The following is a 56805-nucleotide window of genomic DNA, read 5'->3' as shown; positions in this document are numbered from 1 at the left end:
GCCTCGCCGCGGGCCCGCTTCAGCAGCTCGTCGGCCTGGCGGCGCAGCGCGTTCGCCCGCTCGATGGCCTCGGTGCGGACCCGCTCGCTCTCGCTGGTCGCGCCCGAACGCGTCTCCTCCGCGTCCTCCTTGGCCTTGGTCAGCAGCTCCTCGGCGGTGCTGGCCGACTCCTCGATCTGCTGGACCGCCTCCCGGCGTGCCTCGGCGCGGATGCGCTCGCCCTCGGCCACCGCCTCGGACCGCAGCTGCTCGGCCTCACCGCGCAGCCGCCGTGCCTCCTCCTGGAGCTCGACGGTCTTGGCGCGGTACTCCTTGGTGTCGTCCTTCGCCGTGCCCTTGAGCTCCTCGGCGGTGTCATGCGCCTCCGAGCGCAGCCGGTCCGCCTCGGACTCGGCCTCGCGCCGGATCCGCTCCGCGTCCTCGGTCGCCGCCTTGGTGGTGGCCTGCGCCTGCTCCGAGGCGCGGGTCAGCACCTCCTCGGCGCTCCGCGCCGCCTTGGCCAGCTGCGCGGCCGAGTCCTCGGCGGCTCGGGCACGGGCGTCGTCCCCGGCCTCCGCGACCATCCGCTCGGCCTCGGCGCGGGCGTCCTCCAGCTGCTGCTCGGCCTCCGCCCGCAGCGCCTCGGCCTCCTTGGTGGCCTCGCCGACCAGCCGGGCGACCTCCGCCCTGGCCGTACGGGTGCGCTGCTCGTTGTCCGCCTCGGCGGCCGAAAGCCGCTTGGCCGCCGTGTCCTTGGCCTCGTTGAGGACCCGCTCGGCCTCGGCGCGCGCCTCGCGCAGCGCCGTCTCCGCCTCCTGCGCCCGCTGCTCGGCGGCGCGGGTCTGCTCGGCGGCCTGGCGGCGGGCCTCCTCCGTCTCGGTGGAGGCCCCGGCCCGCAGCTGCTCGGCGTGGTCGGTGGCCTCCTGGGCCTGTGCTCCGGCCGCGTTGAGCAGCCGCTCGGCGTCCGCGCGGGCCCGGCGCAGAATCGCCTCGGCCTCGGAACGGGCGGTCTCCGCCTCCGAACCGAGCCGCTGACGGGCCTGCTCGATCAGCCGCTGGGCCTCGGCGCGGGCGGCGGCCAGCGACTGGTCGGACTCGGCCCGGGACTCGTCCAGCAGCCGGCGGGCCTGGTCCTCGCTCCGGGCGCGCAGCTGCTCGGCCCAGGCGACGTTCTCGTTGACATGCGACTCGACGGTGGCGCGGCGCTCGGCGAGCTCCTGGTCCAGCCGCTGGCGGCGGGCCACCGCCTCGGCGTGCAGCTCGGCTTCGAGCCGGGCCTGCCGCTCGGCCTGCTCCTGGAGCAGCCGCTGCGTCTGGGCGCGGGTCTCGCGCAGCTCGCGCTCGGCGTCCGCGCGCAGCTGGTCGGCCTGGACCTGCGCATTGCGCAGCAACTGTTCTGCCTGGTAGCCGAGGTTGGCGCTGTCGTAGGCAGGACGGGTCGCCAGAGTGCGGCGCGCCTCGTGCAGCTTGGCGCGCAGCACCTCGACTTGGTAGCCGAGGTCGTCGGCGTGCTGGACGGCCTTCTCCCGCTCGGTCTTCAGCCGCTCCATCTCGGCCTCGAACTTCGAGAGCTGATCGTCAGGCTCGTAGCGGTCGTAGCCCCGCACTGCGCGGTCCCATCCGTCCCCTGGTCGCATTGGCGGCCGACTCCGCACCTCGCGGTCCCTCGCGGTTCCTTGTGGTCCCGGCCCGGCGACATGCTGTGCCGGACGGTGCGGAGCTGGCCCTTCCGAAGAAATGGTGTCAGATCATCGGCAAAGCCCGGGCCGGACCCCAAACCCTTCCGACTCCCGTGCCCCGGCCGAGCCTGCACTCTACCGGCCGGGGAAGGGGTAGGTCAGTGGTGCGCTTCAGTGGTCCACTTCGGAGGGGGGTGCCGCGGTGACGAGTTCGGTGAGCACCCCGTGGCAGTCCTTGGGGTGCAGGAAGGTGATCCGGGAGTCCATCGAGCCGCGGCGGGGCTCCTCGTAGAGGACCCGGACGCCCTTGCCGCGGATGTCCTCGGAGTCGGTGTCGACGTCGGCGGTGCCGAAGGCGATGTGGTGGACGCCCTCGCCGTTCTTGGCCAGCCACTTGCCGACCGCCGAATCCTCCCTGGTCGGCTCCAGGAGCTGGAGGTAGGAGGCGCCGCCGTCCGAGGTCTCGTTGATCTTGAGCATGGCCTCGCGTACGCCCTGCTCGTCGTTGACCTCGGAGTGGAACACCTCGAAGCCGTACGTGGCACGGTAGAACTCGACAGTCTTGTCGAGGTCGAAGCAGGCGATCCCGATGTGGTCGATTCTCGTCAGCATGGGACCAGTGCACCGCCCTCCCCGTGGTTACGCAACGTGCGCGCGATCACACCGATGGGCCGGTGACCGCGCGGGTAACCGGTCAGTACATTGACGATAACCCTCGTTAACTTCCTTCTTCTCGTGAAGGGACGCACCACATGACTGCACCAACGACCGGTAACGCCAAGACCACCTCTGTGATCGTGGCGGGTGCTCGCACCCCCATGGGACGGCTGCTCGGCAGCCTGCGCTCGTTCTCCGGCGCCGACCTGGGGGGCATCGCCATCAAGGCCGCGATGGACCGGGCCGGGGTCGGCGGGGACCAGGTGCAGTACGTCATCATGGGGCAGGTGCTCCAGGCGGGCGCCGGACAGATTCCGGCCAGGCAGGCGGCCGTGAAGGCCGGTATCCCGATGAACGTGCCGGCCCTCACCATCAACAAGGTCTGTCTCTCCGGCCTCGACGCCATCGCCCTGGCCGACCAGCTCATCCGCGCGGGTGAGTTCGACGTGGTGGTCGCGGGCGGCCAGGAGTCCATGACCAACGCCCCGCATCTGCTGCCCAAGTCGCGGGAGGGCCACAAGTACGGCGCCATCGAGATGCTCGACGCGATGGCACACGACGGGCTCACCGACGCCTTCGAGAACGTCGCCATGGGCGAGTCCACCGAGAAGCACAACACCCGGCTGGGCATCCTCCGCCCCGAGCAGGACGAGATCGCCGCCCGCTCCCACCAGCGGGCCGCCGCCGCGCAGAAGAACGGCCTGTTCGACGCCGAGATCACCCCCGTGGAGATCCCGCAGCGCAAGGGCGAGCCGGTCGTCTTCGCCAAGGACGAGGGCATCCGCGGGGAGACCACTGCCGAGTCCCTGGGCAAGCTGCGCCCCGCCTTCGCCAAGGACGGCACCATCACCGCCGGAAGCGCCTCGCAGATCTCCGACGGCGCCGCCGCGGTCGTGGTGATGAGCAAGGCCAAGGCCGAGGAGCTGGGCCTGGAGTGGATCGCCGAGATCGGCGCCCACGGCAATGTGGCCGGACCCGACAACTCCCTCCAGTCGCAGCCGTCCAACGCCATCGCGCACGCCCTGGGCAAGGACGGACTGACCGTCGACGACCTCGATCTGATCGAGATCAACGAGGCGTTCGCCGCGGTCGCGGTGCAGTCAATGAAGGATCTGGGCGTTTCCTCCGAAAAGGTGAATGTGAACGGTGGCGCCATCGCCCTCGGACATCCGATCGGGATGTCCGGCGCCCGCATCGTGCTGCACCTGGCGCTGGAGCTGCGCCGGCGCGGCGGCGGTACGGGCGCGGCGGCGCTGTGCGGCGGTGGCGGTCAGGGCGACGCGCTGATCATCCGGGTGCCCGGGAACGGGAAGAAGGGCTGATCCCGGCGGTCGCCGGCAGGTGGTTCTGAACCGCCGCCGGTCAAGCGGTCACGGCGGTACGAGCGTTGAGGAGCACGGCACCCATGAATGATGTGCCCACCCTGGTGGAGCAGGCCCGGCAGGGGCGGCCGCGTGCGGTCGCCCGGCTGATCTCGCTGATCGAAGGCGATGCGCCGCAGTTGCGCGAGGTGATGGCGGCGCTGGCTCCGCTGGCCGGGGGTGCGTATGTGGTGGGTCTGACCGGCTCCCCCGGAGTCGGCAAGTCCACCTCGACCTCAGCGCTCGTCACCGCCTACCGCCGGATCGGCAAGCGGGTGGGGGTCCTCGCGGTGGACCCCTCCTCGCCGTTCTCCGGCGGGGCGCTGCTCGGCGACCGCGTCCGGATGTCCGAGCACGCCTCGGACCCCGGTGTCTACATCCGCTCCATGGCCACCCGCGGCCATCTGGGCGGGCTCGCCTGGGCCGCACCGCAGGCCATCCGAGTGCTGGACGCGGCCGGATGCGATGTGGTGCTGGTGGAGACGGTGGGCGTCGGCCAGTCCGAGGTCGAGATCGCCGCCCAGGCCGACACCAGTGTGGTGCTGCTCGCGCCCGGGATGGGCGACGGGATCCAGGCGGCCAAGGCCGGGATCCTGGAGATCGGCGATCTGTACGTGGTCAACAAGGCCGACCGGGAAGGCGCCGACGCCACCGCCCGCGAACTCAACCACATGCTGGGCCTGGGCGAGGCCAGGGCCCCGGGCGACTGGCGGCCGCCGATCGTGAAGACGGTGGCGGCGCGCGCCGAGGGCATCGACGAGGTGGTCGAGGCGCTGGAGAAGCACCGCGCGTGGATGGAGGAGCACGGTGTGCTGGCCGAGCGCCGGATGCGGCGGGCGGCCGGTGAGGTCGAGACGATCGCGGTGACGGCGCTGCGCGCGCGCATCGGCGATCTGCACGGCGACCGGCGCCTGGGCGCGCTGGCGGAACGGGTCGTGGCCGGGGAGCTGGACCCGTACACGGCCGCCGACGAACTGGTGGCGGGGGTCACGGAAGGGTCGTGAACGCGCGGGGGCGGGCCCCGGTGCGCGGGGCCCGCCGTACGGGCGTGGTGTGCTCCTCCGCTGGTCAGTCGTCGTCGCGGTCGTCGGCCTCGTTGCCGTTCCGGTCGTCGTCGGACGCGGTCTGGGTGACCTTGCCGGTCTGCGGGTGGACGGTCAGGTCGTGCTCCTTGTGGTTCTTCACGACCTCGACCTCCCAGGCCGGCGCGTGGTCGTCGTCGAGGTCCACGGAGGTCACGGTGCCACCGCTCGCCGCGGCCTTCCGGGCCGCCTCGACCGCGCTCACCCCGGCCTTCTTCAGGGTGGCGCGCTCACCGGCGTCGTTGGCGTCGTCGGTTTCGGCACGGTCCACGCGCTGGTTCAGCACCGTGCCGCTGGAGCCGTCCACGGTGACCTCGTGCCACTTCCCGTCCTTGCCCAGGATCTCCGCGTCCCAGGCGGCGGTGCGGGCGTCGTCGTCCAGGTCGATGGAGGACAGCGTGCCCGGTACGGCCTTCAGCGCCGTAGCCGCCGCGTCGGAGAGCGTCACCCGGGCGGTCCTGACCGACTCGGCGCCGCGGTCCGCCTCGTCGGCGTCGTCCCGGTCGTCGTCCCGGTCGTCGGACTGGTAGGTGTGCACCTTCCCGGACGCCGGAGCGGCACCGGCCGCACCGGCGGTCGACGACTGCGCGCTGCCCGTCCCGCTGTCCGCCAGGGCGACGGCCGTACCGCCGCCGAGCAGGGCGGCCGCGGCGACGGTGGCGATGACGATGTTGCGCTTCATGAGGGTTCCTCCCCGAGTGCTGTTCGGACGTTCACCACCTTCACGGAGCGATGCTGAAGCTGAGCTGAAGCCACCTGAAGCGATCTTCAGGTTCGCTTTGGGAGGCTGGTCGCATGCGTTTGCTGATCGTTGAGGATGAACGGCGGCTCGCCGTGTCGCTGGCCAAGGGGCTGCGGGCGGAGGGGTTCGCCGTGGATGTGGCGCACGACGGGCGCGAGGGGCTGCACCGCGCGCAGGAGGGCGCCTACGACCTGATCGTCCTCGACATCATGCTGCCGGGGATGAACGGCTACCACGTGTGCGGGGCGCTCCGGGCGGCCGGAAGCGATGTGCCGATCCTGATGCTCACCGCCAAGGACGGCGAGTACGACGAGGCCGAGGGGCTCGACACCGGCGCCGACGACTATCTGACCAAGCCGTTCTCGTATGTGGTGCTGGTCGCGCGGGTGCGGGCGCTGCTGCGCCGCCGCGGGTCCGCCGCCTCGCCGGTGGTGCGGGTCGGCGCGCTGTCGGTGGACCGGGGCGCCCGGCGGGTGGAGCGGGACGGCGGCGAGGTCGCGCTGACCGCCAAGGAGTTCTCCGTGCTGGAGCGGCTGGCGCTGCGGCCGGGGGACGTCGTCTCCAAGGCCGAGATCCTGGAGCACGTCTGGGACTTCGCGTACGACGGCGACCCCAACATCGTCGAGGTGTACATCAGCGCCCTGCGCCGCAAGCTGGGCCCGGGGCTGATCGACACGGTGCGGGGAGCGGGGTACCGGCTCCGTGGGTAAGGTTTTCGGCTCCGTACGGGCGCGGGCCGCGCTGGGCGCGACCGTGGTGGTGGCAGTGGCGCTGGTGGCCGCGGGGATCGCGGTACTGGTGGTGCTGCGGGGCAATCTGGTGGACCGGGCCGAGGTCGACGCCGGGGCCGCCGCCCGCGCGGTCGCCTCCAAGGTCGCCGGCGGGGTGGCGTACCGGAAGCTGGATCTCGGGGAGGACACCCCGGTGCAGATCGTGGACGAGGACCACCGGGTCCTGGCGGTCAGCGAGGACCTCGAGGCCGTCACGGGCACCGGGAGCTCCTCGGTACGGCCGGTGGCGGCGCCTTCCAGTGACGCCGATGCCGACGAGGACGGGGGTGCGGGGGAGGTCTCCTCGGACACGGAGTACAGCGCCGGCACGGCCCGGATCGACGGCGAGACCGAGGAGTACCGCTGGGCGGCCGTGGAGGTCACCGACGCCCGCGGCGAGGACGTCACCGTCTACGCGGGCGCCCCGCTGGCCACCGAGCAGGGCGCGGTGGGCACCGTGCGCCAGGCGATGCTGATCGGACTGCCGTTGCTGCTGCTGGTCGTGGCCGGGGTCACCTGGCTGGTGACCCGGCGCGCGCTGCGGCCGGTGGAGGGGATCCGCCGGGAGATGGCCGCCATCACCGCCAGCACCGATCTGTCCCGGCGGGTGCCGGAGCCCGGCTCGCACGACGAGGTGGCGGCACTGGCCCGGACGACCAACGAGACGCTCGCGGCGCTGGAGGCGTCGGTCGAGCGGCAGCGGGCGTTCGTCGCGGACGCCTCCCATGAGCTGCGCTCCCCGGTGGCCTCGCTCCGTACCCAGCTGGAGGTGGGCGCCGCCCACCCGGAACTGCTGGATGTGGAGGGCGCGGTGGAGGACGTGGTGCGGCTCCAGCGGCTGGCCGCCGATCTGCTGCTGCTGGCCCGGCTGGACGCCGGGGAGCGGCCCGCCAGGACCGGCCGGGTCGCGCTGGACGGGATGGTGCGCGAGGAGCTGTCGCAGCGCCTGGGGGACCGGGTGCCGGTGGTCACCGAGCTGTCCCCGGCGGAGGTGGCCGGTTCCCGCGGCCAGCTCTCACGGGTGCTGGGAAACCTGGTCGACAACGCCCAGCGGCATGCGCGGGGCGAGGTGCGGGTGTCGGTGCGCACCGAGGGCGGCCGGGCCGTGCTGGCGGTGGCCGACGACGGCGACGGGGTGCCGGAGGGCGAACGGGAGCGGATCTTCGAGCGGTTCGTACGGCTGGACGACGCCCGCAGCCGCGACGATGGCGGGGCCGGGCTCGGCCTCGCCATCGCGCGGGACGTGGCGGAGCGCCACGGTGGCACGCTGACCGTGGGTGAGCGGCCCGGGGGCGGTGCCCTGTTCGAACTCCGGCTGCCGATGGGCGAGGAGCCCGGTCCCGGGCGGTGACGTCCTACACCCGGCCGCGCTGGGCGCGCAGATGCTCGGCGACGGGCACCAGCGAGCCGTACAGCGCGTCGAGGGCGTCCGAGCTGAGCAGATCGATGAAGTGCTTGCGCACGGAGTCGACATGATGGGGCGCGACCTTGCGCATGGTGTCCCAGCCGTGCTCGGTCAGGACCGCGTAGAGCCCGCGGCGGTCCGACTCGCAGTTCTCCCGGCGGACCAGCCCGGCGTTCTCCATCCGGGTGATCTGGTGGGAGAGACGGCTCTTGGACTGGAGGGTCGCGGACGCCAGGTCGCTCATCCGCATCCGGTGGTCCTCCGACTCCGAGAGGTTGACCAGGATCTCGTAGTCGTTCATGGTCAGGCCGAACGGCTGGAGGTCTCGTTCGAGCTGGTAGGTCAGCAGCCTGCTGACGTCCAGATGGGTGCGCCAGGCGCGCTGCTCGTCGTCACTGAGCCAGCGCGTGCCGTTTTCGGTCTCCATGGGATGTATTCTACCTATAGAAGTTGAATTCCGAACCAATGGATGTATCTGGCTAGAGGTCACCTGTTCGACGTTACACTCCGCACGCTTGCGCTCACGAACCGGTACCCCCCGTCTCTCCGACGGCTATCGCGTCCATCATCCGCTCCGTGGACTGGAGCAGCACCGTCCCCGCCCCCACGAACTCGAACTGGTGCTCCTCGCCAGACGTTCCCCCGAGACCGGTGTGTGCCCGGATGCCGCCCACGATCCCCCGCAGATAGGCGTGGTCGTAATGGTGGCAGGGGGAGGGGCAGTCGGCCCAGCCCACCAGGGCCTGCGGGTCCACCCGCAGCGGCGGCTCCATGAAGACCACGGGACCGTTGGAGGCGGCGACGAACTTCCCGGTGCCGATCAGGGTCAGAAAGCCCGGCACGATCGACTGCTTCAGCGCCAGCGAGGGCTCGAAGGCGAGCAGATTGCCGGAGCGGACGGTGAGGTTCCCGTCGTCCAGATCATAGGAGTTGACGTCGAACGCGCGGTCCGCGAGCACCATCTTGCCCCGGCCCTCGGCCACCACCCACTCCGCGGCGTGCAGCGGGGAGTGGAAGCTGCCCGCGATCAGCCGGTCCAGCCGGCCGAGGCCGATGCCCTGGAAATCGATCTTCCCGTAGTACGCGACCATCTTCCCCTTCTGGAGGAACCACTGGCCGTCGAGGTCCACGCTGAAGGCATACGGATTGATGTTGTCGTCGGCCGGGAGGGTGTGCGCGTCATGGATGACGGGGCCGTTCACAGCTTCTCCTCCGATGCCTGGACATAGACCGTGCCGCTGCCGGACAGCTCGAGCTGGAACGCCTCGCCCGAGCCGCGGCCCACCATGTCGCGCCAGCCGATGGCCGTCGAGAGCTTATTGCGGACATCACCCCGGTGGGCGACATACGCCTGCGGATCGACATGGACCGGTCGCCCGGGGCTGATCGGCAGCTGGATCACCCCGCCGTGCGCCATGACCGCGGCGGAGCCATGGCCCTCCAGGGTGGTGGTGAACAGCCCTTGCCCGGTGACCTGGCCGCGTACCATCCCCATCACACCGCCCTGGGAACCCATGAACATCGTGCCCTGGCGCAGCGAGCCGTCGAAGGCCAGCAGCCGGTCCGACTCCACATAGAGGGTGTCCCCGGCCAGATCGATCACCTCCACATGGTGACCGCCGTGGCCGAACATCACGGTGCCCTGGCCCTCGACCGTCATCAGCGGAGTGGCCTCGCCCGCGATCCGGCGGCCGATCATGCCCATCACCCCGTCCTGCCCGCCGGTGATGCTGGGCGTGAACCGTACGTCCCCGCGGTACCCGAGCATCGCGCCGCGCTGGCTGAACAGCGTCCGGCCGGGAGCGACTTCGGCCTGCACCATCCGCGAGGTGAGTGTCGTGAACGGCATCAAAGATCACCCCCCACCGTGTTGCGCTCGCTGGGCTGGACGTACACCAGACCGTCGCCCTCGAAGCGGATCTGGAACGACTCGCCCCCGCTCTCGCCTATCAGCGCACGGAAGTTGACCCCCGACTGGAAGTGCTGCTGGAGGTTTCCGGTGTGGGCTATGTACGCGCCCGGGTCGACCTGGAGCGGGGTCTGCGGGGTGACCCGCAGCACGATCGCCGTGCCGTCCGAGAGGATCGCCGCCTGGCCGGTGCCCTCGACGGTCGTGGTGAACAGCCCGTTGCCCTGGGCCGAGCCGCGCAGCCCGGTGAAGGTGGTCCCGGTGCGCAGCGCGCCGTCCGTGCACAGCAGGTTCTCGGCCTCGACATACAGCTTCTCGCCGTGCAGCGAGACCAGGTTGATCTCGCTCGCCCGGTCGGCGAAGTAGCACGTGCCGTGCCCCTTCACCTCCATGACGGCCATCTGCTCACCGGTGAGCCGCCGGGTCACCATCCCGCGCAGCCCCTCCCCGCCGCCCGATTTCTTCTTGAAGGTCATCTCCCCCTCGTAGGCGACCATCGCGCCGTTCTTGGCCTTGACGGTGTCGCCCGTCATGTCGACGGCGAGCACCTTGCTTCCCTGGAGCCGAAACTGAGCCACGGGCCCGACGTTAGCGGTCTCCCAGGCCGACGGACAGGGAGCAATCGGGGCGATCGGTGCCCCGGGAACGGTGATCGCCGCCGCAGCTGTCACAATGGGGTGCCAGGGCTTGTGCATGGGTTCACAAGCCCGTGCCGTGTCCCCCTCGTACGAAGGTGCTCCCGTGGACTTCAAGACCGCCACCGCGCTGCGCCGGCTCCGCCTGGTGTCCGCGCCCGAGGCCGTGTCCTTCCTGCTGCTGCTCATCTGCTCGGTCCTCAAGCGGACGACCGACTTCAACGCGGTGCCGGTGATGGGCATGGTGCACGGCGTGCTCTTCATCCTCTACCTGGTCTTCTGGGCGGACGCCTGGAACCGCACCAAGTGGAAGTGGCAGACCGCCGCCCTCTACTTCGTCCTCTCGGTCCTGCCCACCGGCGGCTTCTTCGCCGAGCGCATGCTGAAGCGGGAGGCCGAGGCGAGCGTGATCGCCGCCCGTGCGCGCCGCGAGGGCGTGGTCAACGTATGATCGTCGCCTTCTCCGTGACCCCGCTGGGGGTCGGTGAGGACGTGGGGGAGTACGTCGCGGACGCGGTGCGGGTGGTCCGGGAATCGGGTCTGCCGAACCGTACGGACGCGATGTTCACCTCGATCGAAGGTGAGTGGGACGAGGTCATGGCCGTCGTCAAGCGTGCGGTCGCGGCGGTGGAGGCCCGCGCGCCACGGGTCTCGGTGGTCCTCAAGGCCGACATCCGGCCGGGTGTGACCGACGGCCTGACCTCGAAGGTGGACACGGTGGAGCGCCATCTGTCCGCCTGAGCCCGATGGAGCTCCGCCCCCGACGCCCCCGGCCTCAGCCGCCTGAGATCAGGGCCAGGGCCAGCGGGGTGCGTTCGTAGAGCACCTGGTGGCCCTGGCGGCGTGAGGTGAGGAGCCCGGCGGCGCGCAGTACGGACAGGTGCGCCGAGACCGACGACGGGGCGAGGCGGTGGCGCAGCGCCAGCGCGGTCGTCGAGACCGGTTCCTCCAGGCCGGTCAGGATCGCCGCCCGGTTGGCGCCGAGGAGGCGGACCAGGGTGTCCGCCGCCGAGGCATCCGGCTCGCGCCAGAGGCCGCCGACCCCGCGGGCCGGGTAGATCACCGTCGGCTGCCAGGGCGGGACGAAGCCGCTCACCACATCCGGCCAGACGAAGACGCTGGGGACCAGCAGCACGCCCCGGCCGTCCAGGGGCTGGGTCTGGGTGGGGATATGCGGGATATGGACCGTGAGGGTGCGGTCGGCCCAGGACATCCGGGGGCGCAGATCCTGGAAGAGCCGCTCCAGACCGCCGTCGGCCAACTGCCGTGAGCGGTAGGCGATATCGGCCTCCAGCAGGGTGCGCAGCCGTGGCCAGTCCGGTTCCACCAGGGCCCGCCAGGCGTGTTCGGTGATATCGGCCAGCCGCCGCACCGCGGCGGCCGGATCGTCCAGCATGGCCCGGCCTTGCGGGCTGTCGGCCGCGCCCGGGGTGCAGTCCAGCGAGAGGGCCAGCTCATGGCGGGCGGTGGCGGGGTCGGTGGCTCGCAGCCGGGCCAACTCGTCCTCGAACGAGGCGTCCGGCACCTCCGGAGGGGGGCCGAGGAAGTCGGGGGTGTAGCCGCCGTACCGCGGCATCAGCAGCAACAGCTCCGACAGGTCGAGTCCGTCCGCCGCCCGGCCGACCCTCCGCAGCCACGGCAGGTGATAGCCGTGCCGCTCACGGCGGCGCAGCGTGCGGACCGCCTCGTGGGTCTGGCCCAGCGGCGAGATGGCGAACCGGCAGCGCAGCAGGTCGTCGGCGCCGAAGAGCATATGCAGCGGCATGTGTCACCCCCGGAGATTCGGCTCGGGACGAAACAGTAGAGGCCGCTCGCGGCGCACGGCAGGCTGACGCCATGTCAACACCCTCCGGGCCCGGGAAGACCGGACCCCTCCCGTCGTCACCCGCCGCGGCGCATGCCTCCCGACCCGAGCTCGCGCCCGGCGGCGGCGCGGGAACCGGACGGGCGCCGGAGAGCGTTGGCTATCGCGCCGTGTTCGCGGTCCGGGAGTTCCGGGCCGTCTTCGCGGCGCATCTGATCTCCATGCTGGGCGAGATGGTCTGCGGGATCGCGCTGTCCGTCCTGGTCTACCGGCTGACCGATTCCCCGCTGATGAGCGCGCTGACCTTCGCGACCGCGATGCTGCCCTACGTCATTGGCGGCACGCTGCTGTCCTCGGTCGCCGACCGCTTCCCGCCCCGCCGGGTGCTGGTGGTGTGCGACCTGGTGAACGCCGCGTGCGTGGCCGCCATGGTCGTCCCCGGGATGCCGGTGGCGGTGCTGCTGGCCCTGCGCTGTGTGACCGCCACCGTCTCGCCGGTGTTCAGCGGGACCCGCTCGGCCACGCTCGGCGACATCCTCGGCGAGGGCGACGCCTTCGTCCTGGGCCGCTCGGTCATCCGGATCACCGCGCAGGGCGCGCAGCTCGCGGGGTTCGCGGTGGGCGGGCTGCTGCTGGCGGCGGTGTCGCCGCGCGCCGTGCTGGTCCTCACGGCGGCGGCCCTGGTCGTCTCGGCGCTGATCCTGCGGTTCGGCACCCGGGCCCGCCCGGCCCGGCGGCAGGCGGACGAGAACGGCGGGGCGCTGCTGGGCGATTCGCTGCACGGGGTGCGGAGGCTGTTCGCCGACCGCCGGATCCGCGGGCTGCTGCTGCTGTCCTGGGTGCCGCCGATGTTCGTGGTGATGCCGGAGGTTCTGCTGACGCCGTACGCCGATGGGCTGGGCCTGGGCTCGGCCGGTCTTGGGCTGCTGATGTGCGGGATGCCGATCGGCGCGATCGTCAGCGAGGTCTTGGTGGGCTCGGCTCTCGGACCGCGGGCGCGGGCCCGGCTGACGCTGCCCGTGGGGGTGGCGGCGGCGCTGCCCGCCCTCGGGTACGCCGCCCACCCCTCGTTCGGCTGGGCGCTGGCCCTCCAGGTGCTGACCGGCTGCGGTATCGCCTACAGCCTGGGCCTGGATCAGTGGTTCCTCGCCGCGGTCCCGGAGGAGCTGCGGGGCCGGGCGATGACGGTGCTGACGGCCGGGATGATGACCTCGCAAGGACTGGGCATGGCGGTCTCCGGGGCGGCGGCCGAGTTCGCGCCGGTGACCGCGGTCGCCGCGGTGTCGGGCGGGCTGGGGGCGGTCTGCTCGGCCCTGGTGGCGCTGGAGGTACGGCGCGGTGCCCACGGAACGGAGGGTACGGGGCCTGGAACGGAGCGGATCGGTCCCGGAACGGAGCGTACTGGGCCCGGAACGGAGCGGACCGAACTTTGAGATGAGGCTGACCACGATATGACCGGCCGGTAGGGTCGGGGATGTGCCGAAGCCGCTGAGCCTGCCGTTCGACCCGATCGCCCGCGCCGACGAACTCTGGAAGCAGCGATGGGGGTCCGTGCCGTCCATGGCCGCGATCACCTCGATCATGCGGGCCCAGCAGATTCTGCTCGGCCAGGTCGACGCGGTCGTCAAGCCGTACGGACTGACCTTCGCCCGCTATGAGGCGCTGGTGCTGCTCACCTTCTCCCAGGCCGGTGAGCTGCCGATGTCGAAGATCGGCGAGCGGCTGATGGTCCACCCGACATCGGTCACCAACACGGTGGACCGCCTGGTCAAGTCCGGTCTGGTGGCCAAGCGGCCGAACCCCAACGACGGCCGCGGCACCCTCGCCTCGATCACCGACCGGGGACGCGAGGTGGTGGAGTCGGCCACCCGCGACCTGATGGCGATGGACTTCGGACTCGGGGTCTACGACGCCGAGGAGTGCGGCCGGATCTTCGCCATGTTGCGGCCGCTGCGGGTCGCGGCGGAGGACTTCGAGAACGAGGCCGGGAACGGGGCCGAGGGCGAGGACTAGGGTTCGCCCTGGCCGAGCCGGGGGCGGCGAAGATCGCCCCGGAACGCACGGTTACGCTCAGTGCCATGAAACGAAGCGTCCTGACCCGCTACCGGGTGATGGCCTATGTCACCGGCGTGCTGCTGATCCTGCTGACGATCGGCATGGTCGCCAAGTATCTGCTGGACGTGGACGGCGCCGCAGGCTTCGTGACCATGGTCGGTATCGCCCACGGCTGGCTCTACGTCCTCTACCTGGTCTTCGCCTTCGACCTGGGCTCCAAGGCGAAGTGGCCGTTCGGCAAGCTGGCCTGGGTGCTGCTGGCGGGCACCGTGCCGACCGCGGTCTTCTTCGTCGAGCGCATGGTGTACCGCGAGGTGGCCCCGCTGGTCGCCGACGCCCAGGCGGAGCCCGCTCAGGCGTAAGGCTCCGCACGACAGTGCGACAGCCCTCCCCGGTCTGCCGACGCTCCGCGCCCCGAATTTCGACGGTTTTCTGCCGGACCGCTGACCTGCGAGAACGGTCCGGCAGACCACTCGATCGGCCGGACCCGGGCGGTCAGCCATTGAGAATTACTTGGACGTCCTAGTAAATTTGAGCCATGGACGCCGAAGGCATTGAGGCAGGCCGCCGTCGCTGGCAGGCCCGGTACGACGCGGCACGCAAGCGCGATGCCGACTTCACCACGCTCTCGGGCGACGCCGTCGAGCCGGTCTACGGACCCGCTCCGGGTGACACCGTGGAGGGGTTCGAGCGGATCGGCTGGCCCGGGGAGTTCCCGTACACCCGCGGTCTGTATCCCACCGGCTACCGCGGCCGGGCGTGGACCATCCGCCAGTTCGCCGGGTTCGGCAACGCCGAGCAGACCAACGAGCGCTACAAGATGATCCTGGAGGCGGGCGGCGGCGGTCTGTCGGTCGCCTTCGACATGCCGACCCTGATGGGCCGGGACTCCGACGATCCGCGCTCGCTCGGCGAGGTGGGCCACTGCGGTGTCGCCATCGACTCCGCCGCCGACATGGAGATCCTCTTCAAGGACATCCCGCTCGGCGATGTCACCACCTCGATGACGATCAGCGGCCCGGCCGTCCCCGTCTTCTGTATGTACCTGGTGGCCGCCGAGCGCCAGGGCGTGGACATCTCGCGGCTCAACGGCACCCTCCAGACCGACATCTTCAAGGAGTACATCGCCCAGAAGGAGTGGCTCTTCCCGCCCGAGCCCCATCTGCGCCTGATCGGCGATCTGATGGAGTACTGCGCCCACGGCATCCCCGCCTACAAGCCGCTCTCCGTCTCCGGTTACCACATCCGCGAAGCCGGGGCCACGGCCGCGCAGGAGCTGGCGTACACCCTCGCCGACGGCTTCGGCTACGTCGAGCTGGGGCTCTCCCGCGGGCTCGATGTGAATGTCTTCGCGCCCGGTCTCTCCTTCTTCTTCGACGCGCACGTCGACTTCTTCGAGGAGATCGCCAAGTTCCGCGCCGCCCGCCGTATCTGGGCCCGCTGGATGCGCGATGTGTACGGGGCGACGTCGGAGAAGGCGCAGTGGCTGCGGTTCCACACCCAGACCGCCGGGGTCTCGCTCACCGCGCAGCAGCCGTACAACAACGTGGTGCGCACCGCCGTGGAGGCGCTGTCCGCGGTGCTCGGCGGCACCAACTCCCTGCACACCAACGCGCTGGACGAGACCCTCGCGCTCCCCAGTGAGCAGGCGGCCGAGATCGCGCTGCGCACCCAGCAGGTGCTGATGGAGGAGACCGGCATCCTCAACGTGGCCGATCCGCTGGGCGGTTCCTGGTACGTCGAGGCGCTGACCGACCGGATCGAGGCCGACGCCGAGAAGATCTTCGAGCAGATCAAGGAGCGCGGCCGCCGGGCGGTGCCGGACGGACAGCATCCGATCGGACCGATCACCTCGGGCATCCTGCGCGGGATCGAGGACGGCTGGTTCACCGGCGAGATCGCCGAGTCCGCCTTCCAGTACCAGCGGGCCCTGGAGAAGGGCGACAAGAGGGTCGTCGGCGTCAACTGTCACCACGGTTCGGTCACCGGCGATCTGGAGATCCTGCGGGTCAGCCATGAGGTCGAGCGCGAGCAGGTACGGGTGCTCGGCGGCCGCAAGGCCGGGCGGGACGAGGCCAAGGTCGCCGCGGGGCTCAAGGCGATGCTGGCCGCCGCCCGGGACGGCGGCAACATGATCGAGCCGATGATCGAGGCGGTGCGGGCCGAGGCCACCCTCGGGGAGATCTGCGACGCGCTCCGCGACGAGTGGGGGATCTACACGGAGCCGGCCGGCTTCTGACGGTGTCCCCGGGCGGGTTCCGGCGCCGGGGCGGTCCCCGCGTCGGAGCTCGCCGCCGCCAGCCCGTGCAGCAGCAGGGTGGCGAAGGAGCGGGCCCACTCCTGGTCCACCGGTTCGGCGCTGAGCAGCAGCCGGTGCACCACCGAGCCCGCGATCACATCGAAGATCAGGTCCGCGTTGCGGGCCGCCGCGGCCGGGTCCGCCTCCCGCGGCAGTTCGCCGCGCAGCTGGGCCCGCTCCCGGCCGATCAGCACCAGCCGCTTCTGCCGGTCCACGATGGCCGCGCGCACCCGGGCACCCAGCGCCTCGTCATGGGTGGCCTCGGAGACCACGGCCATCAGCGCCGTCTTGGTCTCGGGGCGCTCCAGCAGGGTGGCGAACCGCACCACCACATCCTCGATGTCGGCCCGCAGACTGCCGTGGTCGGCCGCCTCCAGATGTTCGTCGAAGACGGCTGCCACCGCGTCCACGACCAGCTCGTTCTTCCCCGCCCAGCGGCGGTAGAGGGTGGTCTTCGCCACTCCCGCGCGCGCCGCCACATCGCCCATCGTCAGCTTTCCCCAGCCGAGCTCGACCAGCGCGGCACGGGTGGCGCCGAGGATCGCGCGGTCGGCCTCGGCGCTGCGGGGGCGCCCGGCGCGGCGTGCGGGCGTGCTCATGTCCGCGACCCTACCCACTGGTGGCGGCGGAAGGCCTGGTGAGAGAGATCACCAGGAATCGGGGGTGTGAGAGAGGGGGGCGGGGGTGACGCGGCCGTTCCGTGCGATTACGCTACGGCTCGTAGCGTAAAAGCGATGACCATGAGCGCCGGTTGGGGAGCCGGCGGGCCGGTCGGGGGGCCGGTTGATGCGCTTTTCCATTCACCGCGTGAAGAGGGGAGGATAGGACCATGCAGCCACGGAACATGTCCATGAGTGGAGTGGTCGACCTCGCCGCGGTGAAGGCGGCCGGAGAAGCGAAGCAGAAGGCGGAGAAGGCGCGGGCCGAGGCGGCCCGCACCGGGGGCGGCCCCGCGCCCGGCCGTCTGGTCTTCGATGTCGACGAGGCGGGTTTTCAGCAGGACGTCCTCCAGCGCTCCACCGAGGTGCCGGTCGTCATCGACTTCTGGGCCGAGTGGTGCGAGCCGTGCAAGCAGCTCGGCCCGATCCTGGAGCGGCTGGCCGGGGAGTATGCGGGGCGTTTCGTTCTCGCCAAGATCGACGTCGATGCCAACCAGATGCTGTTCCAGCAGTTCGGTGTCCAGGGCATTCCCGCGGTCTTCGCGGTGATCGCGGGCCAGCCGGTGCCGCTCTTCCAGGGGGCCGCGCCGGAGGCGCAGATCCGCCAGGTGCTGGACCAGCTGATCCAGGCCGCGGAGCAGCAGTTCGGCATTGTGGGTACACCTGTTGAAGGCGGCGAAGGGGCCGGGGAGGCCGAGCAGGCCGCTCCGCAGCAGCCCGCCACGCCGTACGACGCCGCGCTCGCCGCGGCCCATGAGGCGCTGGACGCGGGGGATCTGGGCGGTGCCGTCCAGGCGTACCGCAATGTGCTCTCGGACGACCCCGCCAACGCCGAGGCCAAGCTGGGCCTGGCGCAGGCGGAGTTGCTGGAGCGGGTTCAGGGAGTCGACGCGCAGACCGTGCGCAAGGCGGCCGCGGACAGCCCCGCGGATGTCTCCGCGCAGATCGCCGCGGCCGATCTCGATCTGGTGGGCGGTCATGTGGAGGACGCCTTCGGGCGCTTGGTGGAGGCGGTGCGCAAGACGGTGGGTGAGGACCGGGAGAAGGCGCGGGTCCATCTCCTCGGTCTCTTCGAGGTGATCGGAGGTGAGGACCCCCGAGTGGTCACTGCGCGTAGTGCGTTGGCGCGCGTGCTGTTCTGACCTCGGGCTCCTCAAACAAAACAGCGACCGCTCTTTACCAAAACTTGGTAATCGCGGTCGCTGTTACTGCCAGTAAATGCACCCCCGTGCTTTGTCCGGTCTTGGTGTAAATCTCCCTCTCTTTCCGGTCACTTGACGGCGACCGTGTGTGCCCGGCCGCGACCGTCCGGCAGCTCGACGGTTATCCGTCCGTTACTCGCTAGTAACGAACCCCTTGTGCCCGCGCTCCGAATGGACCACGATCGGCCAAGCTCGGTCCATCCCCCGTAGCCCGGCATCCGGTCGGCGCAGCGGCGTGGTTGGGTCCCCACCGAGTGGGTCGGCGGCAGTGGCGTCGGCCTTGGACAGGGGGGTCTCTGCCCCAACAGGCAGAGCCTGTCCAGGAGGTTGCGCGAGAAGCGTGGCCAGTGGTTGTCGCTCGGGGGTGATCGCCGGTGTTTGCGGGTGCGGTAAGTGCCTGTGTGACGTGGGCGCTCTCCTTCCCGAGGACGTAGCACTTCTCCCATCCCAGGTCCGGGGTTCGGCCCCGGCCGGAGATGTACGTCCGAGAAGGAGGAAAGTCATGGAGTCTCTGGCTCGTGGCGGGACCAGATGGAAGCGGTTCGCCGTTGTCATGGTGCCGAGCGTTGCTGCGACGGCCGCGATCGGCGTCGCCCTGTCCCAGGGTGCGCTCGCGGCTTCGTTCAACGTGTCCGGCCAGCAGTTCAAGGTCACGGCCGACCAGCTCGACGGTAAGGGCTTCGTCCAGTACGGCGCCCTTGACACACAGCACGGCGGGAAGACCATCCCGGTCGCGGTCTCGGCGTTCAAGAACGCCAAGATCAAGGGCCTGTGCCAGTCCGTCGTGATCCCGGTCCCGGTCTTCGGCGATGTGTCGCTGAAGCTGTCGGCCGGCAACGGCGGCAAGCAGGTCGAGGCGAAGAACCTCTTCATCGACCTCGACCAGCTGGACGCGGATGCGACGTTCCGCGGGATCAACATCGGTGTCGCGGCGGGCGATTCGACCAAGGGCCCGGGTATCAAGGAGGGCGACAAGGCCCTGCCTGGTTCCTTCGCCCAGGAGGCCGACTCGGCCACGCTCACCGATGTGAAGCAGACCGCCTGGGCGACCAGCGCGGGCACGTTCAAGCTCTCCGGCCTTTCGATGAAGGTCAGCAAGGGTAAGAACGAGTGCTTCTGACGCGCTGAGCTGGGGGTGGGGGGCCGCGACGCTGCCCCTCACCCGGCATCGCCCAGCAGCGCGGAGGTGCCGCGCAACGAGTACCGCTGTACAACACCGCGATCGCACCGATCGCCGGCCCCAGGGAGCTGTTTTCAATGAGTGCCGAGTCGCCGGGGGCGCGTGACCGTATCGACCTGCGGAGGTCCTTCCGGGCATTTCGCTGGCAGCGCCCGTTCTGGGCGGGGCTGCTGACCATGCTGGCCGGGCTGCCGATCATGTATTTCCCGTACAACAACTTCAGCGCGGGCGGGTTCACCATCAACCTGTCCACCACCGCCGGATCCGCGTCGCTGATCATCGGTGTGCTGTTGGTGATCCTGGGCCTGACCATGTGGTTCCAGCCTGCCGTACGGGTGTTCGCCGGAGCCGCCTCGATCCTGCTCGCCCTGGTGTCGCTGCCCGTCTCCAACATCGGCGGCTTCTTGATGGGATTCCTGCTCGCGCTGTTCGGCGGCGGGATGAGCGTCGCCTGGGCACCGGGCGAGACTCCCTCGGCGCAGCCGGCCAAGGGGTCGAATGCCGCGCCGGGGGACGACGAGGACGGTGACGGCGTGCCGGAACCGGCCGGCAGCGGGTCCGCGCCGGACCAGGAATCCACCGATGGGAGGCACCGTGCGGGGTGACGAGGAGCAGCCGGAGGGCGCGAACGCGCGCCGGGCCAGAACGGGACCGCGCCACGCGGCACCCAGGAAGTCGATGCTCACGCGCCTTCAGGTGCCCGCGGGCAAGGCCATAGCGCTGGCCGCCATGCCCACCGCCGTGCTCATGGGCATGGGGCTGACCCCCCAGCTCGCCTCGGCGAGCCCCCGGCCCGAGGACCGTTACAAGGCCGGGCCGTGTGTGTCCCAGCCCGACGAGGCCGACAAGGACGCCAAGGACACGGCGGACTCGAAGGATTCGGCGGAGTCCAAGGACCCCAAGGGTTCCGGGGACACCTCCGGCTCCGAGGGAGGCACCCCGGCCGAGAAGCCGGACCCCTCGTCGAGCCCGTCGACGAGCACGCCCACGCCCGAGCAGTCCCCGTCCGGTTCCTCCTCCGACGCGGCGGACGACAAGGAGTCCGCGGAGCCGAGCGCCACGCCGAGCCCCTCGGAGTCCGAGTCCACGAATCCGCTGGACCCGCTGGGCGTCGGGGACAAGCTGAGGGACATCTTCACGCCGGACGACGAGGAGTCGAAGGAGCCGAGCGCTTCGCCGAGCCCGTCGGAGTCCAGCAAGCCCACTCCGTCCGCGTCACCGTCGTCCGAGAAGCCCGCCGACCCGGTCAAGGACACGGTGGACAAGGTCGGCGACGGGGCCAAGGACACCGTCGACAAGGCGAAGGAGACGGCCGAGGACACCAAGGACGCGGCCGACAAGGCCACGTCCAAGCCCTCTGCGTCCGCCTCGGAGTCCGGCGGCAAGGACGGCGAGGACGGCAAGGATGCCTTCCCCTGCCCGGAGTTCGACGCCGACGCGTACAAGAACGCCAAGACCGACCCGACGTCCAGTCTGCTGCCCGACGACCCCTGGACCCTCAAGAGCAGTCTGCTGAGCCTGCACGGCCTGGACTACAAGGGGATCGTGGAGGTCAAGACGTACGGCGGCAAGGTCAAGAAGGTCCTCAAGTTCACCGCCTCGGGCGTGGACATCAAGGACCTGCACCAGACGGTCGTCGGACCCGGCGGCACCACCACGCATGTGGCGGCGCGCGAGGGCTCCACCTCGACCATCCGCAACGGCACGGTGACGATGTACACCGAGGAGCTGTCGGGCAATCTGCTGGGGATCATCCCGATCACCTTCAGCCCGAAGAGCCCGCCGCCGCTGAACCTCCCGGAGGTCTTCTTCACCAAGGTCACCGTCACGCAGGCCGGCCAGTTCGGCGGCGATCTGACGGTGCCGGGGATGCACCTGTACAAGACCGGGGGCTGACCCCGCGATCACACAGGCCCGTTCGGGAGCCGCGAAAACCCTCTTTCGGGAGGGAACGCCCGTGGGCACCAACTCCGTTGCGAATTGGTGCTCACGGGCGTATTCGTGCGTACGCGGGCCTATGATTACCGGGAGTGTCCGAACGAACGCGCTCCCTGTCGCTCGGGAGTACGTCGGGGGAAGCGGGGGGCAGCGGGTGGAAAGCTGGATGTCGGTGGCCGGCGCGCAGCCGGGCGCGGGGCTGGAATCGCTCGCCGACTGGCTGCGGGGTGAACCACGTCTTGCCGGGCGGGTGCGGCCCACATCGTCGCCCCCGGCGCCCGGTCAGATGGGCACGCTCGGCGAATTGCTGGTGGTGTCGGTCGGCGCGGGCGGTCTTCTCCCGGTGCTGGCGGGGGCGGTGCGCGCGTGGCTGAACCACCCCCGGAGGTCGGAGGTCCGGATCACCGTCCATGCCCCCGACGGCCGTCATATCGACATCGAGGCGAAGCATGTGAGCAAGGCCGCGGTGGAGGAGATCCTCCGCCAGGCGCTGCGCGAAGAGCGAGGGTAGCCCGTGCGGTTGCCGGACCCCGAGCGCTCCCGGGCGGTCCTGATCGGCACCAGCCGGTACACCGATCCTGAGCTGCCCGATCTGACGGTGGTGCGGCGCACGGTGGCGGACCTGGCCGCCACCCTGACCGACACCGCCTACGGCGCGGTCCTTCCGGAGCACTGCACGACGCTGCTGGACGTCGGCGACATCAAGCAGGTCGGGCGCGCTCTGCGGACGGCGGCGCGCGCGGCGGAGGATCTGCTGCTGGTGTACTACGTCGGCCACGGTCTGATCGGGGCCAAGCGCCATGAGCTCTATCTGTCGCTGACCGACAGCGAGTGGGCCGACCCCGAGTTCGACTCGCTGGAGTACGGCAAGCTGCGCGACGTAGTGCTCGACAGCCCGGCCGCCTCCAAGGTCATCATCCTCGACAACTGCTTCTCCGGCCGGGCGCTCAGCGGCACCATGGCCGCCCCGCAGGCCGTCGTCGCGGGGCAGATCGAGGTCGCGGGCACCTATGTGATGGCCTCGTCCCCGGACAACGAGGTGTCCCTGGTGCTGGAGGGCGAGGACAAGACGGCGTTCACCGGCCGGCTGCTCCGGCTGCTGCGCGAGGGGGTGGCCGACGGTCCCGCGCTGCTCAGCATCGAGGAGCTGTATCTGCGGCTCCAGCACATCATGCGGGCCGAAGGGCTCCCCGAGCCGCTCCAGCGCGGCAGCCGGAACGCGGCGCTGCTCGCCCTCGGCCGCAACCGCGCCCACGGCCGCACCGCCGAGCGCGCCCGGCGGGCTCGCCACACGGCGGCCGTGGCGCTGTGCGAGGCCGGGCGGTACCAGGAGGCGGCAGAGGGCTTCAGCGCCCTTCTGGCGGAGCAGCAGGACCTGTTGGGCGCCGACCACGAGGAGACGCTGCGCAGCCGTCAGTGGCTCGCGCACAGCCTCGGCGGGGCCGGAGCCCCGGCGGAGTCGGCCGGGACGCTGCGGGAGATCCACGCCCTTCAGACGACGGTGCTCGGCGCCGACCATCCGGACACCCTGCGCAGCCGCCAGTTCCTCGCCGTCAACCTGGGCGAGTCCGGGCGGCGTCCGGAGGCCATCAGGTTGCTGCGGCTGCTGCTGATCGACCGGCGGCGGGTGCTCGGCCCCGACGACGTCCACACCCTGCGCACCCGCCATGTGCTGGCCCACAACCTGGCGCGGGCCGGGGAGCCGGACGAGGCGGCGGCGCGCTTACGCGAACTGGCCGCCGACCGCGAGCGGATCCTCGGCACGGACCATCCGCACACCAAACGGGCCCTGAGCGATCTGTCCGCCCTGCTCCGCGAGGTGAGTTGATGTTCGAGCGGTTCACCGACGGGGCGCGGCGCGCCGTGGTCATGGCCCAGGAGGAGGCCAGGCGGCTCAAGCACACGTCCATCGGCACCGAGCACATCCTGCTCGGTCTGATCGCCGAGACCGGAACCCCGGGCACCCGGGCCCTGGAGGCCGCCGGGATCGACCGGGACGCCCTGCGCTGGCAGGTGGAGCGGGCCGTGCCGCCCGGCACGGTGACGCCCACCGGCCATATCCCGTTCACTCCGCGCGCCAAGAAGGTGCTGGAGCTGTCCCTGCGCGAATCCCTCCAGCTCGGCCACAACTACATCGGCACCGAGCACCTTCTGCTCGGGCTGATGCGGGAGGGCGAAGCGACCGGGGCGCAGGCGCTGCGGTCGCTGGGGGCCGATACGGAGGGGCTGCGCCGCTGTGTGCGCGCCGGTGGATCGTCGTCGGCGCCCGCCTCCGCCGCCACCAGCGGCTACCAGTTCGAGCGTTACACCGACCGGGCCCGCCGGGCCGTGGTGTCCGCGCAGGAGGACGCGCGCGGGCTCAGGCACACGTCCATCGACACCGAGCATCTGCTGCTCGGCCTGTTCGCGGCCGGAGGTGTCGCCGCCCAGGTCCTGGAGAGCCTGGCGGTCTCGCGGGAGGTGGTGCACGCCCGGGTGGTGGAGATCGTCGGGCCCGGCACCCAGGCGCCGACCGGGCATATCCCGTTCACCCCGCGCGCCAAGAAGGTGCTGGAGCTCTCTCTGCGCGAGGCCCTCACCCTCGGCCATGACCATGTCGGCCCGGAGCATCTGCTGCTGGGTCTGGTGCGGGCGGGCGAGGGGGTGGCCGTCCAGATCCTCACCGCCGTCCTCGGCGAGGACGGCGGCAGGACGCTCCGCGACCGCGTCGTCCAGCTCCTCAGCGCTCCGCCGCCGGAGGCGGAGCGGCCCGAGCCCACCGCGCTGCGCGATCTGACCCAGGCCGCGCGAAGGTCACAGCTGGATCCGGTGGCCGGGCGCGAGCGGGAGATCCAGCGGGTGATGCAGGTCCTGATGCGCAAGTCCCGCAACAGCGCCCTGCTGGTGGGGGAGCCGGGCGTGGGCCGGACCGCGATCGTCATGGGGCTGGCCCAGCGGCTGGCGAGTGGTGCGGCACCGGCGGGGCTGTCCGGGGTGCGGCTGTGCGCCGTCGACCCCCAGCGGGTGGGCACGGCGCTGGAGCGGCTGCGCGAACCGGCGAGCACGGTGCTCTTCCTCGACGACGCGGAGCTGGGCGAGGGCTCCGAGACGCTGTCGGCGCTGCGGGAGTCCGGGGCGCGGGTGATCGCGGTCGTCGAACCGGCCGCGCAGCGGCCCGCGCTGGAGACGTTCTTCCAGCCGGTCCCGGTGGACGAGCCGTCCGTGGCCGACATGATGGCCATCCTCCGGCTGCTGCGCCCCGAGTACGAGCGCCACCACGGTGTCTCCATCACCGATGACGCCCTGGAGGCCGCCATCGCCCTCGCCATCCAGCACCGTCCCGGCCAGGTGCTGCCGGGCAAGGCCATTGAGGTAATGGACGAAGCCGGGGCCCGGGTCCGGCTGACCGACGGCGCCCGGACGGTGGACGGGGCGGTGGTCGCCGGGCTGTTCGCGGAAGGCCCGGGGGCGGGGCGGGCGTTCGACGACGACCGCTATGTCTGGGCCATGAGCTGAGCTCCTCCCGTACGGCAGCGGCCGGACCCCGAAGGAGTCCGGCCGCGCGCGATATGCGGGGGAGGGGCGTTACTTGACCTCGCCGCCCTGGTGGTGCACCCGCACCATGTTGGTGGTGCCGGGGACACCGGGGGGCGAACCCGCGGTGATGATCATGGTGTCGCCCGCGGAGTAGCGGCCCAGCTTCAGCAGTTCGGCGTCGACCAGGTCCACCATCGCGTCGGTGTTCTCGACGTAGGGCACCACGAAGGACTCCACGCCCCAGCTCAGCGTGAGCTGGTTGCGGGTGGCGGCGTCGGTGGTGAAGGCCAGGATCGGCTGCTGGGCGCGGTAGCGGGACAGCCGCCGCGCGGTGTCACCGGACTTGGTGAACGCCACCAGCGACTTGGCGCCCAGGAAGTCGGCGATCTCGCAGGCCGCGCGGGCCACCGAACCACCCTGCGTGCGGGGCTTCTTGCCCGGCACCAGCGGCTGGAGGCCACGGGAGAGCAGCTCCTGCTCGGCGGCCTGGACGATCCGCGACATCGTCTTGACGGTCTCGATCGGATACGAGCCGACCGAGGACTCGGCGGAGAGCATCACCGCGTCCGCGCCGTCCAGGATCGCGTTGGCGACATCGGACGCCTCGGCGCGGGTGGGACGGGAGTTGGTGATCATCGATTCCATCATCTGCGTCGCCACGATCACCGGCTTGGCGTTCCGGCGGCACAGCTCGATCAGCCGCTTCTGCACCATCGGGACCTTCTCCAGCGGGTATTCCACCGCCAGGTCACCGCGGGCCACCATCACCCCGTCGAAGGCCGCGACGACGTCGTCCATGTTGGCGACCGCCTGCGGCTTCTCGACCTTGGCGATCACCGGCACCCGGCGGCCGACCTCGTCCATGACCCGGTGCACATCGCGGACGTCGGCCGCGTCCCGGACGAAGGACAGCGCGACCATGTCGCACCCCATGCCCAGGGCGAACCTCAGGTCCTCGATGTCCTTCTCGGACAGTGCCGGGACGTTGACCGCCGCGCCCGGCAGGTTGATCCCCTTGTGGTCGGAGATCACCCCGCCCTCGATCACGATGGTGCGCACCCGCGGGCCCTCGACCGCGGTGACCCGCAGCTCCACATTGCCGTCGTTGATCAGGACCTGGTCGCCCTTGGAGACATCGCCCGGCAGCCCCTTGTAGGTGGTGCCGCAGATGGTCCGGTCACCGGGGACGTCCTCGGTGGTGATGATGAACTCATCGCCGCGGACCAGCTCCACCGGGCCGTCGGCGAAGGTCTCCAGACGGATCTTGGGGCCCTGGAGGTCGGCCAGCACCCCCACCGCGTGCCCGGTCTCCTCGGACGCCTTGCGGACGCGGTGGTACCGCTCCTCGTGCTCCGCGTGGCTCCCGTGGCTCATATTGAATCGGGCCACGTTCATCCCGGCCTCGATGAGTGACTTCAGCTGATCGTAGGAGTCGACGGCGGGGCCCAGGGTGCAGACGATTTTGGAACGGCGCATGAGGCTGATCCTATCGGTTTGTTTCGGAGCGGAATATTTCAGGCCGGAGAAGGACGGGCAACAAATCGACAGCTAGGACTGGGACCTAGTCGCCGACCAGGTCGAACGTCTGGCTGGCGATCTCCAGCTCTTCATCGGTGGGCACCACGGCCACCGCGACCCGGCTGGACTCGGCGGAGATCAGCCGTGCCCCGGAGCCGCGCAGCGCGTTGCGCACCGCGTCCACCTCGACACCGAACGCGGTGAGCCCGCGCATCGCCGCCTCCCGGACCGCCGCGGAGTTCTCCCCCACGCCCGCGGTGAAGGCGATGGCGTCCACCCGCCCGAGTACCGCGGTGTACGCGCCCACATACTTCCGCAGCCGGTGGATGTAGATGTCGAAGGCGAGCTGCGCGTCCGGATCGCCCTCGCCCATCCGGCGGCCGATCTCACGCATGTCGTTGTCCCCGCACAGCCCGAGCAGCCCGCTGCGCTTGTTGAGCAGGGTGTCGATCTCGTCGATGGACATCCCGCCCACCCGCGTCAGATGGAAGATCGCCGCCGCGTCCAGATCGCCCGAGCGGGTCCCCATCACCAGGCCCTCGAGCGGGGTGAGCCCCATCGAGGTGTCCACGCACACCCCGCCGCGCACGGCCGAGGCGCTGGCCCCGTTGCCCAGGTGCAGCACGATCGTGTTGACCTCGGAGACGGGCCGGTCCAGCAGGGCCGCGGTGGCGCGGGAGACATACGCGTGCGAGGTGCCGTGGAAGCCGTAGCGGCGCACCCCGAACCGGTCGGCGGTGTCCACGTCGATCGCGTAGCGCGCGGCGGACTCCGGCATCGTCGAGTGGAACGCCGTGTCGAACACCGCGACCTGCGGCAGATCCGGGCGCAGCTCCCGGGCCACCTTGATCCCGGTGACATTGGCCGGGTTGTGCAGCGGGGCCAGCGGGATCAGCTTCTCGATCTCCTCGACCACGTCGTCGGTGATCAGCGCGGGCTCGGTGAACCGGGTGCCGCCGTGCACCACCCGGTGGCCGACCGCCGCCAGCTCCGGTGAGTCCAGGCCCAGGCCCTGCCGGGCCAGCTCGTCGGCGACCTGCTTGAGGGCCGCCGCGTGGTCGGCGACCGGGCCCTCCCCGATCCGTTCCACGATGCCGGAGGCGAGCCGGGTGCCGTCGGCCATGTCCAGCAGCTGGTACTTGACCGACGAGGAGCCGGAGTTGAGGACGAGGACGCGGGAGCCGTTCACGCGGACTGCACCTTCTGTGTCGGGGACTGGGCCTGGATGGCGGTGATGGAGACGGTGTTGACGATGTCCTGGACGAGTGCGCCGCGGGACAGGTCGTTCACCGGCTTGCGCAGACCCTGGAGCACCGGGCCGACCGCGACCGCGCCCGCCGAGCGCTGGACGGCCTTGTAGGTGTTGTTGCCGGTGTTCAGGTCCGGGAAGATCAGCACGGTGGCCTTGCCCGCCACCTCCGAGTCGGGCAGCTTGGTCGCCGCCACCGACGCGTCCACCGCGGCGTCGTACTGGATGGGGCCCTCGACCAGCAGGTCGGGGCGGCGTTCCCGGACCAGCTCGGTGGCCTTGCGGACCTTGTCCACATCCGCGCCGGTGCCGGAGGTGCCGGTGGAGTACGACAGCATCGCGATCCTCGGCTCCACCCCGAACTGGGCGGCGGTGGTGGCCGACTGGATGGCGATGTCCGCGAGCTGCTCGGCGTCGGGGTCCGGGTTGACCGCGCAGTCGCCGTACACCAGCACCCGGTCGGCCAGGCACATGAAGAACACCGACGAGACGATGTGGGCGCCCGGCGCGGTCTTGATGATCTCGAAGGCGGGCCGGATGGTGGCGGCGGTGGAGTGCACCGCGCCGGAGACCATCCCGTCGGCCAGCCCCTCCTGGACCATCAGAGTGCCGAAGTAGGAGACATCGGCCACCACGTCGTACGCCAGCTCGTAGGAGACGCCCTTGTGGGCGCGCAGCCCGGCGTAGCTCTCGGCGAAGCGCTCCCGCAGCGGGGAGGTCTGCGGATCGACCACATCGGCGTCCGCGAGCTGGATGCCCAGCTCGGCGGCGCGCTTGCGGACCGTGTCCTCCTCGCCGAGCAGGGTGAGGTCGCACACATCCCGGCGCAGCAGCACATCGGCCGCCCGCAGCACCCGCTCCTCGGTGCCCTCGGGGAGGACGACCCGGCGGCGGTGCGAGCGGGAGCGCTCGATCAGCTCGTGCTCGAACATCATCGGGGTGACCCGGCCGGAGCGGGCCACCGAGATCCGCTCGGTGAGCGCCGCGGTGTCCACATGCCGCTCGAAGAGGCCGAGCGCGGTCTCCGCCTTGCGCGGCGCGCCCGCGTTGAGCTTTCCCTCGATCGCGAACAGCTCGGCCGCGGTCGGGAAGGACCCGCCCGCCACCGACGCCACCGGGGTGCCCGGGGCCAGCCGTGAGGCGAGCGCCAGGATGTCCGGGCCCGGCCGCTCGTCCAGGGTGAGCAGCACTCCGGCGATGGCCGGGGCGCCCGCGCTGTGGGCGGCCAGCGCGCCCACGATCAGATCGGCGCGGTCCCCGGGCGTCACCACCAGACAGCCCTCGGTGAGCGCGGGCAGGAAGCTGGGCAGCATCGCGCCGCCGAAGACGAAGTCCCGTACGTCCCTCGAGAGTCCGGCGTGATCGCCGAGCAGCACCTCGGCGCCCAGGGTGCGGACGATCTGTGTGACGGTGGGCGCCGACAGCGCGGCGTCCTCGGGCAGCGCGTAGCAGGGGACCGGCAGCCGGGAGCCCAGCCGCTCGGCGATGGCCGCGCGGTCCTCGGCGGCGACCCGGTTGACCACCACGGAGACCACGTCGCAGCCCTGTGCCTCATAGGCCCGGTAGGCGTTTTTCGCCTCGGCGCCGACCGACTCCGCGGTCTGGTTCTGCCCGCCCACGACGGCGATCACCGAGGCCCCGAACTCATTGGCCAGCCGCGCGTTGAGCCCCAGCTCGTCGGGGAGGCTGGTGGCCGCGTAGTCGCTGCCCAGCACCAGGACGTACTCGTACTCCCGGGCCACCTCGTGGAACCGGCCGACCAGCCGGGAGACCAGCTCGTCGGAGCCACGCTCGGCCTGGAGGGCGGCCGCCTCCTCGTAGGTCATGCCGAGGGCGGACGCGGGGGACTGGCTCAGCCGGTAGCGGGCCCGCAGCAGGTCGAAGAGGCGGTCCGGGTCGTCGTGGACCAGGGGCCGGAACACCCCGACCCGGTCGACATGGCGGGTCAGGAGCTCCATGACTCCCAGCTCGACCACCTGGCGTCCGTCGCCACGTTCGATCCCGGTCACGTACACGCTGCGCGTCACGCGTGATCTCCGTTCCCTCGGCATTCCTCAGGGTTTGTCTCGGTCTGCGTCTTTCAGGCGCAAATTGGCCACATTGTATGGCCCAGTCCTCTTGACAATACCTGCGGCCGTGATTAAGACGCTCGCCAGTGTGAGGGATACAGCACCACCGAGCCCATGAAACAATCGGACTGGCTCACATCTACCCGTAGGGAGCAGGAGACACAGCACGATGCGCATCGGAGTTCTCACCGCAGGCGGCGACTGCCCCGGCCTCAACGCTGTGATCCGGTCGGTCGTCCATCGCGCGGTGGCCGGCCACGGTGACGAGGTGATCGGGTTCGAGGACGGCTTCCGCGGCCTCCTCGACGGCCGCCACCGCAAGCTGGACCTCGACGACGTCGCCGGCATCCTCTCCCGCGGGGGCACCATCCTCGGCTCCTCCCGGCTGGAGCGGGCCCGGCTGCGCGAGGCGTGCGAGACCTCCAAGGACCACGCCCGCGACTACGGCATCGACGTGCTGATCCCGATCGGCGGCGAGGGTACCCTGACCGCCGCCCGGATGCTCTCGGACGCGGGGCTGCCCATCGTCGGCGTCCCCAAGACCATCGACAACGACATCTCCTCCACCGACCGCACCTTCGGTTTCGACACCGCCGTCGGCGTCGCCACCGAGGCCATGGACCGGCTGAAGACCACCGCCGAATCGCATCAGCGGGTCATGGTCGTCGAGGTCATGGGACGGCACGCGGGCTGGATCGCCCTGGAGTCCGGGATGGCCGGCGGCGCCCACGGCATCTGTCTGCCGGAGCGGCCCTTCGAGGTCGACGCCCTGGTGAAGATGGTCGAGGAGCGCTTCTCGCGCGGCAAGAAGTTCGCGGTCATCTGCGTGGCCGAGGGCGCGCACCCCGCCGAGGGCTCCATGGAGTACCAGAAGGGCGAGATCGACCAGTACGGCCACGAGCGGTTCGCCGGAATCGGCAACCGCCTGGCGGCCGAGCTGGAGCGGCGCCTCGGCAAGGAGGCCCGCCCGGTGATCCTCGGCCATGTGCAGCGCGGCGGCACCCCCACCGCGTACGACCGGGTGCTCGCCACCCGCTTCGGCTGGCACGCCGTCGAGGCCGCGCACCGCGGCGACTTCGGCATGATGACGGCGCTGCGCGGCACGGACATCGCCATGGTGCCGATCGCCAACGCGGTCACCGCGCTGAAGACCGTTCCGGTGGACCGTATGGACGAGGCCGAGTCGGTCTTCTGAGCCCCTCCGGTCCACCCGCGTCCGGCCGTTCCCTCCGACGTGTGACGGCGGCCGTGACCGTCCCCCCCCCGTGGAAGGTCACGGCCGCCGTGCCTTTTTCACCCCTCGACGAAGTTCACCCTTGAACAATCGGTGTGGGTAAACAAGGCTGTCCCCGTGTCCGGGACACGACCCGGACCTGTCCCGGACAGCGCCGGGACACACCGGCGGGGGAGAACCACAAATGGCCGAGGTCGTCAGCGCTCCGGATCCACAACACGCCCGGAGCCCCGAGGAGTTCATCGCCCGGATGCGGGCGCTCAAGGACTGGTCGCGCCTGACCCACCGGGAGTTGGCGGTGCGCGCCGACGCGGCCGGGGACGTCCTGCCGCGCAGCACGATCGCCAACATGCTCGGGCGCGCCACACTGCCGCCTGAGGAGCTGGTGGCCGCGTTCGTCCGGGCCTGCGGGGTCGGGCCCGCCGAGCTCACCGTCTGGCTGTCGGTCCGTCAGGACCTGGCGGCCCGTACCGCGCCCTGCGCCGGCGCCGGTCCTGCCACCGCCGCCCAGGGCGGAGCCGTCACCGCCGCCATGGCCCCGGTCCGCTTCCCGGTGGTGGTCCGTTTCCCGGCGACCGACGAGGACGCCACCCCGCCGGAACCTCCCCCGACGCCTGAGGGCCTGTTCGCCCTGTCGTCCTTACGCCGCTCGCGCGCGGTGATCCTGCTCTCCGTCCTGGCACTGACCGCCACCGCCGTGGCCATCGCGGTCAGCACCCGGGGCGCCCACCACGGACCGGCGGCGGAGAAGAGGCAGCAGAGCGTACGGCAGGAGCCGGGCCCTGGAGCGGCCTCGACCTCCGGCGCCGCGCTGCCCGCGCCCGCCCCCGGGACGTACCGCATCCGGGCCGTCCACTCCTCGCTGTGTCTCTCCGAGCGCGAGGGCGAGCGCACCGCCTGGGTCTATCAGGTTCCGTGCGAGGACGTCTTCCCCGCCTTCTCCCTCGAGCGGCTGGACGGCGGATACTGGCAGATCGCCACCCGCCACCCCGAAAACGGCCCCGGCTGCTCGGGCATCGTCGCTCGGCGAAAGGTCCAGGGAGCCTTTCTCGTCGACGACTTCTGCGCGTCCCGGGGCTCGGGCGAGCCGTTCCGCCTGGAGCCCGTCGACCGGCCCGCCAGGGGTTTCCGGCTGCGCCCGGTCCACACCGACTACTGTCTGACGCTGCCCGGCGGCGCCGAGGACCCCTGGGCCCATGTGGTCCAACTTCCCTGTCAGAAGGGCGAATCGGGGCAGGTCTTCCGCTTCGATCGGGTGCCCTCCGGGGCGGAGAGCTGACCCCGCGTCCCCCTCATCCCTCTCATCCCTTGACGGCGCCGCCCAGCGCGAAGCCGCCGCCCAGCCGCCGGGCGATCAGTACGTACAGCAGCACCACCGGGGTGGAGTAGAGGAGGGAGAAGGCGGCGAGCTGGCCGTAGACCACCTGCCCGTGGTTGCCGAAGAAGGTGAAGATGGAGACCGAGGCGGGCAGTTGCTCGGGGGAGAGGAGCAGCATGAAGGGGACGAAGAAGTTTCCCCACATCATGATGAAGCTGTAGATCATCACGACCGTGATGCCCGGTCCCATCAGGGGCAGGATCACCCGGGTCAGGCTCTGGAGCCAGGACGCCCCGTCCGTCCAGGCGGCCTCCTCCAGGATCACCGGAACGCCGTCCATGAAGTTCTTCATCAGCCAGATGGCGAAGGGGAGTTGGGAGGCGGCGAGGAACAGCGCGGTGCCCGCCATGGTGTCGATCAGGTCCACCTGGACGAAGAGGCCGTAGACCGGGACCATGATCGCGGTGATCGGCAGACAGGTGGTGAACAGCACCGTCAGCAGATACGGCCGCACCAGGCGGGAGCGGAAGCGGGAGAGCGGATACGCGGCGAGCGCGGCGCACACGACCGTCAGCACGGTGGCCCCGCCGCACAGCAGCAGGCTGTTGAGCATCGGGGTGAAGGTGATCTCGTCCGTCCACACCGCCGCGAAGTTGTCCAGGGTGGGTGATCCGGGCACCGAGACCCGCAGGGTGGGCTCGCTGTCGAGCGAAGCGAGCAGCAGCCAGGCCAGCGGGAGGAGGAACGCGGCCGCGAGGGTCAGCAACGCGGTGTCGGCGGCCAGCCGGCGGCGGGTGCGGGCGGACCAGCGGGGGAGGCGAAGGGGGGTGAGGGACCGGGAGGACCCGGCGGACCCGACGGGGCGGGGCGACGGACGAGGGCGGGAGAGCAGGGACAACCTCGGACCTCCTCGCGCGGTGAGCGCAGTCGATCAGCGTCCCGTCCATGAAACCGCTTGCCCCGGCGGGGCGGAAGACCGGCGCAGCCACCCGCACGAGGGCGCGGGCCGGACCGGCCCGGGTGTCAGGCCGACCGGCCCGGGTGTCAGGCCGACCGGCCCAGGTCTCAGGCCCCCGTGACCCCGTCGACGCCCTCGCGCAGGAAGTCCGCGTGGCCGTTGTGGCGGGCGTACTCCAGCAGGACGTGCAGCAGCACCATCCGCAGCGACACCTCTTCGTCCCAGCGGGGCTGATAGCCGACCAGATCCAGCGACGCGGCCTCCCGCTCGATCCGGCGGGAGTTCTCGACCTCCGCCTCCCACGCGGTGAACGCCTCGGCCCGGGTCGACTCGCTCGCGTCGTACGCGGCCTGGAAGTCGACGGTGTCCGACCAGACCATCGGCGCGTCATGGTCCTCGAACGTGCGCCGGAACCAGGCGCGTTCGACCTCGGCCATATGGCGTACCAGGGCGAGCAGCGAGAGTGTCGAGGGCGGCATCGACCGCTGCCGCAGCTCCTCGTCGGTGAGTCCCTCGCACTTCATGGCGAGCGTGGCACGGTGGAATTCCAGGCAGGCCCGCAGGGTCTCGCGTTCATCGCCGAAGTGGGGCGGTCCTATGCGGTGGTCGGTGGTCATCGGCTGGCTCCTCGGTCGCGGTCGGCTGTGCGCATACGATCACGGTCGGGCGCCCTTGTCGTCCGACTTTCGCTCCGGGCGCGAGGACCGGGGCCTGAGCCACAAGCGAATGGCTCAGCGCGTGGCTCAGCGCGTGGCTCAGTGCGTGGCGAAGGCGTCCACGCCGGTCAGCTCGGCCGACAGCCGCCAGAGCCGGGCCGCGGCCACCCGGTCCGTGGCGTAGTCGCGCACCCCCTCGACAAGCTCCCCTTCACCCGCGCGCTCGGCGATGTCGCAGTCCTCGCAGTACGCACCGCCCAGGTCCGCCGGCACCGGTGAGGTGGCCGCCCACACCTGGGTCGCCGCGCCCTGCTCGGGCGTCTTGAACGCGGCAGCCCAGTTGCCGTGTTCGTCCATCCAGCCCGCGGCGACCATCTCCTCGCGGGGCACATGGCGGGTCAGCCGGGTGGCGACGGTGCCGGGGTGGACGGAGAACGCCCGCACCCCGGCGTCCCGGCCCAGGAGGTCGAGCCCGACGGCGAACAGCGCGTTGGCCGTTTTCGCCTGCCCGTACGCGGCCCATTTGTCGTAGCCGTGTTCGAACTGCGGATCGTCCCAGCGGATGTCGGAGAGCTGGTGTCCGTTGGATGACACCACGACGACCCGCGCCCTGCCGACCGCCGCCCCGCCACCGCGCGCGCCCCCGGCGGCGATGGCGGGCCAGAGGCGGTTGACGAGGGCGAAGTGGCCGAGGTGGTCGGTGGCGAACTGCCCCTCCCACCCCGGTCCGACCCGGGTCTCCGGACACGCCATGATCCCGGCGTTGGCGATCACCATGTCGAGGGGCCGGCCGGAGGCGAGGAACCGCTCGGCGAAGCGGCGCACACTTTCGAGATCGGCCAGGTCCAGCTCTTCGACCTCCACGCCCCCGCCGATCCCCGCGACCGCCTCCCGCGCCGCCACCACCCGCCGAGCCCCCACCACCACCCGCGCGCCCGCACCCGCGAGCGCCCGTGTCGTCTCCAGCCCGAGACCGGAGGAGCCGCCGGTGACAAGGGCGTTCCGGCCGCTGAGATCGATCCCGCGCAGGACGTCGTCCGTGGTGCTCCGGGGCCCGAAACCCGACCCGATCCGCTGCTGAAGTGTGCTCATGCCGGGAAATTACGTCCTGGAGCGCGCCCGAAGGCCCTGCGCGAGCCGGGACGGACCCGGGTTCACTCCGCCGCCGGGTCCCCCGCCGGAGCCACGAGCTCCGCGGCCTGCCCGGCGCGCCGGAGCGCGTCGGCCACGAAGCCGTTTCCCTTCAACTCCTCGATGAGCTCCCGCAGGAACCGGACGGTCTCCGGCCGTCGGTTCCTCGGCGTACCGAGTGCCTGCCGGATCTCCATGAACCGGTCTTCGATCAGCCGCAGATCCGGGTGTGCGGCCACATACGCCGTCATCGGCTGCCGGATCCCGGCCGCCACCTCCAGCCCCTCGGCGCGGAAGATCTCGACCCCTTCCTCGCCGCGCATCACGCTCGCGTGCTGAAGGGTCCGGGAGAGGAACAGATCGTACGCCGACCCCCGCTTCACCCCGATCCGCACCCCGTCCCGGTCCACCTCGGCCGCCGTGCGGAACGGCGAGCCCTGCGGTACGGCGTACACCCCCTCGATGACGACGTACGGCGCGGTGAAGGCCACCTCCGCCTCCCGCGCGGGCTCGACGGCCAGAAAGCAGATGTCCGCCCGGCCCGTTGCCATCGCCTCATACGACGTGCGCGCCGCGTCGAAGCACACGAACTCCACGGGAACCCCCAGCCGAGCCCCGATCTCCCGCGCGATGTCCACGGTGATGCCAGAGGGCGCCTGTGAAGTGCCCTGCGCCAGCACGGGATTGCCCAGATTGATCGATGCCCGCAGGACACCTTTCGGCGCCAGGTCTTCGGTGATGGCGGTTTTCATGGTCCCCATGGGGTGGAGTGTAAGAGGTCCTGACAGAAGTTGTTGATCAAGTAACCGTCGGCTTGTGCTCGTTGGCCGGGTCGCGGGTTTCGGTCGGATGCGCCGCCGGACGGTTCCGCAGCCGGCGCGACCGGGCCGGTCACCGTCGTCACCGGGCGGCTGTCGCCCGGTCCCGCCGCGTACCCGGTCGCTCGCCTCGGCACCCGTGAACCAGCGGAAACGGAAGGAGCCTTCCCTGGGGCGGGGATTCATCCGCGCTCTCGGTAGGTGGCCGCGGTGGCGGCCGCCAGGACTGAGCTGAGGAGGATGGACCAGCCCAGGGGCAGGTGCAGGACGAGCGCGGCGCCCACGGTGGCACCCGCCAGCATGGCGACCACGGAGAGGGTCCGGCGGGCGAGGCGGGGGTTGCTGCCGCCGGCGAGATGGGACTCGGCGGCCAGCCCGGTGAGGGTCAGCGTCAGTACCGTGGTGGTCATATCGGGCACGGCGAGCTTGCGTACCGTGCCGTTGCGCAGGCCCATGGCCAGGGCGATGACCGCGATCAGCGTGTAGTGTCCCCGGTCGTCGAGGGTGAAGGCGATCACCGTGGCCGCGGCTTGCAGTACGGACTCGGTCAGCAGGACGGTGCGGACCCAGGCCGCCCGCCGGGCCCCTTCGAAGAGCGCGGCCAGGCGTCCGGCGCAGACGGCGCCGGCCAGGAACGCGGCCAGCGACACCGAGGAGCCGACCACCGAGAAGCCGGGTGCCCCCACCAGCGCGAAGCCGATGACGACGACATTGCCCGTCATGTTCGCCGTGAAGACGTGCCCCAGGCCCAGATAGCTCACCGCGTCCACCAGCCCGCTGACCACCGTCAGGGCCATCAACGTCGGAACCAGCGGCTGCTGTGCGGCGCTCCCCGCCGTCACCCCCGCGATCGGATTCCTCACCACTGCGTACGTCACATCCTTTGCGGAGCCTGGGGGTTGTGGGGGGCAGCGACGTTGCGGACGTCGGACAGCCGCAGCGGCCGAGCCGGTCATGGGCACCGCCGGCGGAGCCGGGCAGCGGCGCTGTGGGATCCGGTCAGCGTCGCCGGGTCGTGAGCAGGACCCTGGTGAGCAGGGCGCCGCCCACGCCCACCACGACCGCGGCGAGCGCTGACCACGCGGGCCAGGGGGCCAGCGCGACGGCGTGGTCGACCGACCAGGCGCCGGGGCCGGTGAGGGCGAGAACGGCGGTGGCGGTCACCAGGACCAGGGGGTACTCGTAGCCGTCGTTCTGTACCCAGAGGCCGTTGGGCCGCTTGACCGTTGCCGCGACCGTCATCACGCCGATCGCCGTCGCGACCGCCAGCGGCGTGAGCGCTCCGACGACCAGCAGCAGGCCGCCGGCGATCTGGCCCCCGCCTGCGGCGAGCGCGGTGAGACGGCCGCCGCGGAACCCGTCGTGGCGGAATTCCGCAGCGCCGCCGTCCAGCCCCCGGCCCCCGAGGTGAAAACTCACCTTCTGCACACCGTGCCCGGCCAGCAGCAGTCCGATGACCAGTCGGAGGAGGAACAGTCCCACATCCATCACTTGACTCCTGACGTACCGGTTGCACGGGGTGGGGGCGAGGGGGGCACCGCTACAGCACGAAGCAGGGATCGAAGATCTCGGTGGGTGCTTCGGAGAGGTAGCCGCGCTGGGCGCGCCACTGGCGGTGCTGCTCCGATTCGGCGACCGCCTGGCCCAGTAGTTCGGCCTGGCGTGCCCCGGAGATGCTGGGCTTGACCGTGGCCTGGTACCCGCCGTAGTGCGCGACCGGGCTCCAGTCGGGGGCGAGGGCGGGGAGTTGCTCGTCCAGGCCCTCGTACTCGGCGGCGGCATGGACGATCCGGCCGCCGACCACGGTGAGCAGGGACTCGATGTGGGGGATGTCCGGCTCGGGGACGCTGAAATAGTCGTCCGAAAGGATCGCCAGGTCGCCGTAGTGGCCCGGCGCGAGCATGCCCTTGACGTCGTCCTCCCCGGTCAGCCGGGCGCCGCCGCGGGTGTACAGCTCCAGGGCGGTCTCCCGGTCGAGGCGGTTCTGCGGCGGGTAGAGGGTCAGGTCGCCGACGGTGCGCCCGGAGACGAGCCAGTGCAGCGAGACCCAGGGGTTGTAGGAGGACACCCGGGTGGCGTCGGTGCCGGCGCCCACGGTGAGCCCGCGCTCCAGCATGGCCCGCACCGGCGGTGCTTCGGCGGCGGCGCCCGCACCGTAACGACGTACGAAGTCCTCGCCCTGGAAGGACATCCGGTTCTGCACCGACATCGCCCCGCCGAGCGCGGCGATCCGGTCCAGGCTGTCCCGGGAGACGGTCTCGGCATGGTCGAACAGCCAGCGGTTGCCGGCCGGGAAGAGCCCCTCGGCGGCCAGTTTCTCGAAGACCGCGAGGTCCCGCCGGATGGTCTCGTCGTAGGTGGCGTGCAGCCGGAAGCCCCAGCCGTTCTCCATCAGGAGCCGCACTGCCTTCTCGAACCGGGACTCGTAGTCCGCAGAGAGCTCGGGGCGGGGTTGGGTGAAGTTCTCGAAGTCGGCGGCGGCCCAGGTCAGGTTCTCCCCTGCCCCGTTGAGCCGGAGCCACTCGTCGCCCTCGCCGGGGCGGACCATGCCGATCCAGCGTTCGAGGTCGTCCAGTTCCTGGCCGAGGGTCTGCGGAAACAGGTGGTAGGCGATACGCAGGGACAACTGGCCTTCTGCGGCCAGCTCGATGACCGTGCTGTAGTTGTCGGGGAAGTTCTGGAAACCGCCGGCGGCATCGATGGCCGACGTCAGCCCGAAGCGGTTCAGTTCGCGCAGGAAGTGCCGGGTGGAGGTCTTCCGGTCCTCCCCCTGGAGGGTGGGGGCCTTGGCGAGGGTCGAGTAGAGGATCAACGCGCTCGGCGCGGCCAGCAGCATGCCGGTCGGCTCCCCGTCGTGGCCTCGGACGATCTGCCCGCCCGCGGGGTCGGGGGTGGTCTTGGTGTACCCGGCGGCCTTGAGCGCGGCCCGGTTGAGTATCGCCGACTGGTACAGGTTCAGGACGAACACCGGGGTGTCGGGCGCCGCGGCGTTGAGCTCGGCGACCGTGGGCAGCCGCCGTTCGGCGAACTGGTCGGCGGACCATCCGCCCACGACCCGGACCCACTGCCCCTTGGGGGTGCGGGCGGCCTGCTCGCGGAGCATCGCCAAGCCCTGGCGCAGTGAGGGGACGCCGTCCCAGCGCAGCTCCAGCACGTAGTTGAGGCCGCCGCGAATCACGTGCAGATGCGCGTCGTTCAGCCCGGGCACCACCCGGCGGCCCAGTGCGTCCACCGTGCGGGTACCCGCCCCGATCAGGGGAGCCACGTCGGCGTCGTCGCCGACCGCGGTGATCCGGCCGGCCCGGATGGCCACCGCGCTCGCCTCCGGTCGCCGTGGGTCTCCCGTGTACACCTTCGCGTTGCGCACGACCACGTCCGCGGCGTGACCGGTAGCGACGGGGGGCAGGCCCCCGACGGGCATCGTAGGCATGAGCCCACCTCCGAGATCGCTGTTCATTGGGTTGTTTCCGCCGGGTCCGGCGCGCTGCCGCCGCGGCGGGCGGGTGCGCGCGCCGGAACCCGGCGTCGGTACGGAACGGTGGCGACCGCGGTGGGGTCAGCCGGCGGCGTGGGCGCCGATGACCGCCTGGGCGTAGACGACCCCGAGGCCGTAGGCGCCGGCGTGCTCCTTCACGACGTCCATGACGGCGGCGTAGCTCTCGGTACGGGCCCAGTCGCGCTGGAGTTCCAGCAGCACCTGGATCCAGGTGACCGGCACCGCACCGGCCTGGATCATCCGCTGCACGGCGTGCTCGTGGGCCTGCGGGCTGACGCCGCCGGAGGCGTCGGTCACCACGTAGACCTCGTACCCCTGCCCCAGGGCGGAGAGCGTCGGCAGGACGATGCAGACCTCGGTCCACAGACCGGAGATGATGATTTTCTTCCGGCCGGTGGCCTTGATCGCCTCGACGACGGCCCCGTCCTCCCAGGCGTTCATCGTGGTGCGGTCGATGATCTCCTGGCCGGGGAAGACCGCGGCGAGCTGGGGCAGCAGCGGGCCGGAGAACGACTCCGCGGCGACGGTGGTGAGCACCGCGGGCACGTCGAAGACACGGGCTGCCCGAGCCAGGCCGACGGTGGCGTTGATGATCGCGGTGCGGTCACCGCTGCCGGTGCCGAAGAACATCTGCGGCTGATGGTCCACGAACAGCATCACGGCGTTGTCCGGGGTCAGCAGGTCCGGGCTGGGCGTGGCCTTGACCTCGGCGATGTTGACCATGATGAAGCCTCTCTGTCCTGATTCGATGGGGCCGTCCGAGCCGACGGGCCGGACGTGCGCGGGCGCGTCAGCCCGTGGCGTCGCCGCCGTGGTCGGCGATGGCGTCCCCGGGGCGCGGGTGGATTGCGCTGGTGGGACGCGGCCATCGCTGCGCACACCGCGCGAGCCCTGCCAAGTCTCCGGCCGGTCGGCCCGCGCTCGCATCCGCCAGGTGAGGAAGTTCGCCCCCGCTCTTCCTCGCTTTGTAGCGGTGCCCCGACACCTGGCGTGTCGCGCAGCAGCTCTCGCCACCCCGGTGCCTGCGATGGCGGGCGGCTATCCTGGGATGAGCCAGCGTTGCCATGGAGCTCATCGAGCGGGAGCCGTAGTGATCCAGCCGTGCGAGATTCAGCAGCTCGTGGACTCGCTCGCCGCGCGGATCCATTCCTCGGTCGTGGTGGACGACGCACGCGGCGGCCTCGTCGCCTCAAGCCGCCACTTCGGCGACGAGGACAAGATCCGCATCGACGTCATCCTGTCCCGGCAACTGTCGGCCCCGGTCGCCGAGTACCTCTACAGCTTCGGCATCGCCACGGCGGAGGGTCCCCTGTCGACACCCGCCAACCCCGCGCTCGGCCTCAAAGCCCGGCGGTGCTACCCGATCCGTCGCCGCGGGCGGCTGCTGGGCTACCTGTGGCTGATCGACAACCGGGCCGACCGTTTCGACGCGGTCGTCGGCGCGTACGTGGGCCAGCTGGCGGCGCTGCTGTGGGAGGGCGCGCACCAGTTGTCCGAGGTGGAGAAGCGGCACCGCTTCCTGCTGGCGGCTCTCCTGCGCAACGCGGACGGAGCGCCGGACGCCACCAGGGAACTGATGGACCAGCATGTCCTGGAGGCCGAAGACTCCATCGTGGTCGTCGTGGCCGACGAGGCCGCGCAGCCCGAGGCGGTCGCGGCGGCGGTCAGGGAAGCGACCGGTCCGTTCCTCGCCGACACACCGTCGTTCCAGGCGCTGTGCGTCACCCTCGACAACCGCAGCGTGATCCTCGTCGTCGGCCGTGACGAGGTCGAGCACACGGCGGACTGTCTGGCCGAGGCCGTCCGGCGGGGGCTGCGCTCACACCAGGACGCTCCCGCCGAAGCCGACGTCGTCTTCGGCCTGAGCAACAGCGGCCGGCTCGACCGCGCTCCCGAACTGTTCCGCCAGGCCATACTGGCCGCGTTCGCCGCCGCCGCATTGCCCGAGATGCCGCCGGTCCTGTCCTGGCGGGACACCGGCATCTACGGCCCGCTCATGCTCGCCGCGGTGGAGTCGCCGGAGAGCGCCGTCCCGCCGGAGATCGCCGCCCTCGACCACGAGGGGCGCACGGATTCGTTGGCCCGCACCGCCGCGGTGTTCCTGGACGCCGCCGGGGACATCCGGGCCGCCTCCGAACAGCTGATGATCCACCGAACGACGCTGTACTACCGGCTGAACCAGGTCGAGAAGCGGACCGGATGGGACCTGAAGAACGGCAGCCACCGACTGGCCCTGCACCTGGGCCTGAAGATGCAGCGCCTCCTCGACAGCGGCATTCCGGCACTGCTCCGGGAAAAGGAAGAATCTGGGCGACGTCCGTAGAGCGCTGTGGTCCCTCCGCTGACCTGCGGCACAGCGGCCCCTGTCCGGCACGGGACCGCTCACGGCACGCCCCTGCGCACGACGGTGACCGCCCCCGGTCGGGCTCGCGGCCGGACCGGGGGCGGTCAGAGGTGCATCATCGAACGGCGCAGGGCCTGAGCGGCGTCAGCTGCTCGGGCAGTTGGTGGGGGGCGTGGGCGAGGAGTGCGGCTTGACGACGCTCTGCGCGCCGTCCGTGCCGTCCTCGGCCGGAACGGTGGAGGTCCCGGTCCCGCTCCACGAAACGTCGCCCTTCGAGAAGGTCCAGGTGCCGGTGACCTTCTTCATCAGCTGCGCACGCGTCAACCAGCCCCACTCGCCCTTCCGCACGGTGAAGGGGTAGGTCTGGCTCACGGTCTTCTGCCCTATCCACGAGTGTGAGTAATTGACCGAGATCGACGTGGTGACCTTCGATACCACGAAGTCATCGATGCCGACCTCGGCAGCCACCGTGACGGAGCCGCCCACGGTGTTGGTCCACCCCGTGGTGTCGCTATAGGTAACGCTCGGCTTCTCGGCGTCGGCCCCCTCGGTGTTGTCGTACAGGGAAGACACGCACTTTTCCGGCCCGATGGCCGCCTGAGAGGCGCTGTCCTGCTTGTAGTCGCAGGTGAGTTCGCTGTCACCGTCCGCGCACCGCTTCAGGGAGTACAGCGTCAGGAGGTTACGCAGAGCGTCGTTGATATAGCCGGGATACCAGTTCTGGTTCAATCCGTTGTGGCAGGAGTAAGCCCCGACCTCCGAACCGTCACCGTTGTTTTCGTTGATGACATCCAGGCAGTCCTTGGTGGAGGTGTTGCGGATCGCGAGCGTGATCGGACCGGACATCTCAAGGAACCAGCGCTGCTGTTCGGACCCTGAATCGCAGTCTGACGGAGCGAGGTGGTGCTTGTCGTCATCGGAGAAGTCGAGGCACTTCCCGTCCTTCTCGTTACGGATACGGAAGCTGCCGTCTGAACTGGGGTCCAGGGCCCACTTCTCGGTGGACGGAGTCTGGTCGATGACAGGCTTCGAAGCGTCATCGCTCCACGTCAGGGCAGACGCGTCACCATAGATGTCGGGTGGCGTCATTTGCGTGCGAAGAGTCAGCCCCGTCACGGAACCCGGGCTGTCCGCGCGGGCTGTTCCGGAAGTGAGCAGAGGCAGCGCCACGGCGAGCGCGAGCGCGAGGCATACCGCCATCAGGCGTGACGCACTCCATCTGTTCGGCTTGGAAATCACGATCGTACCTTCCCTCAAGGTGTGCCGAGTTCTTGTGGTGGCAGGTCTCTTTGCGCCCTCACCGGCAAAAGGTCAACCGACAATGGGGCAGATGAAGTGACGCACCGCAAGAACAGCGGCAGCGTTTCATGATGCGGGCGCCGGTACATCCGTCAACTGATGGAGATATCGAAGTTCCGGCCGATGCCGGAGCAGTCGTGCCACAGTCGTGGCGAAACCCCTTCCGTAACGGAAGACGTGGTCACTCTCGCGGATCGCTCCGGTGGGAATTCTGCCGACGGATGACCTCCGTTGCGAGTTCCACCCGTGAGGCCATGCCCAGCTTCTTGAGTATGTGCGACACATGGGTGCTGACGGTACGTCGCGAGATGGACATGAGGACGCCGATCTCGGGGTTGGAGTACCCGCCTGCGACATGGTGGGCGACGGAGCGTTCGGTGGGGGTCAGCGCGTTCCACCCGTGACGCTCGCCGTTGCGCCGTCTGCGGCTGGTCCGGTCCGCGGCGGCGGCACGAACCCGGGATGCCGCGCGCGTCGCGTCCCACACCGCGCCCTGTCGCGCATAGATGCCCAGTGCGCGTTCGAGGAGCTCCCGTGCATCGAGGGCCCTTTGACGGTGCGCCAGCAACTCGGCCGCGTCGACACAGGCGTGCGCCTCGTCGAGGGGGCGGGGGGCGTCGTGGTAACAGCGGGCCGCTTCCAGGAGCAGATCCGGATCCCGGGCCAGCAGCCCCAGGCAGCGGTAGGCATCTCCGAGATGATGCGGGGCACCGCTGTGGTCGGCCCGCCGCTGCGCCGCCCGGGCGAACCGCCGCGCGCGCCCGGTGTCGCCCTGATCCAGTGCCAACCGGACGAGGTGCGGGGCGAGAAGGCCCAGGACGACAGGTCCGGGAAGGTGACCGACGCCGTGCTCGACACCGTCCACCAGCCGCGCGTAGGCGCCTTCGCTGTCGCCGTGCACCTCATCCCACAGGGCACTGGCGCGCAGCGGCAGGTACTCGAAGAACCAGGCGACCGATCCGGGGTGGAGCACCGTGTCCTTGCCGACCGTCGGGGCCGCGCCGGACGTCTCACCGCGGTGCGCGGCGATCAGCGTGGCGATCGCCCGCAGCATACGGGGCATCCCGAAAGGTTCGGCGCAGTCGAGCCCGAGCTCGACTTCCGCCAGGGCGTCGTCCCAGCGGCCGGTGTGGAAGGCGAGCAGTGCCCGGGAAAGGTGGTACCAGGGAAGGAAGACCCCGCCGATGTGGTCCGTCACGTGCCGGGCGACGGCCAGGGCGGTCTCCGCGTCGTGGCCACGATCGAGTTCGATGGCGCAGTGGGCGAGGGTGAGTTGCAGCCCCGCCCAGTGGGCCGGATGCAGGTCCTCCCGCGCGCGTCGCGCGGCCTGCCGAGCCAGGTCGAGTGCGCCAGGGCCCGGCGATGCGAGGAAGCGCGTGACCGCCAAGGTGTGCAGGGCGTAGGCCAGGGCCTGGGCGTCGCCCTGTTCCTGGGCCGCCTGCCGGGTGGTCTGTGCAACCGCCTCGGCCTCCGGTATCTGACCCAGGAGGAGCAGGCACACCGAGCTGAACGCCCGGAACCGGATCCCGTCGACGGTGGACGTGTGCGCGCTGTCGCACGCCGCTCGGGCGTCCGCGAGCGCGCGGTCGGGCAGACCGCGCGCCAGTGCGGCCTGGACCATGAGCCAGCGGATGCGGCTCTCCGCATCGGGGGCACGGCTCCGGGCGAGGAGCTGCCGGGCGTTCTCCTCGGCCTCCGCCAAGCGACCGCAGGACAGCTGCGCGGTGACCCAGTGCAAGCGCAGGAGTACGTGACGGCCCTCACCCGGGTCCTTCAGCGCCACGACTCTGTCCAGCAGTTGGAGGGCCAGTGCCGGAGCGCGCACCGTGAGGCACGGGGCGGACCCCAGCAGCCACGTGATGAGGAATCCGTCGGAGGTCGCCGCAGCGTCCAGCAGGTGTTGCGCGACGTGTTCAGGGGGTGCGCCGTCACTGGCCAGAGCCTGCGCCGTCGTCAGGTGGAGCAGGGCGCGCACCGGGCCGGGAAGTGCGTCGTACAGGGCATGACGGAGGAGGGAGTGGCGGAATACGAGCCGGTCGTCGGCGTCCCGCAGCACCCCGGCCGCCTGGGCCTCCAGGACGACGCGGACGACGTCATGTGCCGGCTTCCCGAGGACCGCCGCGAGTTCGCTGATCGTGAAGGTCTCCCCCATCACGGCGGCGGCCTTCACGGCGTGCAGCACCTCGTCGCTCAGATAACTCAGTCGGTGCGTGATCAGTACGGTGCGAGGCGGCAGGGAGCAGGACGTCGGGACCTCCGCGATCCCCCCGCGGGACTCGATCACGCCCTCTCGTGCGAGGGCGTGCGCCAACTCCAGTACGTACAACGGGTTTCCCGCCGCCCCGTCGGCCAGGTGCCGCAGCCTGGGGCCGGGCTGACCACCACACTCCTCCGCCAGGAGGGCGGCCACCGCCGCGGGGCCCAGCGGCGCCAACTCCACCACGGTCCGGTTGCCGGCGCCCAGCCCCCGGGCGAGCTGCTCCACCTCCTTGACCCGGGGCCACGGCCGGAAGGCGCAGACGATCTGAAGAGGCATCTGGTGAACAGCCGTCAGCAAGCGGTCCAGGACCCGCAGGCTCGCGGCGTCAGCCCACTGGAGGTCGTCCAGGAACAGCGCCAACGGATGCCGCGCGCACATCTCGTCCACCAGGTCCAGCAGCGCCTGCACCGTGACGAGGTCCGTCTGCATCCCCGCACTCCTCGCACCCGGCGCCCCGTCCCCTTGGACGTCAACGCGCCGTGGAGGGGCACCACCCCGCGCCCGCACTGCCTCCATGGCACTGCCATCCACCCCCAAACACCGGGCGATCACGGCGAACGGATGCGCCTGTTGTGACGCGTGCGCCGTCCCGTACCGGACGTGCATCCCCAGACCTCCGGCCCGCAGCGCCGTCTGCTCCAGCAGCGCTGTTTTGCCCAGGCCCGCCTCACCGACGACGAACACCGCCTGCCCTTCGGAGGCGACCGCTCGCGCCATTAACCGCGCCAGGTGCGCCTCCTCTTCCTCGCGGCCGAAGAGTGTGTGCCGCGTGGGACGGACCATGCCTCACCTCTAGGAGCTGTCCTCAACCAGAACGGACACGGCCCGACGCGCACGTCTGCACCGCCGTGTCCCCGCACATGGGAATCGCGTCAGGGCTGCCGCACGCCGGGATTGCTGCACGCCGCCGGCCGCCGCGCCCGACGGCAGATGTGGTCCTCGGCCATGCACACTCCTCGGCCCGGCCGCCGGCTCAGCTGTGGCATGCACGCAAGCCGTTGGAGCAGCGAAAGCACCGAGGTCCCCGACAGGGGCCGTCCCTGAGCGCCGACGGCTCACTCCGTCGCGTGTGCCCTCTTGCGGTGCTCGTTGAGGTCATGGACCTGGCCGTCCGGGCCGCGGAAGAAACGGTGGGCGTAGCCGTTGTCGAGCCGGTGGGTGGCGCCGAGGAGTTCGCCCCTGCTGGAGGCCAGTTCGGCGGAGGCGACCTCGATGTCCTCGGCGCGGAAGCCGAACACGATCCCTTGGTGGTGGCCGAGCGGCGGAGTGCCGTCTTGGGCGTACACCTCCAGGATGCCGCCGTTGTCCTGCGGGAAGCGCGCGAGACCGGGGAACTCGGCCATAGTGGTGGTGCCGAAGGTCTCCTTGAAGAGCGCCACCCTCTCGGCGAGCTGGTCGGTGACGATCGCGTTCCAGGTGATGCCTAGGGTCTTCATCTTCTGCGGCTGTCCTTACGTCGTTCAGGAGACGCTGGGGGGTGCGGCCTGAGAGGTGAGGGGTCCGGACGCCTGCATCGGGCTCAGTTCGGTGACCCGGCGGCGTGGTGTGCAGTGGAAGGTGGTCGGTGCGCCCACGTCGGCAAACGCCGTGCGGGCTCGACGCGGCGCAGTGACGGACCGACTGGCCTGCGCAGCCTTCGCGGCCTCCGCCGACTCATCGCGTGAGCGCCATGGAGGCCGACCGGCTTCCCGGCGAGGCCCTTCCGGTGACCATGAGGTGTCCTCGGCTGTCGTTCTCACCCGGGCGGCGGCCACCACCCGGGTCCCGTCAGTATCCGGTCAGCCACCCGCGCAGTCATCGGTCCGTACGAGGAATTCCGCCGCTCGTCTTCCTCTCCCTGTCGCAACACCGCACGGCCCGTTCCTCACGCACAAGGGCCATTCGGCCGGACGGAGTTGGCTGCGCAGCCGAGCTGGCGCCGCCGGCGTGGGTGCCCAGCACCCGGTTAAACCGCGACGAACGCCCTGGCCTCCGCCAGCACCGCGAGCCGGTCCCATAACGGTTCGTCGCCCGCCGTCGCGAGGGCGTCGGCAGTACCCCGTTGGCGCGCATGCACAGCATGGCCGACTCGATGCCGCGGACCACGGGCTCATGAAGTGGGGCGTGCGCGGCGGGGCGGCCGGGTCTGCGTACCCATATCGAGCGCAGTCCGTTCATGCTCACCACCCGGTCACCGTTCGACAGATGACCGTGGAAGTCGCCCTTGACGTACTCCGCTGACAGGCTGACCTGGCCAGGGTGATCGGCAGGGTCCAGGCGTACCACCAGGACGCCCAGGTTGTGCAGGGCCGATACCACCATGTCCGCGGCCACGTCCTCGGCGCAGGTCAGGCGTCCGGTGGGATCTCAGGCCGGGTGAGGGTTCAGCCGAACGCGTTGACCCAGTCCGCCGGAACCTCAATGCCGTCGCGGGCGCCCCTTACAGTGGCGCCGAGCAGCGTGCCGTCCGGTGCCTGCTGTGGCCCGCACGGCGCAAGTGGGTCCCCCACTCCTGCCCGACGGTGGAATGATGTGCTGCCGCGTGCCGGGGGGGCAGGATTCGGCGGCCCGGCAACGTGGTGTTCGCTTCTCGAACGCCGAGCACGCTAGAGGGACCTCGCGTTCGGGCACAAGGTCTTCACACTGGAGTCGAGCGAACTCGTGGCGGCTGTAGTCGAGTTCGGGATGGTTAAGGGTGACATACCTGATAAGGGGACACCGGATGTGTGTGTTGTGTGTCGGCAATCACCTTCCGTCCGGCACCTGCTCCGCCGCCTGGGCCCCGGCTATGCTGACCCCTCCGGTTGCGCGTTCGAACGAGTGCGCTGCTCGGTGACCTAGGGAAAGGCATGGTGGACGCGTGGCCAAGCCCGTGCGTGCGGCTATCGGGGACGAGTGGATCACCTGCATGTACTGCAAGGGCGATCTGTTCCGGGACCGCAAGGTGAAACTCAACAGCACCGGGGCCGAGTTCATGAACCTCGCCTGGGCGAATGAGTCGGCCACCGGGCTGATCTGCTGGAACTGCGGCTACGTCCACCTCTTCGCCAACCCGGATATCGACCTGTACAAGGTCAAGAAGGGCGAGTTCTAGACCTCCTCCCTCATCAGCCGCAGATAGACCAGCGAGAACAGCGCACCCACCAGCAGCAACAGCAGGGCCACCGCCGTGCCGTAGCCGATGAGCGCCTTGTTGAACGCCTGGTCGTACATGAAGACCGGGAGGGTCTGGCTGCGGTTGCCGGGGCCGCCGCGGGTCATGGCCCAGATGAGGCCGAACACCGACAGCGTCTGCAAGGTGTTCAGCATCAGATTGGTGCCGATGGAGCGGCGGATCATCGGCAGGGTGATGTGCCAGAAGCGGCTGAGCCCGCCCGCGCCGTCGACCTCCGCCGCCTCCGTGATCTCCTTGGGGATCTCGGAGAGCGCGGCGGAGTAGACGAGCATCGAAAACGCCGTGCCCCGCCAGACGTTGGCGAAGGACACGGCGAGGATCGGCAGGGTGTAGAGCCAGTTCTGCGACGGCAGGCCCACCGCGTCCAGGACCGCGTTCAGCGTGCCCTCGCGGCGGAAGAACGCGTACAGCAGAAAGCCCGCCACGATCTCGGGAAGCACCCAGGCCGCGATGACGACCGAGCCGGTGAATGTGCGCACCGGCTTGGACGCGCGCTGCATGAGGGCGGCCAGGGCCAGACCCAGGGTGTTCTGGCCGAGAAACGAGGAGATGAAGGTGAAGACGAGGGTGAGGACGACCGCGTTGCGGAAGTCGTCGTCGCCGAAGGCGCGCCGGAAGTTGTCGAGGCCGACGAAGTCCGTGGTGGACGCGCCGGTGAGCTGCATATTGGTGAAGGCGATATAGACGCAGTAGCCGATCGGCCCGCCGAGGAAGAGCAGCAGCAGGACGGTGGCGGGGGCGAGCGGGAGCCAGCGCAGGGGGCGGTGGCGGCGCCGTACCAGAACCGGCGCCGCCACCTTGGTCGCGGTGGTCATCGGGCTCAGCCCTTGCCGACCGTGGCGCCGTCGGCGATGGATTTCATCTGGTCCGTATACGCCCCGGCGGCCTCGCGCGGTGAGGCGTCGCCCGTGGTGACCGCCTCCATCGCCTCGCCGATGGCGGAGGACACCTGAGGGTAGACGGGGAGGGCCGGGCGGTAGTGGGTGTACTTCACCAGGCCGGTGAAGAAGGTGATGCCGGGCATGGACGTCAGATACCCGGGGTCCTTCGCCACATCCTTGCGCACCGCGATCTGCGCGCCGACGACGTCCCACCGCACCGCGTTCTTCCTGGTCTGGAGCTGCTGGATGAACTTCCAGGCCAGATCGGGGTTCTTGGACTTGGCGGTGATCGACCACGTCCAGCCGCCGGACATGCTGACCTTGCCCGGCGCCTGGCCGGTCCGGGTGGGCATCGGGGCCTGGCCGAGGGTTTCGGCCCACTCGGGCCACGGTTTGCCGCCGGTCTTCAGCCAGTTCTGGCCGAGCCAGGAGCCGTCCAGGGCGATGGCCAGCTTGCCTTCGGGCAGCCATTCGCTGAAGACGGTGGTGCCGACGTTGGGGTCGAGCGCGTCGGAGGTGTCGGGGCCCAGCTTCTCGGAGTAGACGGTGCGGAGGAAGGACAGGGACTGCTCGAAGCCCTTGTGCCCGACGACCCACTTCTTCGCCCCCGGGTCGTAGAGGGGGTCCTCGCCGGTGCCGTACAGCAGCATCTCGAACCCCTGCATCACGGAGGTCTCACCGGGTGCCTTGCCGGTGTAGACGTTGAGCGGGGTGACACCGGGGACCTTCTTCTTGATGGTGCGGGCGGCCTCGAGGATCTCGTTCCAGTTCTTGGGTGCCCAGTCCTCCGGCAGCCCGGCCTTGGCGAAGAGCTTCTTGTTGAACCACAGTCCGCGGGTGTCGGTGCCGTCCGGGACGCCGTACGTCTTGCCGTCCTCGGCCCTGGCCGCGTTCTTCGCGGTGCCGACGAACTGGTCCCAGGTCTTCCACGTGGCCAGATAGCCGTCCAGGGGGCGCAGATAGCCCGCTTTGATATCGGAGTTGATCCGGAAGGTGTCCTCGTAGACCAGATCGGGTGCGGTCCGTGGCGACCGCATCATCTGCTGGATCTTGGTGGCGTAGTCGTTGTCTTGTGCCTGGATCGGGACCAGCTTGACCTTCTTGCCGGGGTTCGCCTTCTCGAACTGCTTCTTCACCGCGGCGAGATGGTTGTCCTTGAAGCGGATCTTGTTGTCCGTGGAACGGTTGTAGGCGACCTTGATGGTGTCCGGGTCGCTTCCCGAGCCACCGCCGCAGGCGGTGAGTGCCGCGGTGGCGACGAGGGCGGCGGAGAGGATCAGTGGAGCGGTGGGGCGCACGAGCACGACCTCCTTGCACTGGCCTCGATGGGCTGGCGCGCCGACCGTACGGTCGGCCTCATCGCAGGGTCAATCCCCTTGGCCAGGAGGGCACTTGATCGAACACCGATACGCGGGCGGCGGTGTTCACCCGATCGGGTGCCTGACCATTGTTCTCTGCATGTAGTCGACTTCTCCGGTGATGCTCAAAGGAGCGCCTGGAGTCATCCGCAGGACGTCTTCCGCGGCCTTCGGCATGCCCGGCCGCACACACTGTCCGATCAAGCGAAACGGCACCTTGTGCATTTGACTCCACATGAGCAGGAGCGGTTGCTGATCCACGTGGCCGCGGACGTGGCGCAGCGACGCCGCGACCGAGGAATTCTCCTCAACTATCCCGAGGTGATGGCCCTGTTGACGGTGCACGTCTTCGAGGAGGCGCGCGCCGGCAGGACGGTCAGCGACATCATGGACTCCGGTCGGCAACTGATCAGCCGCGACGAGGTCATGGAAGGCGTCCCGGAGATGATCACCTACGTGCAGGCGGAGGCCACCTTCCCGGACGGCACCAAGCTGGTCACCCTCCACGACCCGTTCCCCGAAGCCACCCGCGAACCCGATGTCCACCCGGGCAAGATCGAGCACCCCCAGCCGCCGCGCACGCCGGACTGCCCGGTCGACCGCGGCGACAACAACGGCAGAACCTCGTCCTCGTGCTGTGACACGTGCGAGGACGCGGCGTCCTGGCACAAGGCGATCGAGTTCAACAAGGGTGTGCAGGCAGACGCCAAGAGGATCAAGGTGAAGAACACCTCGGACCGTCCCATCCAGGTCGGTTCCCACTATCACTTCGCCGAAGTCAACCCCGGGCTGCGGGAGGTCCTCGCCGGGGCGCCGCCGACGTACCGCGATCTCCAGGACTGCGATGAAGCACAGGGGCGGCGGCTGAACATCGCCGCGGGGACGTCCGTGCGTTTCGAGCCGGGCGACGAGTGCTGCGTCGAACTGGTGGAAATCCAGGGGGAGCCGACGGAGATCAAGGGACTGCGCACGGGGGTGAACCAGTGAGCAGCAGCGGGAGCACGCGAAAGAGCAATGTGCTGAAGCGGGCCGACTACACCGCTCTGTACGGGCCCACCACCGAGGACCGCGTCCGCTTGGCCGACACCGCGCTGACCCTTGAGATCGAGGCGGACTGGAGCGGCGGTCCGGAGCACAGCGGCCACGAGATGCTCTTCGGCGGCGGAAAGGTGATCCGCGAGTCGATGGGCATGTCTCATATCCCCCGGGACGGGGGCCATGAGGATCAGAGGCCCGTGGACACGGTCATCACAGGTGCGCTGATCCTCGACTGGTGGGGTGTGGTCAAGGCCGACGTCGGTATCCGCGACGGAAAGATCTTCGCCATCGGCAAGGCGTACAACCCCGAGACGATGAAAAAGATCCCCGACGACGCGTTCGAGAAGCCGCGCCGCAGGTCCCAGGACGATCAGCCGCCGGTGACACCGACGAACTTCGTGGTCGGCCCGTGCACCGAGGTCATCTCCGGCAATGGGCGCATCCTCACCGCGGGCGGCGTGGACACCCATGTCCACTTCATCTGTCCCGAGCAGATCCACGAGGCTCTCGCCTCGGGAGTGACCACCCTCATCGGCGGCGGCACCGGGCCCGCCGAGGGCAGTACGGCCACCACGGTCACCCCGGGCGCGTGGCACATCCCCCGGATGTTCGAGAGCCTGGACGAGTACCCCGTCAACATCGGCCTGCTCGGCAAGGGCAGCACGGTGAACGAGGAAGCCCTCGACGAACAGGTCGATGCCGGCGTCATCGGCTTCAAGATCCATGAGGACTGGGGTGCCACGCCCGCCGTGATCGACGCGGCGCTGACCGTGTGCGAGAAACGTGGAGTCCAGCTGGCCCTGCACGCCGACTCGTTGAACGAATCCGGTTTCCTGGAAGACACCCGCAAAGCCTTCGAGGACGACGAGGGCAAGAAGCGCTCGATTCACATCTTCCATGTCGAGGGTGCCGGTGGCGGCCACGCTCCGGACATGATCGAGCTGGTCAAAGAGGTCAACGTGCTTCCCGCTTCGACCAATCCGACCCGCCCCTTGACGGTGAACACCGTCAAGGAGCACATCGACATGATGGTGGTGTGCCACCACCTCAACCCGGACATCCCGGCGGACATGGCCTTCGCCGACTCCCGCATCCGGCCGTCCACCATGGCCGCGGAAGACCTGCTCCACGACATGGGCGCCATCTCGATGATGTCCTCCGATGCCCAGGCGATGGGACGGATCGGCGAGATGATCATGCGTACCTGGCAGACCGCGCACGTCATGAAATGCCGCTACGGCTCGCTGGAGAAGGACCTCGAATATGCGAAGGTCCGCCTGCTCAAGGACGACACGGGCGACCACGCGTACAACCCGGACATGGTCACGCCGAACGACAATTACCGGGCCCGCCGCTACGTTGCCAAATACACCATCAACCCGGCGATCACACAGGGCATCGACAAGCACGTCGGTTCCGTGGAGACGGCGAAGCTCGCGGACCTGGTGCTGTGGGAGCCGAAATTCTTCGGCGTCAAGACGCACATGATCCTCAAGGGTGGACAGCTCGCGTACGCGCAGGTCGGTGACGCCAACGCGTCGATCCCGACGCCGCAGCCCTATCTGCCCCGGGCGGTCTGGGGCGCCACCGGCCGGGCCACGAAGAACAACTCGCTCAACTTCGTGGCGCCCGACCCCGAGCAGCCCGACGGCACAGTCACGGCAGTGGCTGACGACCTCAACGGCAGGCTCGGCCTCGACAAGACGTTTGTGCCGATCGACAGCACCCGGGGTGTCACCAAGGACCATATGAAGCTGAACGACAGGTGGGACGACTTCACGCTCGAAGTCGACCACAACAGCTTCGAGGTCACCATCGGCGGTGCGACCACGACGGACGCCCGCACGGAACTCGACGGCAAGACCGTACCGCGGACCTTCGCGGATGAACTGCCCATGGCACAGCGGTACTTCCTCTTCTGACGGCGCATCGCGTCCGGGCCCTGCCCGGCCGACGACGACGTCACCGCGGCCGTGGCGTGGGCGGGCATCCGCGCCCGCCCGCGCCACGCACACGCTCCGACCCGAAGCCCCCGTGAAAGGCAGCCGCGCGCCCGTGAGCCGTACCGCACTGATCCTGCTGGCCGACGGCCGCTTCCCCGCCGGCGGGCACGCCCACTCCGGCGGCGTCGAGGCCGCGATCGCCCACGCCGCCGTACACGACAGCGACACCCTCGAAGCATTCTGCCGCGGGCGTCTGCACACCACCGGTCTGACCACGGCCGGTCTGGCCGCCGCGGCCGCCGCCGGTTGCGACCCGCTGCCGCTGGACGACGCCGCCGACGCACGCACCCCCGTCCCCGCGCTGCGCGCCGTGGCCCGCAGGCTGGGCCGGCAGATGATGCGCGCGGCACGCGCCGCCTTCCCGTCCGCCGAACTCGACCGGCTGGCCGCCGAGCGCCCTCGGGGTGCTCATCAGCCCGTCGTCCTGGGCCTCGCGGCTCGGGCCGCCGGGCTCGCTCCGGTGGACGCCGCCCACGCCGCGGCGTACGAGACCGTCAGCGGCCCGGCCACCGCGGCCGTGCGGCTGCTCAGCCTCGACCCGCTCGACGCCTCGCGGCTGCTGGCGCGCCTCAGCGCGGAGACCGACACCGTCGCCGTGGCCGCCGCCGACGCGGCGGCCCGCGTCGCGACCGAGGGCTTTGACGCCCTTCCAGCCGCGTCCTCGCCGCTGCTGGACATCACCGCAGCACAGCACGCCGCCTGGACCGTGCGGCTGTTCGCCTCCTGAACCCACCCCTGTCTCCCGGAGATTCCATGCACCTCGATCACCCCGCGACCATGCCCCACCGCCACACCTACAGCGCCGAGCCGCTGCGCGCAGATGGCAGCCGCCGTGCCTTCCGCGTCGGACTGGGCGGCCCGGTCGGCTCCGGCAAGACCGCGAGCGTCGCCGCGCTCTGCCGCACCCTGCGCGACGACCTCTCGCTCGCCGTCGTCACCAACGACATCTACACGCGCGAGGACGCCGCATTCCTGCTGCGCGAGGCGGTGCTGCCACCCGAGCGGATCACCGCGGTGGAGACCGGAGCCTGCCCCCACACCGCGATCCGGGACGACATCTCCGCCAACCTGGAGGCCGTCGAACACTTCGACGAGACCCTCCACCCCCTCGACCTCGTGCTCATCGAGTCCGGTGGCGACAACCTCACCGCCACCTTCTCCAAGGGTCTCGTCGACGTACAGATCTTCGTCATCGACGTGGCAAGCGGTGACGACATCCCCCGCAAGGGAGGCCCCGGCATCACCACCGCCGACCTCCTCGTCGTCAACAAGACCGACCTCGCCCCGCACGTCGGCGCCGACCTCGCCTCCATGGCCGCCGACGCCGAACGGCAACGCGGCGACCGTCCTGTCGTCTTCACCAGCCTCACCTCCGACGACGGCATCCGTGAGATCGCCGACTGGGTCACCGGCCACCTCACACGGTGGCGCGCGGAGGCTGCCGCATGAGCCGTGGCAACCAACTCACCGGAGCCGAGGCCCGGTTCGAAACGGCCGGCAGCGAGGAGCCCACCGGACACCCGCACGGTGTGCGTGCCACCGCTCGCATCCGTGCCACGTACAACGGACGCGTCACCACGCTTCCGCACCTGCGCAGCGACGGCCCGTTCCACCTACGACGCATGCGCACCGGCGGGAGGGCCGCCACGGTGGGAATCATCGGCGCGATGAGCGCCCCGCTCGGCGGCGACCGACTCACTCTGGACATCACCGCCGAAGACCGGGCCGAACTGGAGGTCACCACGGCCGCCGCCACACTTGCCCTGCACGGTCCCACCACCGCCCCGGCCACCTACGACGTACGGCTGACCGCCGGGGAACACGCCACCCTGCGCTGGCTGCCACAGCCACTGATCAGCGCCGCCGGCAGCAACCTGCGGCAGACCTGCACGGTCAGCCTCGCCGCCACCTCACGACTGCTGCTGCGAGAGGAACAACTCCTGGGCAGGGCCGACGAGGAGCCGGGCCACCTCGTCAGCCGCATTCGGGTCCACCACGCCGGACGCCCGCTGCTCGACCAGCACACCGCCTACGGGGACCCCGAACCCGGATGGGACGGCCCCGCGGTCCTGGGCGGCCACCGCGCGGTCGGACAACTCCTCATCGTGGACCCGCATATGGACGTCCAGCGGGATCCCGTCCTGCTCCGCGAAGGGACCAAGGACGGCTGTGCCGTGCTCGCTCCTCTGGCCGGCGGCCCGGCACTGCTCGCCACCGCCCTCGCGCCGACCTCCTCGGCTCTGCGGGAGCTGCTCGACAAGGCACTCGCACACGCCCTCGGAGCATAGGGGAACGGTCAGCCGCCCTCGGATGTGCGGGAGGGCTTGACGTTCATACCCGTGCTGAGCGGTTTCGCCCTGTTGTTCTACCTGGTCACCGCCTTCGTCACGGCCTCCAGGCTCAGGGTGTCCAAGGGGACGAAGCTGCTGGTGCGCGTGGCGGCCTGGGTTCCGGTGGGCTCCTTCGTGGCCGAGCGCAAGCTGACCCGTACGCCCGGTCGGTCCCTCCTCAGCCCTCGCTCAGCCAGCGGTAGAGGAGTTCGGGGCGGCCGATCTGGCCGTAGTGGGGGGTGCGGGCGGCGCGGCCCGCTTCCACCAGGTGTTCCAGGTAACGGCGCGCGGTGATACGGGAGATGCCCACTTCCTCGGCGGTGGCCGCGGCGGAGATGCCGTCCTCGGCGCCGCGCAGGGCGTCGGTGACCGCCTGGAGGGTGGCCTGTGTCAGCCCCTTCGGCATCGCGGCGGGCCGGGGCGCCCGCAGGGCGGCGAGGGCGCGGTCGACCTCGTCCTGGCCGCTGGCCTCGCCCGCGGTCGCCCGGAACTGGGCGTAGCGCAGCAGACGGTCCCGGAGGGTGGAGAAGGTGAACGGTTTCAGCACGTACTGCACGACGCCGAGCGAGACACCGTCGCGGACCACGGCGAGGTCGCGGGCCGAGGTGACCGCGATGACATCCGCGCCGTGCCCGGCCGCGCGCAGCGCCCGCACCAGCTGGAGGCCGTGGCCGTCGGGCAGGTAGAGGTCCAGGAGCAGGAGGTCGGCGGGGGTCCGCTCCAGGAGCCGCTGGGCGTCCCCGCCGGTGCGGGCGGTGCCGACGACGGTGAATCCGGGGACGCGCTCGACGTACATGCGGTGCGCGTCCGCCGCGACGG

Annotated in this window: 53 protein-coding genes and 4 pseudogenes (2 of these 57 only partly in view); 30 read left to right on the top strand and 27 right to left on the bottom strand. The window is 70.5% G+C overall.

Annotated features, from left to right (window positions below; translation table 11 throughout):
- Together scy and mce are read right to left on the bottom strand one after the other, a co-directional pair.
- Positions 1-1616: the beginning of a polarized growth protein Scy gene (scy, locus tag AC4BEG_RS10265; RefSeq protein WP_490705580.1), read on the bottom strand. Its footprint begins 2416 nt before the window's first position; the window shows 1616 of its 4032 coding nt (coding positions 1-1616); it begins with the start codon at positions 1614-1616; its stop codon lies off the left edge, out of view.
- Positions 1617-1829: 213 nt separating this feature from the next.
- Entirely contained in the window at positions 1830-2270 is a 441-nt protein-coding gene (gene mce, locus AC4BEG_RS10260) for a methylmalonyl-CoA epimerase (RefSeq protein WP_490705579.1), read from the bottom strand.
- A 179-nt stretch (positions 2271-2449) separates the two neighbouring features.
- Here mce and AC4BEG_RS10255 point away from each other — a divergent pair, with 179 nt between their 5' ends.
- Complete coding sequence (locus tag AC4BEG_RS10255) at positions 2450-3637, top strand: acetyl-CoA C-acetyltransferase (protein ID WP_490707046.1); 1188 nt, start codon at positions 2450-2452, stop codon at positions 3635-3637.
- Positions 3638-3720: 83 nt separating this feature from the next.
- Positions 3721-4680, top strand: a complete 960-nt coding sequence (gene meaB, locus AC4BEG_RS10250; RefSeq protein WP_490705578.1) for a methylmalonyl Co-A mutase-associated GTPase MeaB — start codon at positions 3721-3723, stop codon at positions 4678-4680.
- Positions 4681-4744: 64 nt separating this feature from the next.
- On the opposite strand, the gene AC4BEG_RS10245 is transcribed toward meaB, so the two are convergent.
- On the bottom strand, positions 4745-5440 hold the full coding sequence (locus AC4BEG_RS10245; RefSeq protein ID WP_490705577.1) for a PepSY domain-containing protein: 696 nt from the start codon (positions 5438-5440) through the stop codon (positions 4745-4747).
- Positions 5441-5553: 113 nt separating this feature from the next.
- Between AC4BEG_RS10245 and AC4BEG_RS10240 the strand changes: the two genes are divergently transcribed.
- Together AC4BEG_RS10240 and AC4BEG_RS10235 are read left to right on the top strand one after the other, a co-directional pair.
- Complete coding sequence (locus AC4BEG_RS10240) at positions 5554-6210, top strand: response regulator transcription factor (RefSeq protein ID WP_490705576.1); 657 nt, start codon at positions 5554-5556, stop codon at positions 6208-6210.
- On the top strand, positions 6203-7621 hold the full coding sequence (locus tag AC4BEG_RS10235; protein ID WP_490705575.1) for a sensor histidine kinase: 1419 nt from the start codon (positions 6203-6205) through the stop codon (positions 7619-7621). Before AC4BEG_RS10240 ends, AC4BEG_RS10235 begins: the two co-directional genes overlap by 8 nt.
- Positions 7622-7625: 4 nt before the next feature.
- Here AC4BEG_RS10235 and AC4BEG_RS10230 read toward each other — a convergent pair whose 3' ends face one another.
- The 4 genes from AC4BEG_RS10230 to AC4BEG_RS10215 all read right to left on the bottom strand — a co-directional run bounded on the left by AC4BEG_RS10230 (position 7626) and on the right by AC4BEG_RS10215 (position 10162).
- Entirely contained in the window at positions 7626-8102 is a 477-nt protein-coding gene (locus AC4BEG_RS10230; RefSeq protein ID WP_490705574.1) for a MarR family winged helix-turn-helix transcriptional regulator, read from the bottom strand.
- A gap of 94 nt (positions 8103-8196) precedes the next feature.
- Positions 8197-8877, bottom strand: a complete 681-nt coding sequence (locus AC4BEG_RS10225; RefSeq protein ID WP_490705573.1) for an AIM24 family protein — start codon at positions 8875-8877, stop codon at positions 8197-8199.
- Positions 8874-9524 (bottom strand): AIM24 family protein, encoded by a 651-nt coding sequence (locus AC4BEG_RS10220; RefSeq protein WP_490705572.1) that lies wholly within the window; start codon positions 9522-9524, stop codon positions 8874-8876. Before AC4BEG_RS10220 ends, AC4BEG_RS10225 begins: the two co-directional genes overlap by 4 nt.
- Complete coding sequence (locus AC4BEG_RS10215; RefSeq protein WP_490705571.1) at positions 9524-10162, bottom strand: AIM24 family protein; 639 nt, start codon at positions 10160-10162, stop codon at positions 9524-9526. The genes AC4BEG_RS10220 and AC4BEG_RS10215 overlap by 1 nt, the downstream gene beginning before the upstream one ends.
- A 163-nt stretch (positions 10163-10325) precedes the next feature.
- Here AC4BEG_RS10215 and AC4BEG_RS10210 point away from each other — a divergent pair, with 163 nt between their 5' ends.
- Complete coding sequence (locus AC4BEG_RS10210) at positions 10326-10670, top strand: DUF3817 domain-containing protein (protein ID WP_490705570.1); 345 nt, start codon at positions 10326-10328, stop codon at positions 10668-10670.
- On the top strand, positions 10667-10960 hold the full coding sequence (locus tag AC4BEG_RS10205) for an MTH1187 family thiamine-binding protein (protein WP_490705569.1): 294 nt from the start codon (positions 10667-10669) through the stop codon (positions 10958-10960). Before AC4BEG_RS10210 ends, AC4BEG_RS10205 begins: the two co-directional genes overlap by 4 nt.
- 34 nt (positions 10961-10994) lie before the next feature.
- Here AC4BEG_RS10205 and AC4BEG_RS10200 read toward each other — a convergent pair whose 3' ends face one another.
- Positions 10995-11984 carry an ArsR/SmtB family transcription factor gene (locus AC4BEG_RS10200; RefSeq protein WP_490705568.1) on the bottom strand — a complete coding sequence of 330 codons (990 nt, stop codon included), beginning with the start codon at positions 11982-11984 and terminating at the stop codon, positions 10995-10997.
- 71 nt (positions 11985-12055) lie between these two features.
- Here AC4BEG_RS10200 and AC4BEG_RS10195 point away from each other — a divergent pair, with 71 nt between their 5' ends.
- The 4 genes from AC4BEG_RS10195 (at position 12056) to icmA (ending at position 16317) form a co-directional block, all read left to right on the top strand.
- Entirely contained in the window at positions 12056-13456 is a 1401-nt protein-coding gene (locus tag AC4BEG_RS10195; protein ID WP_490705567.1) for an MFS transporter, read from the top strand.
- Between the two features lie 43 nt (positions 13457-13499).
- A complete protein-coding gene (locus tag AC4BEG_RS10190) occupies positions 13500-14036 on the top strand; it encodes a MarR family winged helix-turn-helix transcriptional regulator (protein WP_490705566.1) in 537 nt (178 codons plus the stop codon).
- 65 nt (positions 14037-14101) lie between these two features.
- A complete protein-coding gene (locus AC4BEG_RS10185; protein ID WP_490705565.1) occupies positions 14102-14440 on the top strand; it encodes a DUF3817 domain-containing protein in 339 nt (112 codons plus the stop codon).
- Positions 14441-14616: 176 nt separating this feature from the next.
- Positions 14617-16317, top strand: coding sequence for a coenzyme B12-dependent isobutyryl-CoA mutase large subunit (icmA, locus tag AC4BEG_RS10180; protein WP_490705564.1), 1701 nt, complete (start codon positions 14617-14619; stop codon positions 16315-16317).
- Here icmA and AC4BEG_RS10175 read toward each other — a convergent pair.
- Complete coding sequence (locus AC4BEG_RS10175) at positions 16293-16976, bottom strand: TetR/AcrR family transcriptional regulator (protein WP_490705563.1); 684 nt, start codon at positions 16974-16976, stop codon at positions 16293-16295. The two genes, icmA and AC4BEG_RS10175, sit on opposite strands and share 25 nt — an antisense overlap.
- Before the next feature lie 230 nt (positions 16977-17206).
- Here AC4BEG_RS10175 and AC4BEG_RS10170 point away from each other — a divergent pair, with 230 nt between their 5' ends.
- From AC4BEG_RS10170 to AC4BEG_RS10130, 9 genes and pseudogenes are all read left to right on the top strand, one after another.
- The gene (locus tag AC4BEG_RS10170) at positions 17207-18178 is read left to right on the top strand and encodes a tetratricopeptide repeat protein (protein WP_490705562.1); all 972 of its coding nucleotides are present in this window, start codon (positions 17207-17209) and stop codon (positions 18176-18178) included.
- Positions 18179-18740: 562 nt separating this feature from the next.
- Entirely contained in the window at positions 18741-19358 is a 618-nt protein-coding gene (locus tag AC4BEG_RS10165) for a DUF6230 family protein (protein WP_490705561.1), read from the top strand.
- A 137-nt stretch (positions 19359-19495) separates the two neighbouring features.
- Positions 19496-20023, top strand: a complete 528-nt coding sequence (locus tag AC4BEG_RS10160) for a DUF6114 domain-containing protein (protein WP_490705560.1) — start codon at positions 19496-19498, stop codon at positions 20021-20023.
- Positions 20013-21314, top strand: coding sequence for a hydrogenase expression protein HypF (locus AC4BEG_RS10155; protein ID WP_490707045.1), 1302 nt, complete (start codon positions 20013-20015; stop codon positions 21312-21314). Before AC4BEG_RS10160 ends, AC4BEG_RS10155 begins: the two co-directional genes overlap by 11 nt.
- Positions 21315-21522: 208 nt before the next feature.
- Positions 21523-21867, top strand: a complete 345-nt coding sequence (locus AC4BEG_RS10150; RefSeq protein WP_490705559.1) for an effector-associated constant component EACC1 — start codon at positions 21523-21525, stop codon at positions 21865-21867.
- A gap of 3 nt (positions 21868-21870) precedes the next feature.
- Positions 21871-23184 carry a caspase family protein gene (locus AC4BEG_RS10145; protein ID WP_490705558.1) on the top strand — a complete coding sequence of 438 codons (1314 nt, stop codon included), beginning with the start codon at positions 21871-21873 and terminating at the stop codon, positions 23182-23184.
- A pseudogene (locus tag AC4BEG_RS10140) lies at positions 23184-23645 on the top strand (Clp protease N-terminal domain-containing protein); the annotation flags it as partial. The gene AC4BEG_RS10145 and the pseudogene AC4BEG_RS10140, both read left to right, overlap by 1 nt.
- A 39-nt stretch (positions 23646-23684) precedes the next feature.
- Positions 23685-24371, top strand: a pseudogene (locus AC4BEG_RS10135) (Clp protease N-terminal domain-containing protein); the annotation flags it as partial.
- Between the two features lie 195 nt (positions 24372-24566).
- Positions 24567-24851 (top strand): hypothetical protein, encoded by a 285-nt coding sequence (locus AC4BEG_RS10130; RefSeq protein ID WP_490707044.1) that lies wholly within the window; start codon positions 24567-24569, stop codon positions 24849-24851.
- A 69-nt stretch (positions 24852-24920) separates the two neighbouring features.
- Here the strand turns inward: AC4BEG_RS10130 and pyk are convergent, their stop codons facing one another.
- The 3 genes from pyk to pta all read right to left on the bottom strand — a co-directional run bounded on the left by pyk (position 24921) and on the right by pta (position 29666).
- A complete protein-coding gene (pyk, locus tag AC4BEG_RS10125; RefSeq protein ID WP_490705557.1) occupies positions 24921-26348 on the bottom strand; it encodes a pyruvate kinase in 1428 nt (475 codons plus the stop codon).
- 85 nt (positions 26349-26433) lie between these two features.
- Entirely contained in the window at positions 26434-27579 is a 1146-nt protein-coding gene (locus AC4BEG_RS10120; RefSeq protein ID WP_490705556.1) for an acetate kinase, read from the bottom strand.
- Complete coding sequence (gene pta, locus AC4BEG_RS10115; RefSeq protein ID WP_490705555.1) at positions 27576-29666, bottom strand: phosphate acetyltransferase; 2091 nt, start codon at positions 29664-29666, stop codon at positions 27576-27578. Before pta ends, AC4BEG_RS10120 begins: the two co-directional genes overlap by 4 nt.
- A 211-nt stretch (positions 29667-29877) precedes the next feature.
- Here pta and AC4BEG_RS10110 point away from each other — a divergent pair, with 211 nt between their 5' ends.
- Both AC4BEG_RS10110 and AC4BEG_RS10105 read left to right on the top strand, forming a co-directional pair.
- Positions 29878-30903 carry a 6-phosphofructokinase gene (locus AC4BEG_RS10110; RefSeq protein ID WP_490705554.1) on the top strand — a complete coding sequence of 342 codons (1026 nt, stop codon included), beginning with the start codon at positions 29878-29880 and terminating at the stop codon, positions 30901-30903.
- 223 nt (positions 30904-31126) lie between these two features.
- The gene (locus tag AC4BEG_RS10105) at positions 31127-32221 is read left to right on the top strand and encodes a helix-turn-helix domain-containing protein (protein ID WP_490705553.1); all 1095 of its coding nucleotides are present in this window, start codon (positions 31127-31129) and stop codon (positions 32219-32221) included.
- Positions 32222-32243: 22 nt separating this feature from the next.
- Here AC4BEG_RS10105 and AC4BEG_RS10100 read toward each other — a convergent pair whose 3' ends face one another.
- The 8 genes from AC4BEG_RS10100 to AC4BEG_RS10065 form a co-directional block, all read right to left on the bottom strand.
- A complete protein-coding gene (locus tag AC4BEG_RS10100) occupies positions 32244-33158 on the bottom strand; it encodes a carbohydrate ABC transporter permease (RefSeq protein ID WP_490705552.1) in 915 nt (304 codons plus the stop codon).
- 167 nt (positions 33159-33325) lie between these two features.
- Positions 33326-33835 (bottom strand): DinB family protein, encoded by a 510-nt coding sequence (locus tag AC4BEG_RS10095; RefSeq protein ID WP_490705551.1) that lies wholly within the window; start codon positions 33833-33835, stop codon positions 33326-33328.
- A 138-nt stretch (positions 33836-33973) separates the two neighbouring features.
- Entirely contained in the window at positions 33974-34966 is a 993-nt protein-coding gene (locus AC4BEG_RS10090; protein WP_490705550.1) for an oxidoreductase, read from the bottom strand.
- A gap of 62 nt (positions 34967-35028) precedes the next feature.
- Positions 35029-35766 (bottom strand): transporter substrate-binding domain-containing protein, encoded by a 738-nt coding sequence (locus AC4BEG_RS10085; RefSeq protein ID WP_490705549.1) that lies wholly within the window; start codon positions 35764-35766, stop codon positions 35029-35031.
- A gap of 239 nt (positions 35767-36005) precedes the next feature.
- Complete coding sequence (locus AC4BEG_RS10080) at positions 36006-36701, bottom strand: YoaK family protein (RefSeq protein WP_490705548.1); 696 nt, start codon at positions 36699-36701, stop codon at positions 36006-36008.
- Between the two features lie 121 nt (positions 36702-36822).
- Positions 36823-37311, bottom strand: coding sequence for a DoxX family protein (locus AC4BEG_RS10075; protein WP_490705547.1), 489 nt, complete (start codon positions 37309-37311; stop codon positions 36823-36825).
- 52 nt (positions 37312-37363) lie between these two features.
- On the bottom strand, positions 37364-39253 hold the full coding sequence (locus AC4BEG_RS10070; protein WP_490705546.1) for an amidohydrolase: 1890 nt from the start codon (positions 39251-39253) through the stop codon (positions 37364-37366).
- A gap of 126 nt (positions 39254-39379) precedes the next feature.
- On the bottom strand, positions 39380-40042 hold the full coding sequence (locus AC4BEG_RS10065; protein ID WP_490705545.1) for a hydrolase: 663 nt from the start codon (positions 40040-40042) through the stop codon (positions 39380-39382).
- 367 nt (positions 40043-40409) lie between these two features.
- Here AC4BEG_RS10065 and AC4BEG_RS10060 point away from each other — a divergent pair, with 367 nt between their 5' ends.
- Complete coding sequence (locus AC4BEG_RS10060) at positions 40410-41642, top strand: PucR family transcriptional regulator (RefSeq protein ID WP_490705544.1); 1233 nt, start codon at positions 40410-40412, stop codon at positions 41640-41642.
- A gap of 165 nt (positions 41643-41807) precedes the next feature.
- Here the strand turns inward: AC4BEG_RS10060 and AC4BEG_RS10055 are convergent, their stop codons facing one another.
- The 4 genes and pseudogenes from AC4BEG_RS10055 to AC4BEG_RS10040 all read right to left on the bottom strand — a co-directional run.
- Positions 41808-42902, bottom strand: a complete 1095-nt coding sequence (locus AC4BEG_RS10055; protein ID WP_490705543.1) for an RICIN domain-containing protein — start codon at positions 42900-42902, stop codon at positions 41808-41810.
- A 241-nt stretch (positions 42903-43143) separates the two neighbouring features.
- Entirely contained in the window at positions 43144-46005 is a 2862-nt protein-coding gene (locus tag AC4BEG_RS10050) for a helix-turn-helix transcriptional regulator (protein WP_490705542.1), read from the bottom strand.
- A gap of 272 nt (positions 46006-46277) precedes the next feature.
- Positions 46278-46658, bottom strand: coding sequence for a VOC family protein (locus AC4BEG_RS10045; RefSeq protein ID WP_490705541.1), 381 nt, complete (start codon positions 46656-46658; stop codon positions 46278-46280).
- A 664-nt stretch (positions 46659-47322) separates the two neighbouring features.
- Positions 47323-47523, bottom strand: a pseudogene (locus AC4BEG_RS10040) (MvdC/MvdD family ATP grasp protein); the annotation flags it as partial.
- 538 nt (positions 47524-48061) lie between these two features.
- Between AC4BEG_RS10040 and AC4BEG_RS10035 the strand changes: the two are divergent.
- Positions 48062-48295 (top strand): hypothetical protein, encoded by a 234-nt coding sequence (locus AC4BEG_RS10035; RefSeq protein WP_490705540.1) that lies wholly within the window; start codon positions 48062-48064, stop codon positions 48293-48295.
- Here the strand turns inward: AC4BEG_RS10035 and AC4BEG_RS10030 are convergent.
- The gene (locus tag AC4BEG_RS10030; RefSeq protein WP_490705539.1) at positions 48292-49191 is read right to left on the bottom strand and encodes a carbohydrate ABC transporter permease; all 900 of its coding nucleotides are present in this window, start codon (positions 49189-49191) and stop codon (positions 48292-48294) included. The genes AC4BEG_RS10035 and AC4BEG_RS10030 overlap by 4 nt on opposite strands.
- Positions 49192-49196: 5 nt before the next feature.
- On the bottom strand, positions 49197-50555 hold the full coding sequence (locus AC4BEG_RS10025; RefSeq protein ID WP_490707043.1) for an ABC transporter substrate-binding protein: 1359 nt from the start codon (positions 50553-50555) through the stop codon (positions 49197-49199).
- Between the two features lie 279 nt (positions 50556-50834).
- Here AC4BEG_RS10025 and AC4BEG_RS10020 point away from each other — a divergent pair.
- The 7 genes and pseudogenes from AC4BEG_RS10020 to AC4BEG_RS09990 all read left to right on the top strand — a co-directional run.
- Positions 50835-51128, top strand: a pseudogene (locus AC4BEG_RS10020) (urease subunit gamma); the annotation flags it as partial.
- Between the two features lie 180 nt (positions 51129-51308).
- On the top strand, positions 51309-51602 hold the full coding sequence (locus AC4BEG_RS10015; RefSeq protein WP_490707042.1) for an urease subunit beta: 294 nt from the start codon (positions 51309-51311) through the stop codon (positions 51600-51602).
- Positions 51599-53575, top strand: a complete 1977-nt coding sequence (ureC, locus tag AC4BEG_RS10010; protein ID WP_490705538.1) for an urease subunit alpha — start codon at positions 51599-51601, stop codon at positions 53573-53575. Before AC4BEG_RS10015 ends, ureC begins: the two co-directional genes overlap by 4 nt.
- Positions 53576-53708: 133 nt before the next feature.
- Positions 53709-54383 (top strand): urease accessory protein UreF, encoded by a 675-nt coding sequence (locus tag AC4BEG_RS10005; RefSeq protein ID WP_490705537.1) that lies wholly within the window; start codon positions 53709-53711, stop codon positions 54381-54383.
- A gap of 26 nt (positions 54384-54409) precedes the next feature.
- Positions 54410-55105, top strand: a complete 696-nt coding sequence (ureG, locus tag AC4BEG_RS10000; protein WP_490705536.1) for an urease accessory protein UreG — start codon at positions 54410-54412, stop codon at positions 55103-55105.
- Entirely contained in the window at positions 55102-55944 is an 843-nt protein-coding gene (locus AC4BEG_RS09995) for an urease accessory protein UreD (protein ID WP_490705535.1), read from the top strand. Before ureG ends, AC4BEG_RS09995 begins: the two co-directional genes overlap by 4 nt.
- Positions 55945-55968: 24 nt before the next feature.
- Positions 55969-56280 carry a DUF3817 domain-containing protein gene (locus AC4BEG_RS09990; protein ID WP_490705534.1) on the top strand — a complete coding sequence of 104 codons (312 nt, stop codon included), beginning with the start codon at positions 55969-55971 and terminating at the stop codon, positions 56278-56280.
- Here the strand turns inward: AC4BEG_RS09990 and AC4BEG_RS09985 are convergent.
- Positions 56165-56805, bottom strand: partial view of a response regulator gene (locus AC4BEG_RS09985; RefSeq protein ID WP_490705533.1) — the 3' portion only. Its footprint extends 58 nt past the window's final position; only the last 641 of its 699 coding nucleotides appear in the window; the start codon falls outside the window, past its right edge; it ends in the stop codon at positions 56165-56167. The two genes, AC4BEG_RS09990 and AC4BEG_RS09985, sit on opposite strands and share 116 nt — an antisense overlap.

This window comes from Streptomyces sp. JLBJ103 (assembly GCF_058215575.1).
The sequence above is the reverse complement of the archived record's forward strand: the minus strand, read 5'-3'. Positions and strand labels throughout refer to the sequence as shown.

Excerpts from the sequence above, each read along its gene's own strand:
- mce (WP_490705579.1), bottom strand. The coding sequence starts at position 2,270 with ATGCTGACGAGAATCGACCACATCGGGATCGCCTGCTTCGACCTCGAC.
- meaB (WP_490705578.1), top strand. The coding sequence starts at position 3,721 with ATGAATGATGTGCCCACCCTGGTGGAGCAGGCCCGGCAGGGGCGGCCG.
- AC4BEG_RS10245 (WP_490705577.1), bottom strand. The coding sequence starts at position 5,440 with ATGAAGCGCAACATCGTCATCGCCACCGTCGCCGCGGCCGCCCTGCTC.
- AC4BEG_RS10240 (WP_490705576.1), top strand. The coding sequence starts at position 5,554 with ATGCGTTTGCTGATCGTTGAGGATGAACGGCGGCTCGCCGTGTCGCTG.
- AC4BEG_RS10230 (WP_490705574.1), bottom strand. The coding sequence starts at position 8,102 with ATGGAGACCGAAAACGGCACGCGCTGGCTCAGTGACGACGAGCAGCGC.
- AC4BEG_RS10220 (WP_490705572.1), bottom strand. The coding sequence starts at position 9,524 with ATGCCGTTCACGACACTCACCTCGCGGATGGTGCAGGCCGAAGTCGCT.
- AC4BEG_RS10205 (WP_490705569.1), top strand. The coding sequence starts at position 10,667 with ATGATCGTCGCCTTCTCCGTGACCCCGCTGGGGGTCGGTGAGGACGTG.
- AC4BEG_RS10200 (WP_490705568.1), bottom strand. The coding sequence starts at position 11,984 with ATGCCGCTGCATATGCTCTTCGGCGCCGACGACCTGCTGCGCTGCCGG.
- AC4BEG_RS10195 (WP_490705567.1), top strand. The coding sequence starts at position 12,056 with ATGTCAACACCCTCCGGGCCCGGGAAGACCGGACCCCTCCCGTCGTCA.
- AC4BEG_RS10185 (WP_490705565.1), top strand. The coding sequence starts at position 14,102 with ATGAAACGAAGCGTCCTGACCCGCTACCGGGTGATGGCCTATGTCACC.
- icmA (WP_490705564.1), top strand. The coding sequence starts at position 14,617 with ATGGACGCCGAAGGCATTGAGGCAGGCCGCCGTCGCTGGCAGGCCCGG.
- AC4BEG_RS10175 (WP_490705563.1), bottom strand. The coding sequence starts at position 16,976 with ATGAGCACGCCCGCACGCCGCGCCGGGCGCCCCCGCAGCGCCGAGGCC.
- AC4BEG_RS10170 (WP_490705562.1), top strand. The coding sequence starts at position 17,207 with ATGCAGCCACGGAACATGTCCATGAGTGGAGTGGTCGACCTCGCCGCG.
- AC4BEG_RS10165 (WP_490705561.1), top strand. The coding sequence starts at position 18,741 with ATGGAGTCTCTGGCTCGTGGCGGGACCAGATGGAAGCGGTTCGCCGTT.
- AC4BEG_RS10160 (WP_490705560.1), top strand. The coding sequence starts at position 19,496 with ATGAGTGCCGAGTCGCCGGGGGCGCGTGACCGTATCGACCTGCGGAGG.
- AC4BEG_RS10150 (WP_490705559.1), top strand. The coding sequence starts at position 21,523 with ATGTCGGTGGCCGGCGCGCAGCCGGGCGCGGGGCTGGAATCGCTCGCC.
- AC4BEG_RS10130 (WP_490707044.1), top strand. The coding sequence starts at position 24,567 with ATGATGGCCATCCTCCGGCTGCTGCGCCCCGAGTACGAGCGCCACCAC.
- pyk (WP_490705557.1), bottom strand. The coding sequence starts at position 26,348 with ATGCGCCGTTCCAAAATCGTCTGCACCCTGGGCCCCGCCGTCGACTCC.
- AC4BEG_RS10110 (WP_490705554.1), top strand. The coding sequence starts at position 29,878 with ATGCGCATCGGAGTTCTCACCGCAGGCGGCGACTGCCCCGGCCTCAAC.
- AC4BEG_RS10105 (WP_490705553.1), top strand. The coding sequence starts at position 31,127 with ATGGCCGAGGTCGTCAGCGCTCCGGATCCACAACACGCCCGGAGCCCC.
- AC4BEG_RS10095 (WP_490705551.1), bottom strand. The coding sequence starts at position 33,835 with ATGACCACCGACCACCGCATAGGACCGCCCCACTTCGGCGATGAACGC.
- AC4BEG_RS10090 (WP_490705550.1), bottom strand. The coding sequence starts at position 34,966 with ATGAGCACACTTCAGCAGCGGATCGGGTCGGGTTTCGGGCCCCGGAGC.
- AC4BEG_RS10085 (WP_490705549.1), bottom strand. The coding sequence starts at position 35,766 with ATGGGGACCATGAAAACCGCCATCACCGAAGACCTGGCGCCGAAAGGT.
- AC4BEG_RS10075 (WP_490705547.1), bottom strand. The coding sequence starts at position 37,311 with ATGGATGTGGGACTGTTCCTCCTCCGACTGGTCATCGGACTGCTGCTG.
- AC4BEG_RS10070 (WP_490705546.1), bottom strand. The coding sequence starts at position 39,253 with ATGCCTACGATGCCCGTCGGGGGCCTGCCCCCCGTCGCTACCGGTCAC.
- AC4BEG_RS10065 (WP_490705545.1), bottom strand. The coding sequence starts at position 40,042 with ATGGTCAACATCGCCGAGGTCAAGGCCACGCCCAGCCCGGACCTGCTG.
- AC4BEG_RS10050 (WP_490705542.1), bottom strand. The coding sequence starts at position 46,005 with ATGGTCCGTCCCACGCGGCACACACTCTTCGGCCGCGAGGAAGAGGAG.
- AC4BEG_RS10045 (WP_490705541.1), bottom strand. The coding sequence starts at position 46,658 with ATGAAGACCCTAGGCATCACCTGGAACGCGATCGTCACCGACCAGCTC.
- AC4BEG_RS10030 (WP_490705539.1), bottom strand. The coding sequence starts at position 49,191 with ATGACCACCGCGACCAAGGTGGCGGCGCCGGTTCTGGTACGGCGCCGC.
- ureG (WP_490705536.1), top strand. The coding sequence starts at position 54,410 with ATGCACCTCGATCACCCCGCGACCATGCCCCACCGCCACACCTACAGC.
- AC4BEG_RS09995 (WP_490705535.1), top strand. The coding sequence starts at position 55,102 with ATGAGCCGTGGCAACCAACTCACCGGAGCCGAGGCCCGGTTCGAAACG.